The organism is Pseudomonas sp. CFBP 13727 (assembly GCF_014841915.1).
Taxonomy (GTDB): Bacteria; Pseudomonadota; Gammaproteobacteria; order Pseudomonadales; family Pseudomonadaceae; genus Aquipseudomonas; species Aquipseudomonas baltica.
The window spans coordinates 628,596-671,980 of sequence record NZ_JACYUT010000002.1 but is presented as its reverse complement, the minus strand read 5'-3'; the positions used below and the strand labels follow the sequence as shown (position 1 = coordinate 671,980).

The window sequence follows — 43,385 nt, the reverse complement described above, 5'->3', positions numbered from 1 at the left end:
ATTGTTAAAGAGCGGTGGGTTGATTCTTTCGTCTCAACCGAGGCGCGCATTCTACGCTAGCCTCACATCCTGTCAAGCGTTTGTTTCGAAGTATTTGGCCAGAAACCTGAACAACTTCAAACACTTGACTCGCTTCGATCACTCGTCAGCGGGAGGCAAATTCTACAGCGTTTCAAACCGCTGTCAACTGCCTTTTTCACCGCTTTCGACCTTGACGATCGAAACCTTTCCGAACCTTCTGAAACGGCCAACTCATTGATTAACAAGGAGTTTATCGTTTCGGCTGCGCCGGAAGTGGGGCGAATTATAGAGTGATTCCGGCGGGCGTCAATAGCCAATACGGAGAAAGTTCAGCAAATATAAAAATGGGCAATATATTGCTCATTTCATCCGCCTTGGCCATGATACGCCGCACTCATGCCTTTCACACCTGCCAAGTAGCCGACACATGACTTCGCCTTCGCTGACCACCAAGCTCTACCCTATCGCTCTTCTTCTTATAGCCATGGCGTCCATCCAGACTGGTGCCTCGCTGGCCAAGGGCATGTTTCCGTTGATAGGTGCGCAAGGTACGACCGCTTTGCGTCTGATCTTCGCCAGCCTGTTCATGCTGGTATTGCTGCGCCCATGGCGCGCCAAGCTGACCTGGACAACGCTGCAGACGGTGATGATCTACGGTATCGCCCTTGGCTGCATGAACCTGCTCTTCTATATGTCGCTGCGCACCGTACCGCTGGGGATCGCCGTGGCTTTGGAATTCACCGGGCCGTTGGCGGTAGCCATTCTGGCTTCGCGCAAGGCTGTGGATTTTGCCTGGGTTGCCCTGGCAGTCGTCGGACTGCTGCTATTGATACCCATGGGTGAAGCGCAGGCAGGGCTCGATCCGGTCGGCGTCTGTTATGCGCTGGGGGCTGGCGTGTGCTGGGCGCTGTACATTCTGTACGGGCAGAAGGCCGGTGCCGACAATGGCGTGCAGACCGCCGCACTGGGTGTGATGATCGCTGCGGTGTTCATCGCGCCGATCGGTATTGCGCATGCGGGCAGCGCCTTGCTCGACATGGCATTGATACCAACTGCCATCGCCGTGGCAATCCTGTCCACGGCGCTACCCTATAGCCTGGAAATGGTCGCACTGACGCGCTTGCCTGCGCGAACCTTCGGTACGTTGATGAGCATGGAGCCGGCCATCGGAGCGCTGTCGGGGCTATTGTTCCTGCATGAAGTGCTGAGCACTACCCAATGGCTGGCCATAGGCGCGATCATCATGGCCTCAGTCGGAGCCACGCTGACGATTCGTGCCGAACATGCACCTGCCGTGGCCGCCGACTGATCTGGCTCTTCACACGGGTAGAGTGCGCTCACGCAGCCACTCCAATGGGGCGCCTGCCAGCAACGGCGCCACTCGCCGGGCCACTTCGGCATGGTAGTCGTTGAGCCATCGGCGCTCAGCTGTCGACAACTCTTGAACATCTATGCAGCGCGTATCGATCGGGCATAGGGTCAAGGTTTCGAAGTCGAGGAACTGGCCAAAGTCGCTTTGGCCGGCTTCGCGGGTGAGGACCAGGTTCTCGATACGCACCCCCCAACACCCAGGACGGTAGGTGCCCGGTTCGATCGATGTGATCATCCCCGGCAGCATGGCCGTCTGCGGTGTCGTCGCGGCTTGATAGGCGATGACTTGCGGCCCTTCGTGAACATTCATGAAATAACCCACCCCATGGCCAGTGCCGTGCCCATAGTCGACCTGATCGGCCCAGATCGGCGCGCGCGCGATGGCATCGAGCAAGGGTGAAAGGATTCCCTTGGGAAAAGTAGCGCGTGACAGGGCGATCATGCCTTGCAGCACCCTGGTGCAATCCGCCCGCTGTTGCGCCGTGGGCGCACCGACCGGAATCATCCGGGTTATGTCGGTAGTGCCACCTAGATACTGGCCACCGGAGTCGATCAACAGCAGACCGTCACCCTCGATCACGGCATGGGCCTGTTTGGTTGCGCGGTAATGCGGCATTGCACCGTTGGCGTTGAACGCCGCGATGGTCGAGAAGCTGAGCGAGACGAAGTTGGGTCGACGCGCGCGCGCACCCGTCAGCCGCTCGTCGATGGTCAATTCGGTTATACGTTCGCGGCCCCAGGCACCTTCCAGCCATGCGAAGAACTCGCACAGTGCTGCCCCGTCCTGCTCCATGGCATGGCGGATATGTTCCGCTTCGGGTGCGGTCTTGCGCGATTTGCTCAGGGTGGTTGGATTGAGTGCTTCTACCAGGGCCACACCCGTCCCGAGGTTTTCGATGATGCCAACGGTGACGCGGGCCGGGTCGAGCAACAGCTTTTCGTCTACCGGCACAGCGGCCAGCGCCGATGCGATGTCGGCGTAGTCGCGAACCTCGATGCCGTCCTGCTCCAGGCTGTCGCGCACGCTGTTATCGACCCTGGACAGCGCAGTGAACAGCGTGGCCGAGCGCTCGCCGATCAAGGCGAACGCGACGAATACCGGGTTATAGGTTACGTCCGACCCGCGCAGGTCAAACAGCCAGGCGATGTCGTCAAGGGTTGCCAACAAGTGCCAATGGGCGCCATGCGCCTGGATCTGCTCGCGCAGCGTCTTCAGTTTTTCGCCGCGCTCGCGCACAGCGTAGGGTGCGGCATGTGCGTAGATCGATTGCGCAGGCAATGCCGGGCGATCGAGCCAGACCTGAGCGAAAAGGTCGGTATCGGTACGCAGTGACGCACCTGTCTGCTGGAGCTTTTCTCGCAACTGCCGTGCGGCGGCGATTGCCATGACCGCGCCGTCGACTGCAACCGTACCGCCTGCGCGCACCTGAGTGCCCAGCCAATCCAGTGGGCCCGGTTGCCCGGCGATCAGCTTGACCAATTCGATGCCGCTGTCGGCGAGTTCGACCCGTGCCTGCTCCCAGTAGCGGCTGTCGGCCCAGAGACCGGCGAACTCGGCGGTCACGATCAGGGTTCCGACCGAGCCCTGGAACCCGGACAACCATTGGCGGGCCTGCCAGTGTTCCGGCAGATATTCGGATAGATGCGGGTCCGCCGAAGGTACCAGCAAGGCATCTATGCCCTCGCGGAGCATGAGCGCGCGCATGTCGCGCAAGCGCTCGGCAACAGAAAAGCTGGCGGAAGGTGTCAGGCTCATTCGGGCTCCGGTTCGGGTGCTGGATCTTGTAGGCAGATGTTGGAGGCAGATCGTGTGGACGGATAATGGCGAAGGCAGCAGCGCGGGGCAACCTCAAGAAAGGACGCTTCGCACCTGCTCGACGGCGTTGCGGTCACCTTGCAGCCTGGAGGAGTTCAGATGACGACGTTACGTACGAAGCGGACAGCCGTTTCGCTGTCGTTGCGGTACGCGTAGGGCTGATTGCTCGGGTAGACGAAAAACTCGCCGGCCGCGAGTTCGCGGGTGCGGCCCGCTAATATGATGGTGAGGCGTCCCTCGCAGACGTAGATCTGCTCGCTCCAACCTTCGGCGTCCGCCTCAGATGCATAGGATTCGCCGGGCTGCAGCAGCCATTCCCAGAGTTCTACCTCCTTGCTGGCCACCGTACTGGCCAGGAGTACAGCCCTGCTGCCCGGCAAGGTGCCGACCCACGCCAGCTCGTTGATACGGCTGGGGTCGCGGTTCTCGCCAGGCTGGATGAGGTCGCTGAAGGCAACCTCCAGCGCTTGCGCGACGCGATCCAGAGTGGTCAGGCTGACGTTGTTGTCGCCGGCTTCGATGGCCACCAGCATGCGGCGACTGACACCGGACTGTTCCGCGAGAGCCGCTTGGGAAAGTCCGGCGGCCTGACGCAAGCGCCGCACGTTATGGCTGACATGCTGAAGCACCGAAGCTTTGGAACTGGGGTCTTTGACCAAAGGGTTTCGCGCTCGCTGTGAGTAGTCCCGCTGATCGACGCAATTGTGGCGGAGCTAACGGTGGTAAAAATTTGTCATAAAAAAACAAGTCGTTACAGCATGCCTGTACGATTCTGCCACAGCTTGCGGGTTGGTGATCACCCTGTGAGCCCGTATGATCGTTTTCAATATTCCTGCAGATTAGAAGCCTATGTCCTTGATAGTACTATTGCTTCTGCCCTTCGTAGGCAGTTGCGTGGCAGCCATTCTGCCGCACAACGCGCGCAACGCCGAATCGGTTCTGGCTGGACTGGTAGCCTTGGTCGGCACGGTACAGGTAGCCATGCTGTATCCGCAAATCGCCAACGGCGGTGTGATACGCGAGGAATTCCTCTGGCTGCCCAGTCTCGGGCTCAACCTGGTGCTGCGCCTGGACGGGTTTGCCTGGCTCTTTTCCCTGCTGGTGCTGGGCATCGGCACGCTGGTCGCGCTCTATGCGCGCTACTACATGTCGCCGCAAGATCCAGTACCACGTTTCTTCGCCTTCTTCCTGGCCTTCATGGGCGCCATGCTCGGTCTGGTGATCTCCGGCAACCTGATCCAGATGGTGTTCTTCTGGGAATTGACCAGCCTGTTCTCCTTTCTTCTGATCGGTTACTGGCATCATCGCGCCGATGCACGCCGCGGCGCCTACATGGCGCTCATGGTGACCGGCGCAGGTGGCCTGTGCCTGCTGGCCGGGGTGCTGCTGCTGGGTCATATCGTCGGCAGCTACGACCTGGACAAGGTGCTCGTGGCGGGCGACGTCATCCGCGCGCACGGCCTGTATCCGGTCATGCTGACTCTGGTCCTGCTGGGTGCGCTTACCAAGAGCGCACAGTTTCCGTTCCATTTCTGGCTACCCCATGCGATGGCCGCGCCTACACCGGTTTCCGCTTATCTGCACTCGGCAACCATGGTCAAGGCCGGGGTGTTTCTGCTGGCGCGGTTGTGGCCATCGCTTTCGGGCAGCGAGCAATGGTTCTGGATAGTGAGTGGGGCGGGAGCATGTACCCTCGTGCTGGGTGCCTATGCGGCGATGTTCCAGAACGACCTGAAGGGCCTGCTGGCCTACTCGACGATCAGCCACCTGGGCCTGATCACTCTGTTGCTCGGTCTCAACAGCCCGCTGGCAGCCGTAGCGGCGGTGTTCCACATTCTCAATCATGCGACGTTCAAGGCGTCGCTGTTCATGGCAGCGGGCATCATTGACCACGAGAGCGGCACGCGGGACATACGCCGCTTGAGCGGGCTTTTCCGTCTGATTCCGTTCACGGCCACGCTGGCCATGGTCGCAAGCGCGTCCATGGCCGGTGTGCCGTTGATGAACGGCTTCCTGTCCAAGGAAATGTTCTTCGCCGAAACGGTGTTCATAAGCTCCACCGCCTGGGTCGAGATCGCTCTGCCCGTGGTGGCGACGCTGGCCGGCATCTTCAGCGTCGCCTATTCATTGCGCTTCACGGTGGACGTCTTCTTCGGTCCGAAAGCGACCGATCTACCCCATGTGCCCCACGAACCACCGCGCTGGATGCGTGCGCCGGTGGAGTTGCTCGTGCTGACCTGCCTGGTGGTCGGCATCTTTCCCGCGCAATCGGTGGCGCCGTTCCTTGCTGCCGCAGCATTGCCGGTAGTGGGCGGCGAGCTGCCCGAATACAGCCTGGCTATCTGGCATGGCTGGAACGCCCCGATGGTCATGAGCCTGATCGCAATGGGCGCGGGGGTGCTGCTCTACGTACTGTTGCGCAATCAGTTCCGTCACGGTCGCCTGCGTTATCCGCCAGTGATCGAGCGCTTCAATGGCAAGCGCCTGTTCGAGCGTTCGCAGGTGGTGATGATGCGGCTGGCGCGAAGGGCGGAGCTGCTGTTGACTACCCGACGCCTGCAGGCGCAACTGTTCATGCTGGTGCTGGTCGCCGTACTGGCGGGCATGGCGCCGATGCTGTACAGCGGCCTGAGCTGGGGTGATCGACCGAAAATTCCAGGTTCGGGCGTGTTCGTGATTCTCTGGATGATTGCCATTGCCTGTGCGCTGGGCGCCGCCTGGCAGGCGAAATACCACCGATTGGCTGCGCTGACCATGGTCAGCGTGTGCGGGCTGATGACCTGCGTCACCTTCGTCTGGTTCTCGGCGCCTGATCTGGCGCTCACTCAGTTGGTGGTGGAAGTGGTCACCACGGTATTGATATTGCTGGGCCTGCGCTGGCTGCCTCGGCGGATCGAGGAAGTCGCACCGTCACGAGCCACTCTCGACCGCGCCAAGCTGCGGCGTCTGCGCGATCTGGTGCTGGCCCTGGTTGTGGGCGGCGGCATGGCGCTGTTGTCCTATTCGATGCTCACCCGTGCAACACCCAACTTCATTTCCGAGTTCTACCTGAGCCGTGCCCTGCCCCAGGGCGGCGGGACCAACGTGGTCAACGTCATGCTGGTGGATTTCCGCGGTTTCGACACCCTGGGCGAGATCACGGTCCTTGCCGCCGTGGCACTGACCGTGTTCGCCCTGCTGCGACGCTTCCGCCCACCCAAGGAAAGCATGCAGTTGCCTGCTCAGCAGCGCTCGCTGGCACCCGACGTGGTTACCGACCTCATCAACCCACGTGGCGCGGACGATACGGCGCTGGGTTTCATGATGGTTCCAGCGGTTCTGGTCCGCCTGTTGCTGCCGGTGGCCGTGATCGTGTCGATGTACCTGTTCATGCGCGGACACAATCAACCGGGCGGGGGCTTCGTCGCCGGCCTGGTCCTGTCGGTGGCGTTCATCCTGCAGTACATGGTGGCAGGCACGCAGTGGGTCGAGGCCCAGATGCGACTGCGTCCCTTGCGCTGGATGGGTACCGGGCTGCTGTTCGCGACCGTCACCGGATTGGGTGCGATTGCACTGGGCTATCCATTCCTGACGACGCACACCGCGCACCTGCACTTGCCGCTGCTGGGTGACTTGCACGTGGCCAGCGCGCTGTTTTTCGACATTGGTGTATTCACCGTGGTAGTGGGTTCGACCCTGCTGATCCTGACCGCCCTGGGCCACCAGTCGGTGCGCGGTCATCGTCCGTCGAGCCTGCCCAAGGGCATCGCCCCCAAAGGAGCCGTCTGATGGAAGAAGTGATTGCAATCGCGATCGGCGTCCTGGCTGCGTCAGGTGTCTGGTTGATCCTGCGTCCGCGGACGTTCCAGGTGGTCATGGGCCTTTGCCTGCTGTCCTACGGGGTGAACCTGTTCATCTTCAGCATGGGCAGCCTGTTCATCGGCAAGGAGCCGATCATCAAGGAAGGTGTGCCGCAGGACCTGCTCAACTACACCGACCCCCTGCCCCAGGCACTGGTGCTGACGGCGATCGTCATCAGTTTTGCGATGACTGCGTTGTTCCTGGTGGTGTTGCTGGCATCGCGGGGCCTCACCGGCACTGACCACGTAGACGGCCGGGAGCCCAAGGAATGAGCTGGATGCCCCATCTGATCGTCGCGCCCATCGTGCTGCCGTTGTTCACGGCAGCAGTGATGATGCTGCTCGGAGAAAAACACCGTCCGCTGAAAGCGCGGATCAACGTCATTTCCAGCATGCTGGGACTGGCAATCGCCTGTTACCTGATGTGGTGGGTGCAGGATCAAGGCCAGGCCAGTTCGATTGGCGTGTACCTGCCCGGCAACTGGCAGGTGCCATTCGGTATCGTGCTGGTGGTGGACAGGCTCTCGGCATTGATGCTGGTGCTGACGGGCATCGTCGGGGTCTGCGCCCTGCTGTTCGCCATGGCGCGCTGGGATCGGGCCGGCGCCAGCTTCCATGCGTTGTTCCAGATTCAGCTGATGGGGCTCTACGGAGCGTTCCTGACGGCTGACCTGTTCAATCTGTTCGTGTTCTTCGAAGTGCTCCTGGCCGCGTCCTATGGCCTGATGCTGCACGGCTCCGGCAGGGCCCGAGTATCGGCAGGGCTGCACTACATCGCCATCAACCTGCTTGCCTCGTCGCTGTTCCTGATCGGCGCGGCGATGATCTACGGCGTCACCGGCACCCTGAACATGGCTGACCTGGCGTTGAAGATTCCGCTGGTGCCCGAGGCGGATCGCGGCTTGCTGCATGCCGGTGCGGCCATTCTGGCGACAGCCTTCCTGGCCAAGGCCGGCATGTGGCCGTTGAATTTCTGGCTGGTGCCGGCCTATTCCGCCGCCAGTGCCCCGGTTGCGGCCCTCTTTGCGATCATGACCAAAGTGGGTTTCTACACCCTGCTGCGGCTGTGGACACTGCTGTTCTCCGGACAGGCCGGGGCCTCGGCGCACTTCGGTGGCCAGTGGTTGATCTACGGTGGGCTGGCGACCATCGCCGTGGCCGCAGTGTGCATCGTTGCCGCGCAGCGCCTGGAGCGCATGGCCAGCCTGAGCATCATGGTGTCGGCCGGTATCCTGCTGGCGGCCATCGGTTTCGGGCAGAGTGGACTGATCGGCGCTGCGCTGTTCTATCTGGTCAGCTCGACATTGGCGCTCAGCGCCCTGTTCCTGCTGGCCGAGTTGATCGAGCGCTCGCGCTCGGCCAACGAAATCCCGCTGGAGTACGATGCCGACCCGCTGCCAGCAGCAGTCGAGGCCTTGCATCCACCCAAGGGCATCAACCTGGATGACGAGCAGAAAGCCGTAGTGGGTCAGGTGATCCCATGGACCATGGCCTTCCTGGGTTTGAGCTTCATTGCCTGCGCACTGCTGATCATCGGCATGCCGCCGCTCTCCGGCTTCATCGGCAAGCTGAACCTGATTTCCGCACTGTTCAACCCGCAGGGTCTGGGTGTAGCCAGCGAGCAGACCCTGAGTGCAACCGCATGGGCCTACCTGGCGTTGCTGATTCTCTCCGGACTGGCGTCGTTGATCGCGCTGGCACGGGTCGGCATGCAGCGCTTCTGGACGCCCCACGAGCGGCCTTCACCGTTGCTGCGGCTCAACGAATGCGTGCCGATCATGGTCTTGCTGGGGCTTTGCGTCGTGTTGGCGATGCGCGCCGAGCCACTGTTGCGGTACACGGCGGACACGGCGGCGATGCTCGACGATCCCAAGCAATACGTGATGACCGTGCTGGGCGCTCAGCCAATACCCAGCCCGACTGCTGCCAGCCTGGAGGGTGAACCATGAGCCGCCTGTTACCCGCCCCCCTTTTGTCTATGGCCCTTGCCGTACTATGGTTGCTGCTCAATGTGTCCCTGAGCGCCGGAAACCTGTTGCTGGCCGCGCTGCTTGGGTGGCTGGCGCCGTTGCTGATGTCGCCCCTGCGGCCTCAGGCGGTACGGATCCGTCGGCCCATGGTGGTGCTGCAACTGCTGCTGCGCGTAGGTGGCGGCGTGCTGGTTTCCAACCTGCAGGTATTCTGGCGGGTATGGACAATGGACGTTCGCGCGCCCCGCTCGGCCTTCATCGAGATTCCGCTGCAGTTGCACAATGCCAACGGCCTGGCCGCCCTCGCGGCCGTCGCCACCGTCATTCCCGGCACCGTGTGGTCCGAACTGGCGCTGGATCGCAGCGTCCTGTTGATGCATGTGCTGGATCTGGATGACGAGGCGCAGTTCATCAAGGAATTCAAAGACACCTACGAACGCCCGCTGATGGAGATTTTCCAATGAGCGCATTGCTGTCCAATGCCATTGTCGCGAGCCTGTTCATCTTTGCCCTGGCCATGTTGCTGACCCTGGTGAGACTGTTCCGGGGGCCTTCGGCCCAGGATCGGGTACTGGCCCTGGATTACCTGTATATCCTGGCCATGCTGGTCATGCTGGTGCTGGGTATACGCTATGCCAGTGACACCTATTTCGAGGCAGCGCTGCTGATCGCCCTGTTCGGTTTCGTGGGCTCGTTTGCGCTGGCCAAATTCCTGCTGCGCGGAGAAGTCATCGAATGAATTCGGTACAGATACTGCCGTTCTGGGTGGAGGTGGCCACAGCGGCATTGCTGCTGGCCAGCAGCGTGTTCGCCTTCACCGGCGCCTTGGGGCTGCTGCGCTTCAAGGACTACTTCCAACGCATGCACCCGCCCGCGCTGGCGTCGACATTGGGCGCCTGGTGCGTGGCGCTGGCTTCGATCCTGTACTTTTCCTGGCTCAAGCACGGGCCAGTGGTGCATGCCTGGCTCATCCCGATTCTACTGTCGATAACCGTGCCAGTGACCACGCTGCTGCTGGCTCGGGCCGCGCTGTTCCGCAAGCGTACCGCGGGGGAAGCGGTGCCTGCCGAAGTCAGCAGCCACCGCAGCGACAGTGGTCACTGACTACTTGAGGCTGGCGCTGACCTTGCTGGCGACCTCTTCAGGTAGCCATGCCTTCCACACGTCTGGATGATCTTTCATGAACGCCTCGCTGGCCTGGCGAGGCGATGTGCGGGCTTCGCTCATGTCGGCCAGGGCCTTGTTCAGGGGATCGATGGGAAGATCGACCTTGGCGAAGAAATCGACCAGCTGCGGATACTCCTGCTGGAACGCCTTCGACACCCCTATGGACAGCTTGGAAGGTAGAGAGCGGCTCGGCAGCGGCGCAGGGTTGTCGGCATCGGTCAGAGTGCCCCAGGCCTTGGCATCGAACGGCGGTTCTTCGAGCTGGATAAGCTTGTAACGCCCCAGCAGCGGCGTCGGCGACCAGTAGTAGAAGAGCACCGGTTTGCCGCGGCGGATCGACGACGCGATTTCGGCATCCAACGCAGCGCCGGAGCCAGAACGGAAATTGACATAATCGTCAGTCAGCTTGTAAGCCTTGAGTTTCTGCGCGTTGACGACTTCGGACGTCCAGCCGATCGGGCTATTGAGAAAGCGGCCCTTGTCGGGACTTTCCGGGTCCTTGAAGACGTCCTTGTAGCGCGCCAGGTCGGCGACGCTGCGCAGCTCTGGCGCGAGCGGCTTGATGCCCTTGGCGGCGTCACCCTTGACCACGTATTCGGGAACGAACCAGCCCTCGGTGGCACCCTTGACGGTATCGCCCACACCGATGACCTTGCCCTCGGCTTCGGCCTTGACCCATACCGGGCTGCGCCCCGCCCACTCTTCGGCAATGACCTGGATGTCGTTCTTGGCCAGGGCCGTTTCCAGGGTGATGGTCGTGCCGGGCTGGGTGTCGGTGGGCAGCTCGTAGCCCTTCTCGACGATGTAGCGCAGCAGTTCGGTGATGAAGCTGCCGCTTTCCCAGTTCAGATCGGCGAAGTGTATGGGCGCCGGCTGCGCGTGAGCCGGGATGGCTGCAGTCGATAGCCAGAAGCCGGCGCCACAAGCGGCCAGCCAGGCACGTAGTCCTTTCATGCGGGGTTCCTCGGTAAACAGTCGATGACTTGGGTAAGTCAACTTACTGTAGCGCAGGTTCCCCGAGGCGTTACTCGCTGGCCTTGAAGGCCAACTCACCCTTGCGCCACTTAGCCGCCTTGGCGGTTGCCGCCTTCAAGGTCTTGCCGAGGTTTTCCTCGATGCGCTCGTGGGCGGCGAATACCAGCATCACCGTCTGGCCTTCCTTGAACACAATGCCCTCGCCCTGCGCCATGCTGACGAAGGCATACTCGCCGAGCCCGTAAACGGTAAGCTTGATGTCGCGAAACTTGAGTTCGAACTTGCCACCTTCGCGACTGGGCAAGACCGCGGCGCGAAAATGGTCGCCTACTTTGAGTTCGAGCCTGGGCTTGTCATCGACGACCAGTGCGGACTCGGTATCGAGTTCGGCCATATAGATGCCTTCAGCGCTTTGTTCGGTGACATAGACGAAACGCGACTGAAAGAGTTTGACCAACTTCGCACGCAAGTCGCCGAGCACAAACAGTGCGTGCATATCCAGATTACTTACTGCCAATTAAGAATCCTCAAATCGAAACACAGACTACCGAACGCTGTTCGCGTGGTAATAACCTGAAGACGCGGGGAGCGCCGAACGGTCGGCGGCACGTGCAGTGACTGCCACCGACCTGCTAACGAAAGACTAAAGGATCGAACCTTGATCCGGGATGCGCAGCGTCGACCCTGCTGCAGGGAAAATTGCCGATGACCGCGAAGGAAAAAGGCAGGCCTGGCCATGTGTGGCTGAGCGGCGCCGGAGCTGCATCGAGCAGCCGGCGACCAACATGATCCGAGCGATGATGCGCATGACGGTGATCTGCCGCGAATAGTACCGAATCGAACCCCGCCGCGGTCAAGAAGTTTGTTGCATGGCTGCGGCCTGGACGGGAAACGGTGCACAGGCCAGTGCTTCTGTCCGTCAGTACTGCAGACAAATCCGGCATCGCAAGCGAACTCTGGCGAGGGCCTCGCCTCAGATACTGGGTAACCTTTCAATCATGGCCGGAAACGGCCGCAGAGGAGTCATCATGGATCTGCCGAACCCAAGCCTTACTGGCCTTTTCGATCAACTGGGCCTGGCCAGCGACGAGGCCGATATTCAGAAATTCATTGCCGAGCATCAGCTGGATCAAGACACCAAGCTGATAGATGCGCCCTTCTGGAGTGAACAGCAACGCAACTTCTTGAAAGAAGAGCTGCACAGCGACGCAGAATGGGCGCCCATCGTCGATGAGCTCAACGTGGCATTGCATCCGCAGGCGTAAGAGGTGCCTGCGCGAGCGTGATCATGCCTGACGCTGATGCTTGTCGATCTGCTCGTGGCGCTCTTGCGCCTCGATGCAGTATTTGGTGGTGGGGCTGATCAGCAGACGCTTGAGACCGATCGGCTCGCCACTGTCGTCGCACCAGCCGAAGCTGTCGTCGTTGATCCGGCCCAGAGCCATTTCCAATTGCGGCAGCAGGCGCTGGTCGCGATCGATGACATTGACCAGCCAGTGGCGCTCCTCTTCCACGGAAGCGGCATCGGCGGGATCGGCCGGCGTATCCAGGCTTTCAATGGCTACACGGCTTTGCTCGATACGCTCTTGGGTCTCGATCTTCATGGCCTGCAACAGCTCGGTGAAGTAGGCCAGTTGCTCGGCGTTCATGTAGTCATCAGCCGGCATGGCCAGCAACTTTTCCTTTGTCATTGATTTCTCTGCAAACGAATAATGCGCTAGGGCAAAACAGGAAGCTCGCGACGCCGGAAGCGACGCAGGCAGAATTCTTCAAGCACCACAGGGCACATGGTCAAGAGGGGCGGCAGTCTAAGGCCGGTTTTGACGCGCAGCAACCCCAAATTTGGCGCCCGCCCGGGTGATGACGTGCCGTCGCGCGCATAGCCGCGCCACGGGCGGCGGCGGGCAGCCGGGCAGACGTCTTTTCGCGCGGCTTTTATAGCATACTGGCCGTCTATGATTGCCTGCGATGATTGCTTGGGGTTTCGCCATGACCGACGTTGAAACAAACGCTTCCGAACCACTGCAGCTCGATGCCATCGAGATCCGCGTGCTGGGCGCACTGATCGAGAAGCAGGCCAGCAATCCGGAAACCTATCCGCTGACGCTCAATGCGCTGGTACTGGCCTGCAACCAAAAGACCAGTCGCGAGCCAGTGAGCCAGTACACCCAGGGGCAGATCGGGCAGAGCCTGCGCGCACTGGAAGGCCGGCAGATGACCCGACTGGTGATGGGCAGCCGTGCCGATCGCTGGGAACACCGGCTGGACAAGGCGCTCGAGCTGGTGCCCGCCCAGGTCATCCTGATGGGCCTGATGTTCCTGCGGGGACCGCAGACCGTTGGCGAACTGCTGTCGCGCAGTGCCCGTCTGCACGATTTCGAGGACAGCGAGCAGATCTTGCATCAACTCGAGCGATTGATCAGCCGCGGTTTCGCGGTGCATGTGCCGCGTCAGGCAGGCCAGCGCGAAGATCGTTACTCCCACGCCCTGGGCGATCCGGCTGCCATTGACGCAATCATGAACGCCCGTGCTGCGACACCCGAACGCGGCGGTTCGCGGCCTGACGATACCCGCCTCGACGAGCTGGAGGCACGCATCGCCGTACTGGAAGAGCGCTTGTCGCGGCTGGAATGACGCGCTGATCAGCTGCGGGCGTACTCGGTGGCCAGACGCAGTTGCTCGGCCGTTGGACGCACGCCGGTGTAGAGCACGAACTGTTCAAGGGCTTGGATGGCAATGACTTCCAAGCCTGTGATCACCGGTTTGCCCAGTTCGCCCGCGGCCTTGATCAATGGTGTCTGCCAAGGCATTGCGACGACATCGAATACCCGCTTCGCCGCTTCTATGGCGGCGGTTTCAAACGACAGCCCGTCGGCCTGCTCGCCGCCGGCCATGCCGATCGGTGTGACATTGACCAGCAGTTGCGGACGCGAATCGCCCAGTTCGGCCTGCCAGGGATAACCGCAGGCGTCGGCCAGCGCGCGGCCGGTTTCGTAGTTGCGAGCGATGATCAAGCCATTGCGCAGACCAGCGTCGCGAAATGCCGAAGCCACGGCCTTGGCCATCCCGCCGCTGCCACGCAGGGCAAAGGTGGTTTCGGGATCGACGCCGTGCGTGTCGAGCAGTTGGCGGATGGCCAGGTAGTCCGTGTTGTAGGCCTTGAGGTAGCCGTTGTCGTTGACGATGGTATTGATCGACTCGATGGCCGCTGCCGACGCATCCAGCTCGTCCACCAGGGGTATGCAGGCTTCCTTGAATGGCATCGACACGCCGCAGCCACGGATGCCCAGGGCGCGCATGCCGCCGATGGCGGCTGGCAGGTCGCGTGTGGTCATGGCCTTGTAGTAGTAGTCGAGACCCAACTGGTCGTACAGGTGATTGTGGAAGCGCACCCCGAACGTTCCGGGACGCGCGGCGAGGGACATGCACAGGATGGTATCGCGGTTGGGAGAAATGGACATCGGTGGCCTCCGGGCAGCGTGTGACGTATGAAAGCGGGCTGACGACGCCATGCCCTTACACAAAATTTACCCATGGACAGGGACGCTTTCGACTGATTTTTTGTCATAGTCGTGTTCCCGGCGAAATGCTTTGGACCTATCGCAGGTTCGAACGCCAGGGGTGCGAAACACGAGGAATCTATCATGATGCGTCAACTTCCCAAGATCGCTCTGTTGGTCGGCACATTGGCGATGGCCAGCCAGGCCTCGGCGCATGGCGGCGGCTGGCAGGGTGCCGGGCCGGGTATATTGGGCGCGGTACTGGGTGCGGCCGTGGTCGGTGCGGTGGTCACCTCCAATGCACCGCAGCGGGTCTATGTGGAGCAGCAACCGGTCTATGTGCAAAGCCCGCCACCGGTGTATGTGCAACAGCCTGTCTATGTACAGCAGCCGGTGTATGTCCAGTCGCAGCCGGTGTATGCGCAGCCCTACCCCGTGTATGCGGCACCACCGCCGCCGCGTGGTTACTACGGGCCACCGCGCGGCTACTATGGGCCTCCGCCGGTCTACTACGGCCCGCCGCGCTGGTGAGTCGCGCGGCGTGAGCGCGATAGGGATTGTCGATGGTGACTATCGAGCAAGGTGATTTCTAAGGTGCGGGTCGATTTCGTAAGGTGGTCGGCAGGAACCACGGAGGTCTCTCATGCCTGTATTAAGAATCATGTCGGTAGTCGGCAGTGCAGTCCCGGAAAAGTTGCGCGATCTGGGCCTTCTGGCGTGCTGGTACGTAGTGCGCGACGGCGAGGCTATCAGCGGCCCCCTGCCCTCCCTGCCCCATGCCAAGCAAGCGTACGCCACACTCACTGCGGCGCAGCACCCTCAGTTGGCCTGATTCATTGCGCTTGCGACAAAGCCCCGCCTTGCGGGGCTTTTCATTGGACATCGAGCTGGATGAGCTTTTCTTCACGCGGTGCATCCCGACAAGCGCGACAATCGGCAGGCGCTTTGCCATACTTCCGACGTGTGACATTCGACACTCTCGACCCCGCCTCGATCATCAGCCCGATCTACCTCTTTTTCAGTGAGCGCTCCGCGTGAAGACCCCGCTATCTTTTTTCAGCCTGTGGCTGGCCTTGACCACCTTCGTCGTCGCCCCGAACCTGCAAGCGGCGGAAAAAGCCGCCATCCCGCGTGACCCATCGCAGTTGCACCTGGCCTCGGGCAGTGCCCTGCTGATCGATCTGCAGACCAACAAAGTGGTCTACGAGAACAACGCCGACCATGTGGTGCCCATCGCGTCGGTGACCAAATTGATGACGGGCATGGTGGTGCTGGATGCCAAACAGTCCATGAGCGAAGTGATTTCGGTGGACATCAGCCAGAACAAGGAAATGAAGGGTGTGTTTTCGCGGGTCAAGCTCGGCAGCGAGCTGAATCGTCGGGACATGCTGCTCATTACTTTGATGTCTTCCGAGAACCGTGCGGCGTCGAGCCTCGCGCATCACTATCCGGGTGGCTACGGTGCGTTCATTGCGGCGATGAATGCCAAGGCTCGCTCGTTGGGCATGACCCACACCCGCTATGTCGAGCCCACCGGGCTGTCGACCAGCAACGTCTCGACCGCACGCGACCTGACCAAGCTGCTGGTGGCGGCGCAGCAGTATCCGCTGCTGAGCGAGCTGAGCACCACGCGGGAAAAGACCGTGGCGTTCAAGAAACCCAGCTATACATTGGGCTTTCACAACACCGACCACTTGATCAACAAGGACGACTGGGACATCAAGATCACCAAGACCGGCTTCACCAACATGGCCGGCCACTGCCTGGTGCTGGTGACGCGAATGGGAGGTCGACCGGTGGCCATGGTGATCCTCGATGCTTTCGGCAAGTACACCCACTTTGCCGACGCCAGCCGCCTGCGCAAATGGGTGGAAACCGGCAAGAGCAGTGCACCGCCGGCGGTGGCGATGGACTACAAGGCGCAGAAGAAGCAAATGCGTCAGGCCGCGGACTGACCGCGCCGATCACGAACGCCGAGCGGCCTGCTTGCGGGCATACATGGCGCCGTCGGCATCGGCCAGCAGACGCTTTACACTGTCGTGACGCCCGGGGTCGTACTCGATGCGACCTACGCTGTAGGTGATCGAGTAGCGGCCTTGCAGCTCGGCGTTGGCGTCTGCCAGGGCTCGGCCCAGGCGCTCGATGACCGCATCGCCTGCGGCGGCATTGGAGCCCAGCAGCAGCGCGACGAATTCGTCCCCGCCCATTCTTCCGACGATGTCCATTTCTCTGAGCACTCTGCGCAATACCTGGGCGAACGTGACCAGGGCGCGGTCGCCTTCGGCGTGGCCAAAGGTGTCGTTGATGACCTTGAAGCGATCGAGGTCGAAGAACAGCAGCGACGCCGGCGTGCCCATGCGCCTGCACATGCTCAGGGCATGCTCGGCGAGGGCTTCGAACCCGCGCCGGTTGGACAGCTGGGTGAGGTCGTCGATGCTGGCCAACTGCAAGGCGGCGATCTCGCGCTCGGCCATGCTCGCCAGGTCCAGCAGCAGGCCGCGTTCCTCGGCGTCGAGGACTCGCGGCCGGGTATCGAGCAGACACAACGTCCCGACGTTGCTGCCATTGCCCACTTTCAGCGGGCAGCCGGCATAGAAGCGGATCCTGGGTTCACCGGTCACCAACGGGTTGTCGTGAAAACGCTCGTCGCTGCCGGCATCGGGGATCATGAGGATCTGGTCGCTGAGGATGGCATGGGCGCAGAACGAGACATCTCGCGGCGTTTCAGTGGCGGCCATGCCCTGGCACGACTTGAACCACTGGCGGTCGCTGTCCACCAGGCTGACCACGGCAATGGGCACGTCGAACAGCCGCCTGGCCAGGCGGGTAAGACGGTCGAAACGCTCCTCGGGCCGAGTGTCGAGAATGTTCAGCGCATGCAGGGCGTGTACGCGCTCTTCTTCATGCACAGGCTTGGCAGGCGCCAGCATTGGGGAGCTCCTCGGTGATGTCTGCCCCTAGCCTAGCTCATGGACCAGGGGTTTATAAGTAGCCTGGGGTGGACGTCAAGCCGTGGTACTGACCATGGAACCGGCGGTGCTGCTGCCGGATTGCTGCATGGCCTGAAGCAGCCCAGCGGTGGCGGTCTGCAACGCCGCAGAGGTGGCGACCACCTGCGCCTGGATGGCGGCCACGGAGGCTGCCTTGCTTTCTTCGCTTTGCTGGCTGGCCTGGATGCGCGCCATCTCCTGCTGCTGTTCCTGAAGCTGCTTCTGCAACTCGGCAATCTGCTTTTGCAGCGCCTTGATCGTGTCCGATGTACCACTGCTGCCCTGGGCTGCGCCCGCGCCGCCAGCGCCACCGGCCGGCGCGCCTTTCTCGGTATCGGCAGGCGCGGCAGCGGTCTGCGTCGCCTCGCTGTCGGCGACCGCCGTGGGCGCCGGCGCGGCAGTGTTGATGGGGGCAGACGGGCGAATGCTCAAAGTGCTGGCGATGTTGCTCAAGGCGTTCATGACGAGTGCGTCCCTATAGGCTGTGACCGTTGCATCGGCCGGACACGGCCAGGCTTTAGCAACACTGCACAGGAACCGTGCTATCCGTCGGCCTGCGGCCTTGGAAGCGCCTTGGGGTTACCCAGAAAGGAGGAGGTGGCGCAAGATGAAAAAAACTTCAACGAGCCGTGCGAGGATTGTTGTCACAATGCCGCCATCCTCAGCAGACATCATCGGGTAGAGACCAACATGACGCGCGTACTGACCATCGAAGACGATGCCGTGACCGCCAGGGAGATCGTGGCGGAACTGAGCAGCCATGGCCTGCAGGTCGACTGGGTGGACAACGGCCGCGAAGGGCTGGTCAAGGCGGTGAGCGGCAACTACGACGTGATCACCCTGGATCGCATGCTGCCCGAGCTGGACGGCCTGGCCATCGTGACGACCCTGCGCACCATCGGCGTGAGCACGCCCATTCTGATGATCAGCGCGTTGTCGGATGTCGACGAGCGCGTACGCGGACTGCGTGCCGGTGGCGATGACTACCTGACCAAGCCGTTCGCCTCGGACGAGATGGCGGCTCGCGTCGAGGTGCTGCTGCGCCGCAACAACCCCGTGGCCGCCGCCGACAACGCGCTGCGCGTCGGCGACCTGACCCTGGACCTGATGACCCGAGAAGCACGCCGTGGCGAGCAGGCGCTGAACCTGCTGCCCACCGAATACAAGTTGCTGGAATTTCTGATGCGCAATGCCGGGCAGATCCTGACGCGCATGATGATCTTCGAAGAAGTCTGGGGTTATCACTTCGATCCGGGCACCAACCTGATCGACGTGCACATTGGCCGCTTGCGCAAGAAGATCGACCCACCGGGCACCGCACCGTTGATCAAGACCGTGCGAGGCTCCGGCTATGTCATTGCCGAACCTGTCTAAAGGCTGGCGTTCTTCCAGCAGTCGGCTGCTGGCGCTCTACAGCTTTCTGTTCGTGGCCTGGAGCAGCATTCTCATGGGGGTGTTGTACTACGAGGTCTCGACCTACCTCGCCGACCTGGCGCGGCACTCCCTGATGCAGCGTCAACATCTGTTCTCACGGTTCCACGGTGAAGCGCTGAACGAGGCGCTGGCTGCCAGCGAAGCATTCGATGATCGCACCTTCGATGCCTATGGCCTGTTCGACCTGCAACTGCGGCCGTTGTCCGGCCAGCTGCTGCAAGTGCCGCGGGGCCTGCCGCTGGACGGTCGCATCCACGACCTGGACAGCTGCGTGGACAGCGCCAACCCGCAGATGCCGCAGAACAGCTGCGACGCGGTGGCCATGCGTACCCTGGACGGTCGCTGGCTGGTGCTGGTACGCGACAACGGCTCGTTGTTCGCGGTGACCCACATCATCCTGCGCGCATTGTTGTGGGGGATTTCGCTGACGATCATTCCCGGGATCGCCGGCTGGCACCTGCTGCGACGCAGGCCATTGCGGCGCATCCGCGCCATCGAGGCCCGTGCCGATGCGATCGTTGCCGGTGATCTGACCACTCGCCTGCCGCTCTCGGACCGCCGGGACGAATTGGACATGCTGGCGGCGATCGTCAATGCGATGCTCGAACGCATCGAGCAACTGATGATCGAGGTCAAGGGCGTCTGCGACAACATTGCCCATGACTTGCGTACCCCCCTGACCCGCCTGCGCGCCCAGTTGTATCGCATCCAGCAGGAGGCGCCTGCCGATTCACGCCAGGCGTTGCAGCTGGACGACGTGATCGCTGAAGCCGACACGCTGATGGCGCGTTTTCGTGGGCTGTTGCGCATCTCGGAAATCGAAGACCACCGCCGACGTTCCGGCTTCATTTCCTTCGACCCGCAACCGCTGCTGCACGAACTGCACGACTTCTATCTGCCTTTGGCCGAGGACGAGGGCATCAATCTGCGTCTGGACGTGCCCGACACGCTGCCGATGCTGCATGGCGATCGCGCGCTGCTGTTCGAAGCCGTGGGCAACCTGCTCAGCAATGCCATCAAGTTCACTCCGGCGCACGGTCTGGTGGTGCTTGGCGCCACGGCGGAAAACGGCGCCACACGTTTGGAAATCAGCGACAGCGGACCGGGTATCGCACCAGAGGAGCGCGAAGCGATCTTTCAACGCTTCTATCGTTGCGAAGCCGACGGCCAGCACAGCGGCTTCGGCCTGGGGCTGTCGATCGTTGCTGCGGTGGTCAAGCTGCATGGGTTCACCCTCGAAGTGGGCAGCAGCGAACAAGGTGGCACGCGGATGACCCTGTGGTGCCGACAAAGCAAGGCATTGGTGTGAACATGAACCTGCTCTATATCAGCGACACGCCCGACAACGCCCTGCAACGCGCATTGGCGGAACAGGCCACAACGCTGCACACGGTTGATACGGCCACAGCAGCGCAAGCGCTTGTGCCAGGCCAATATGGGTTCATCGTGCTGGCACTGGAACGCTCTGGCCAGGACGCACTGGAGCACTGCCTGGCGCACCGGGGCAGCGCTGCACTGATGGTGCTGCTGGCCGGCGACGACCGTCAGGCCCGTATCGCCGCCCTGCGCGCCGGGGCCGATGCGTGCCTGGCGCAGCCGATTGCCTCGGCCGAGGTGCTGGCGCGTCTGCAGGCACTGTCCCGTGCGCGGCCGCGCGCCCCTGCCCTGCCGCCTTCACGCCTGTGGTTGTCGCCATCGCGGCTGATGGTCGGACGCGGCAAGCGCCAGCAGAGCCTGACCGTCAGCGAGCATCGCTTGCTGGCGATGCTGGCAAGCAACCCTGGCGCGGTCAGCCGGCAGTTCATCGAGCAGCAATTGTGGGGCGCAGGCCAGGCGCCGAAGACGGCGCTGATCGAGCGACACGTGTGCAACCTTCGTCGCAAGCTGGCCCAGCTCGATTGCCCCGAAGCCCTGCAGACCCTGCGCGGCTTTGGCTACAGCCTGGCCGAGCCGCTGCTGCTGCGCGCCGACTAAGCAAACCCGGGGCCCTCAGCGGGCGCGCAGCATGCAGCGGGCGTAGCGCTCGTCCACCCGTTGGGCAAACCAGGCCGTGGTCAGGTTGCGGGTGATCTTCGGGCTCTGCAGTTTGATGCCCGGAAGGATCGCCCGCGGAACCGGCTTGCCGGCAGCCTTGTCGGCCAGGGCGAAGGTACGCTCGAAGAGCGTGGTCTTTTCGAAATCCAGGGTTTCACCTTCCTCGAGGGCACGGCGAATGTCGCGGTCGTTCATGTTCAAGCGGTTGCCAAGATTGCGTACCGCCAGCTCGGTGTTGCTGGCGGCGCTGGAGTCGTAGCGAATCAGGTCGCCGTCGAGCGCCAGACGGCCGCCGGACAACTGGTTCACGGCATTCTGGAACGCCGCATTGCGGCTTGCGTACCAGCCGGCGTTGAAATCGGCGAAGCGGTACAACGGACGTTCGTAGCTGGCCGGATAGCCAAGCAGATGGGCAATGCCGAAATACATGCCGCCGCGCCGGGTGAACACTTCGCGGCGAATCGAACCGTCCACGGTGTAGGGGTAGCGCGCGCGGTGCTTCTCGGCGAAGTCGATGCTGACCTGCATCGGCCCGCCGGTGCGGACTGGGTTGAACGTGCCGAACAGCTGCCTGCCCAAGGGCACCATGCCGGTGAAGTCGTCGAAGATTTCGCTGAGCTGTTTCTCCGAGCGCGCAGCCTCCAGCCGTTGCGCATAGGACTTGCCGTCGACCGAGCGAATGCCCAGCGCAGCGTCGACGAGAAAGCCCGGTACATGCACCCGACCGGCGCGGCGGTCGATTTCCTGGCGGGCGATCTTGCCCAGCCCCGGCACGCTGGGGTCGACCTGGAAGGTGGACTCCTGCTCGGCCACGGCCAGCACCGCGCACAGGTTTTCATCGCTGCCCGGGATGCCCTGCACGTTCAGGGCCGTTTCGATATCGGCAGCCCAGCCCTCGCGGTCGGTGACCTTGGCGGGCAGCAGCTGCACGAGCTTGGCACGCACCTGTTCGGGCGAGGGTGCCGGGGGTTGGTTGCTGCGTTGGCTGGAACAGGCGGCGAGCAATACAAAGAGGATGCTCAGTGCGCCATGGCGCACGGCGAGCCGGCTTCTGGACATGTAAGGCCTTGGGAACGGATGGATTTGCGCCAGTATGGACGAGGCCCCGGCATGTCGACAGCCCCAGTGCAAATACCCCGCAGTCTGGCTATGCTTGCGCTCATGACCATGGCCCCTGCCACTCGCCAACCCTGCCCACCCGGCGCTTGCATCTGCGAGCGCGAACGCCTGCACGCGGTCCCCGATGCCGACCTGCGCATCCTGCGCCTGACCCGCGATGAAGAAAAGCGCCTGCTCGAACGACTCGAGAACCTGGAAAGCCTGGACGACCTGCGGCGCTTGCAGCAGCGCATCTTCGACCAGCTTGGCCTGCGTGTCGAAGTCACGCCCGGCTCGAGCACGGTGCGCAGCATGCGTGGCATCGCTATCCATATCGACGCACTGCCGGGACTGTGCCGCAAGACGCGGCAAGCGATTCCGGCTGCCATCCGTCGCGGCCTGGAAAAGAACCCCGAGGTGGCCTACCGGCTGCTCGACGCCCACGACCTGCTAGGCGGCTGAAGGGAGCTGGCACGGAATCTGCTCCGGTCCAGTTCATCAGTGTCGAAACGCCATGTTTTCGTCACTCTTTCCGAACAGACGGGGTTGGCATGGACACACGTTTTTCTTGCACCGGTTGTGGCAAATGCTGCAGTGACCATCACGTACCGCTGACGCTGTCCGAGGCGCGCCATTGGGCGGAAGACGGCGGCCAGTTGATCGTGTTGCTCGAAGCCTTCCTGGAAAACGGCCCCGGGCTGCACAGCCTGAACCTCAGCCACGCGCAACAGGAACATGCCAGACGGCGTTCGCTGCCCGTGCTGTGCGGCAGCGCGCCCGCCTACGTCTCGATCACCTTCGCTGCCTACAACGTCGGACCTTGCCGCAACCTGGATGCCGACAATCGCTGCGGCATCTATGCCAAGCGGCCGCTGGTGTGCCGGATCTATCCGATGGAGATCAACCCGCACATTCCACTGCGTCCGGACATGAAGGATTGCCCGACCGAAGCCTGGGCCACTGGCTCTGCGTTGATTGCCGGTGGGCATTTGGTCGACGCGCCGCTGGCGGCGTTGATCGAGCAGTCGCGCCAGGCCGACCGTGACGACATCGCTGCCAAGGCGCAAGTGTGCGCGCAGCTGGGCATCCACACTGCTGCGCTCAAGGGCGATGGCTTCACCACTTACCTGCCGCCGCCTGCCGCTTTCCTCGCGGCGCTGCGCGAGGTCGACACCATGCCGATGCTGACGAATAACTTGTTGACGCGCTGGGACCTGCACGTGCCGGATGAGGACCTGGCACGGCGCCTGGCCGAAACCGGCGCGATGATCGCCGCCATCCTGGCCGACGACGCCATGTTCATTTCGCTGCGCCGCGCGGCCTGAGTACCGCAAACGCGTAGATGGAAGATGCATGTCTCGAATCATTACGTTATATTATAACTATAACATAATGGATCGTTGCACATGCGCTCACCTCGTTTTGCCCCCATGGCCGGCCTCGCCTTCAGCGTACTGGGGATGCCCGCCTACTCTGAAACCTCGCCCGAAACCCTCGAACTGGAAGCTATCAGCGTCACAGCGGGTGGCGATATGGAAACCGCGACCGGTCCGGTCACCGGCTACCGCGCGACCCGTTCGGGCAGCGCGACCAAGACCGATACCGCGATCAAGGACATTCCCCAAGCGGTCAGCGTGATCCCGGTCCAGGTGCTTCAGGACCTGGGCAGCAGCAATGTCGAACGTGCCCTGCAATACGCCGGGGGTGTGTCCCAGCAGAACAACTTCGGCGGCCTGACGCTTTACGAATACAGCGTGCGCGGCTTCAGCACCTCGGAATTCTACCGCGACGGCTTCAGCGCCAACCGCGGCTACCCTGCGACCCCGGACGTTTCCAGCATCGAACGCATCGAGGTGCTCAAGGGCCCGGCTGCCAGCCTGTACGGACGTGGCGATCCCGGCGGCACGGTCAACATCGTCAGCAAGAAACCACAGGCCGAATCCTTCGCGCGCCTGTACGGCAGCGCCGGCTCCTGGGACCGCTATCGCACCAGCCTGGACCTGAACACCCCGCTCGATGCCGAGGGCCAGGTGCTGAGCCGGGTCAACCTGGCGGTGGAAGACAACCACAGCTTCCGTGACCATGTGCAGAACGAGCGGGTGTACGTGGCACCATCGCTGAGCTGGCAGCTGGATCCGGACACCTCCTTGCTGGTGGAGGCCGAGCTGGTGCGCCACCAATCGGTGTTCGACCGCGGGGTGGTAGCGCCGGGCAATGGCTGGGGTGGAGGCTCGCGCCGGACCTTTCTCGGCGAGCCCAACGACGGCTTCATCGACAACGACAACAACCGCATCCAGGCCGCGCTGGAACACCGGCTCAACGACGACTGGCAACTGCGCGTGGCCAGCCACTACAAACAGGGCGAGCTGAGCGGCGATGCCAGTGAGGCACGCGCGCTCAACGCTGACGGCCATACGGTCAATCGGCGCTTTCGCGAGCGCGACATGGATTGGCACGACAGCATCAGCCAGGTCGAGCTGCGCGGTTTCCTCGACACGGCCAGCGTGCAGCATGAACTGTTGATTGGCAGCGAATATGAGGATTACCGCAAGAACGAACGGGTGACCGCCACCGCAGGTGCCTACCGAATCGACATCTTCGACCCGGTGTACGGCCAGCCCAAACCCACAGGCGCGCGGTCGGGCTCGGATTTTCGCGAGCATGTGCGCAGCCACGCGCTGAACCTGCAGGATCAACTGGTGTTCAGCGACAAACTGCGCGGCATGCTGGGCATGCGCTATGAACATTTCGAACAGCGCATCGCCGACTACACCACCGGCAATCGCAACCTGCAGCGCCAGGATGCTTTCACCCAGCGCGCCGGGCTGCTCTACCAACTCACGCCGCAATGGGGGCTGTTCGCCAATGCCTCGACGTCGTTCAAGCCCAACAGCGGGCTGGATGCCGGCGGCAAGTCGTTCGACCCTGAAGAAGGCATGGGCTACGAGGCGGGGCTCAAGGCCGAGTTGTTCGACGAGCGCCTGAGCGCGACCCTGGCGGCGTTTCACATCGACAAAGAGAACGTGCTGGCGCTGGACCCGGCGAGCAACCTCAATCGCGCCATCGGCAAGGCACGCAGCCAGGGCGTCGACTTGCAGTTCAGTGGCCAGCTGACCGACTCACTACGCGTGATCGGCGCCTACGCCTGGATCGACGCCGAGGTCACCGAGGGCGACGCCAGCGTGCCCAAGGGCAGCCGCCTGCTTGGCGTGGCACGCAACAGCGCCAGCCTGCTGGGCGTCCATGAGTTTCAGGACGGGCCGTTGCGCGGTTCCGATATCGGCGCCGCGTTCACCTATGCAGGGGATCGGTCCGGCGAGTCCGGGGGCCGTTTCGAGTTGCCCGCCTATCACACAGTCGATTTGCTCGCGCATTACAAGGCCAGCGACAAGGTCACCCTGGGGGTCAACCTGAACAACCTGTTCGACGAAAAGTACTTCGAGCGATCCTACAGCAACTACTGGGCGATGCCCGGCGAGCCGCGCAACCTGACCTTGAGCGTTGCCGTGGATATGTAGAGGGCGGTTGCCCGTACGACGGCCTCATCCCTGAAGGCCGCCCTACCGGCGCACACCCAGGCGTCAGATGCGGAAACTACCGACCAGTTGCTTGAGCCGCAGGGCCTGCTGTTCGAGGTCGGCGCACGCACGCAGGGTGGACTGCAAGTTTTCCACACCTTCCTGGTTGAGGGTGTTGATCTCGGTGATATCGACGTTGATCGATTCCACCACCGCAGTCTGCTCCTCGGTAGCGGTGGCCACCGACTGGTTCATGCCATCGATTTCGCCGATGCGCTGGGTCACGCTGACCAGACGCTCACCGGCCTGATTGGCGATGGTGACGCTGGACTCGCTCTGGCCCTGGCTTTCGTTCATCAGGATGACCGCCTGGCGTGCGCCCACCTGCAACTGCTCGATCATGCCCTGAACCTGCTGGGCCGACTCCTGAGTGCGGTGCGCGAGGTTACGGACTTCGTCGGCGACCACGGCAAAGCCCCGCCCGGCTTCGCCGGCGCGCGCCGCTTCGATCGCCGCATTGAGCGCAAGCAGGTTGGTCTGCTGTGAAATGCTGGTGATCACTTCCAGGATCTGACCGATGTTGACGGTGCTGGCGTTCAGGCTTTCGATGTTGCTGCACGAGCCGCTGATCTTTTGCGACAGCACGTTCATGGCGCTGATGGTCTGGCCGACCACCGCCTGGCCGTCGGCGGCCAGGCTGCGCGCGGCACTGGAGTGCTGCGAAGCCAGGGCGGCGTTCTGGGCAATTTCCTGCGCGGCGGCGCCCAGTTCGTTGATGGCGGCGGCCACGCTGCTGGTGCGGTTGACCTGCTGATCGGAGTTGAGCATCGAGGAGTTCGAGGCGCTGACCACGCGTAGCGCCACTTCGTTGACCTGGCCAGTGGCCGAGGCCACCTCGCGGATCGAGTCATGGATGCGTTCGACGAAACGGTTGAACGAAAGCGCCAGGGCGCCGAACTCATCGGCGCTGTGTAGGGTGAGTCGACGGGTCAGGTCGCCCTCGCCTTCGGCAATGTCGTGCATGGCCCGGCCCATTGCGTGCAAAGGCTGCATCAGCAGGCGAATGAGCATGCCAAGCAAGGCGATGGTGAGGACCACGGCAATGACCGTAGCGATCACCGCCGAGCTGCGAAACTGGCTGAGCATCGAGTAGGCCTTGGCCTTGTCCATGCTCAAACCGATGTACCAGTCGACCGAAGGCAGCCCCTCGACCTTGGCGAAGGTCACGATGGACGGACGGCCATCGCGTTCGACCTCGGTGACGTCGCTGCCGATGCGCGGTGTGTGCTGAGGGTACACGTCCTTGAGTGACTTCATCACCAACTGGTTGTCGGGGTGGACCAGGATCTTGCCGTCTGCGCTGACCAGAAAGGTGTAGCCACTGCCGTCGAAGTCCAGCGAGTTGATGGTCTTGACCAGCGTCTCAAGGCTCAGATCCCCGCCCACTACACCGACCGGCTGACCATTGGCGCTCAGCGATGGGGTGGCGATAGTGAGGATGGTCTTGCCGTTCGCGGCATCGACGTAAGGTTCGGTGAGGATGGTCCGGCGCGCGTTCATGGCGTCGGTGTACCAGGGACGGGTGCGCGCATCGTAGCCTTCGGGCATGGTATCGGGCGGCTCGAGGAAATAACCTCCCGAGACATTGCCCAGATAGGCAAACTCGAAGTTGGCCAGCAAGGTCTTCTGCTTGAGCAACGCGCCTATGGCCTCGGGACTGGGGTTGAGGGCAACGCTCTCGGCCAGGGTTTCGGCCAGGAGGATGCGTCCCGAGAGCCAGTGCTGGATGTTCGTGGCAGTGCCACTGCCCATTTCGTGCAGATAGCTTTCAAGGTCGGCACGAATGGCATTGCGCTGCAGGTAATCGTTATAGAACGTGAACAACGCGAAGGCTGCGGTCACGATGAGCGAAGCGGCCAGGAGAATCTTGTGGCTGAATTTCAGGGTTTTTTGCATGGCCGGTAGGTCCGCTGTGATGTTGCACGGGCTATCGGCAAATGTGTGACAGTATTTAGCGTGGATCCAATAATAGCCTGATGCCACTAGTCATTTCCGACTGTCGGTAGTTATTTCCATAACAGGATGTGTCGGATTTGACTGACGGTTGGGCTTTGACCAACAGTGAGCAGCGCTCGGGTCGATCGGTCCAACCGGGCACTGCAGGTGAGTGTCACGTATTGAGGAGTGAGTGCATGGCAATCGAACGCTACAACGGCTTTGCCCAGGCCCTGCATTGGCTGACGGTCGCCGCGCTGTGCCTGGTGCTGCCGTGCGTGTGGGTAGCGGAGAATTTTCCGCCCGGTCCGGTACGGGTGCTCTGGTACCTGGCACATGAGTCCATGGGCATCAGTGTCGCCCTTCTGGTGATGATCCGGCTGACCTGGCGCTGGCGCCACAGGGCGCCAGCCTATCGAGCGGAGATCGGTGCCGGTACGCGGGTATTGGCCCATCTGAATCATGGCTTGCTGTACGCCGTGTTACTGACCATGCCAGTGACCGGCTACCTGATGGCCGGCAATGGCCAGGACGTGCCGTTTTTCGGGCTGGTGTCGCTGCCTGGGTTCGTCCAGAACGAGGCGCTGGGTAAATTCGCCAACACCGTACATGTCTGGGGGCAATTCGCGCTGTACGGATTGATCATCATGCATGTCGCCGCCACGGTATGGCACGTGGCGGTGCGCCGGGACGGCATGCTCGAGCGGATGCTGCCGCCGCAACGCGACTGACGCGTACGGCGGCCGCCTGCCGTCAGCGCTGACCGATGCTGCTGAACTGTCCGAGCATCTGCGCGAACTGCGACAGGGGCATCTTCTGGCCGTTGAAATCCACCACGGCATCGCTGTAGCGCAGGCTGGCACGTAAATGCTCGCCTTCGTCCTTGACCAGCCCGAGCATCTGCCCCAGCCCGGCGACGGTAGCGCTCAGATCCCGTCCGGCCTGTTCCACACGGGCCGGATCCGTCTGCCCCTGGAGCCTGGCCTGCAGGCTGCCGACGTCTGCCAGCATCGGCTTGGACAGTTGCAGATCCGCCTGCACATTGGCGATGAGTGCGGGCCAATAGGCTGGCGAGCCAGGTTTGGCCGGCGCGGGATTGGCCAGGCGAGCCGTCATGCTCAAATGACTTTCGCCGTGGTCGGTGGCCAGGCTCAAGCGTTCCAGTTGCAACTGGGGCTTGGCATCCAGCAGCCTGCCGATGAGCGCTTCCAATTGCTGCCGCTGGGCAATGCTCAAGCGCAAGGGTGGCAATGTTCCGTCTGGCAAAGGTGTCTGCCACTGCGGCGCGATGACCGTTCGATAGAAATCACCGAATTCCCGACTGGCAACGATATCGAGGTTGGCCAGCTTGATGCTCATCTGCAGCGCGCCGACCGGTCGGCTGGCATAGTTCACGGCGCCGATACTGTAGCTGGCCTGGACGTCAAGCTTGCCCTCCACTTCCTGCATCAGGCCGGAAGCGGCAAGGTTTTCCACCTGGACGGGGGCGATCTCGGCGCCCTGCAGACTGGCCTGGGCAAGTTTGAGTTCCGAGTGCCCCAGGTACAGGCCAGAGGTACCCAAGGTGCCGCCGGTATCGAAGCTCAAGCCTTTGAATTGCGCCTGCAGGCGACCTGCCTGGCCTTCGATGTCGGCCAGCAGTTCTTCGCTGCGGCCGGTCAGGCTGTAATGGCTGGCGTCGGCGCTCAACACCAGGCGGGCGTTCAAGCCGGAAAATTTCACGGTGTCGTTGCCCTCGCGGGCGTCGAGCGGCAACAGTTGCAGGCGCGTGTCACTGGCACCGTCGTAACCGATGCTGGCCTGACCGCGCAACGGCGGCTGCTCCTGACTCATGGCAAACCAGGCTTGGGTGTCGGCGTTGCGCTCGAGGGCGAAGTTGCTCGCGGCCATCACTGGCATCAACCTGAATGTTTTCAGGTGTGACCAGGGCAGCGGCCCGTGCTCGATATGATCGATCAGCAACAACTCGCGGTTTTCGGGCCTGCCCTCGGCCTGCATGCCGTGAAGTCTGATTCGGTAGTGCGCGGTGCTGGTGAAGAAATGCCGCTCCAGGGACAGCAATTCGATCTGCATGCCCGGCTGGCCGTCGACGCTGAAGGAGGCAGCCAATTCGCGATTGGCCTGCTCGATGGCATTGCCGAGGACCGGCTCCAACTGGGTGCCAGTATACCAAGCGCCACCCAGGGTGGCGGCCGCAGCCATGACGACGATGCCGGCAATGATGCCTGTTGCTTTGTTCATGATCGGACTCATTCGAAAGAATACCGCTGCACCCGGAGCACTGCCGCCCAGGGCGCGAGCAAAACGGCCACGGCGCAGCGCCGGGCCGCAGGTTAGCACCTGCGCTTAGTTACCGGCCAGCCAGGCAGTGGCTCGTCCGACGGCAAATTGCTACCGATGATGACTTTGGTCGCGGCCGCGGAAACGCGCCGTTTTCTTTGCATATCCGTAACTTGTGCGCAACAGTTTATGCCCTTTCGTCAGTCTTTTTTTTAAGGCACAGAACCCTTGGGCGTTGCGTCAGTCGACTGTTCAGACGCTTACGCATCATTGAAGGGACGCCCCCATGACTACCGCCTCCATTCTAGTCCTTGAAGATGAGGACCTTATCCGCCTCCTGCTGACGACGGTGCTCGAAGATGCAGGTTTCGAGGTGACGGCATTCGCAACCGCCGACCAAGGCTACGACTTTCTCGAGACGCATCCGGGAGAAGTCAACATGGTCGTCAGCGATATCCGTATGCCGGGGCATATGGACGGCTACGACTTGAGCAAGATGGCCGCCGAGCGCTGGCCTACCCTGCCGATTCTGTTGACCTCGGGTTACTCGGGTCGCGACCTGGATCTGGGGCCGAATGTTCAGTTTCTGCCAAAGCCGTGGACCAACGAACGGCTGTTGAGCAAGGTGACGACCTCACTGCACATGCATTGATGGGTAAAGCGCGTCAGCGTGGCTTGCCTTGCAAGGCATCCCTGGCGAATGTCGCGGCCTGGCGCGTCATCTGGTCGAGCTGGCGGTCGCGTTTTCTTTCGGCCTCGAGCATGGCTTTGCGCCCATGCTGATTGAGCAGATAGGCATGAATCTGTCGGACCTCCAGCGAAGCGTAGACAGGTGCGACATCCAGCACGGCAATGGGCTGGTCGGTTGCCCCGCCATCGCTGCTCAGCTTGACCTGCGGCCCCTGCGCGCCGATCACCTGAAAGCCCAGATTCTCGAACCAGGGCACCTTGCCCAGTACGCACGCCAGTTCGACGTGGGCATGACGCACCCGGATGGCCTCGAGTAACGCCCGCGCCACTCCTTGCCTGCGCCGCGCCATGCGCACTGCCATGTAGGCCACCGTGCACACTGCGGGGTCATGGGCGGCTCGCAGGAACAGGGCGAAGCCGTCGAGCGTTTCCGGTCGGGCAGGGTCGAACGCCAGCACCAGCTCCGGTTTTACCTCACGCCCTCCGGCCATCGCTTCCAGGTACAGATGCACTTCATAGCCGACGCCGTATTGGTACAGCTGGTACAAAGGGTTGCTCGGGGTAATGCCCAGGCTGCTGATGTCGGTAAGGTAGTCGACCACCATCTGCAGCAATTGGCTCTTGACGTCTTCGGACGGCGCGCAGGTGGAGTGATGGATCAGTGACATCGGTAGCAAGGCTCCGGCAGGACGCACACAGGTGAAAGAGCACGAATGATAAACCGTACCTTGCCTGGATCGACAGTGGAACGTGCCCGCCAGCCAGGCGACGGGCTGGCAGAGCGCACTTCAGCCGCGGCCAACGAACGGCATGTTGGTCGCCATGACGGTCATGTTGAGTACGTTGGCCGATAGAGGCAGCTTGGCGATATAGCGAACCGCGTCGACAACGTGAACCATATCGACCATGGGTTCGACGGCGATGTCGCCATTGGCCTGGCGAACACCTTTGGTCATGCGCGCCGACAAATCGGTGAGGGCATTGCCAATATCGATCTGGCTGCAGGCGATGTTGAACTCGCGACCATCGAGCGCAAGGCTTTTGGTAATGCCCAGCACGGCGTGCTTGCTGGCGGTATAGGGCATGCTGAAACTGCGTGGCGTGTGCGCCGAGATCGACCCGTTGTTGATGATCCGGCCACCTTGCGGCTGCTGTCGGCGCATCAACCCGAACGCCGCGCGACAACACAGAAAAACCCCGGTGACGTTGGTCTGCAGTACGTCGGCCCATTTGGCCACGTCCAGCTCGTCGATGGGCACTGCGGGCGCGCCGATACCGGCATTGTTGAAGATGACGTCGAGGCGCCCGTAAGTCTCTTCGACCCTGGCGAACAACGCATCCACGCTGGCACTGTCACGCACATCGGCCGCCACGGCCAGGGCTTCACCGCCTTGCTCGGCGATCTTCTGAGCCACGGCCTGCACGGTCTCCAGGCGTCTGCCTGCCAGCACCACGCAGAAGCCGTCGGCTGCCAAACCGAGGGCCGTTGCCTGGCCAATGCCGCTGCCGGCACCTGTCACCAACGCTATCTTCTTCGACATACTTGTCTCTCCGGTTTCGGGATCAATTACTGTCCGCTGCGCGCCCCTTGCGTTCCTGGATCATCTGCTCACCGCTTTGCTGGCGCTGCTGCTGGAGCATATCGCCGCCTTCAGGCGATGCCGAGGGCGCAGGCCTTGGGATCGTACTCGAACTTCGAGTGGCCGGCGCGCGATTCATGCCGCTGGAGGGGTTGCGCGTGGTGTTGGCCTGGGGCTGCGCAGTGCCGGGTGTCGAGGCGGTGCCAGGTGCCGGGGCCGTGGTACTTGCGGGGCTGGCAGCGGAACCCGGCGCCGGGCTCGAGGCACTGACGCCCGGCGCAGCCCCCACACCGCACGAGGCAGCGAAGAGCATTCCAACCAGGCCGGTGTACTTCAGGGCATGCAAGAGCGCTTTCATGGATGTCTACCTCGGGCAATGACGTGATGGGTTTCCTGTTGTAGCTGAGCCCGTTGGCCACCTGTAGTTCCCTGGGTGCGCCGAGCGTGGGGGCGGTTGTTGGCTTGCAGGCGCGCGGCTGGGTTACCCTTGCAGGGATGAACTTGCACTTATCAATACGTTTCAACAAGGATCGAAGCAATGTCCGAGCCGGCGAAAAACCGCGCCCCTCATCAGGCCCACTGCAAGGACTGCAGACTGGCGCCGCTGTGCCTGCCGCTGTCACTGGAACTGGCCGACATGGATGCGCTGGACGACATCATCAAGCGCGGCCGCCCGCTGAAGAAGGGTGAGTTCCTGTTTCGCCAGGGGGAAGCCTTCGCAGCCGTATATGCCGTGCGTTCCGGTGCCTTGAAGACTTTCAGCCTGAGCGACAGGGGTGAAGAGCAGATCACCGGATTTCATTTACCCAGCGAACTGCTGGGGTTGTCCGGGATGGACCGCCTGGTGTATCCGGTGACCGCGCAGGCACAGGAAACCACGTCGGTGTGCGAGATTCCTTTCGAACGCCTCGACGAGCTGTCGGTGCAACTGCCGCAGCTGCGTCGCCAGCTGATGCGGGTGATGAGTCGCGAGATCCGCGACGATCAACAAATGATGCTGCTGCTGTCGAAAAAGACCGCCGAGGAGCGTATCGCGACCTTTCTGGCCAATCTGTCGGCCCGGCACACTGCACGCGGCTACTCGGCGGTGCAGTTTCGTCTGAGCATGTCGCGCAACGAGATCGGCAACTTCCTGGGCATGGCGATGGAAACGGTGTCGCGGGTGTTCACTCGGTTCCAGCACGGTGGGCTGCTCGAAGCGCACGGCAAGGAAGTACGCATCCTCGATGCGCAACGCCTGTGCGCCGTGGCCGGTGGCACGGTGCTCGAATGAGCACGGCAGGTGGGGCAGTACTGGCCACCACTGAGGGTTATACTGCACGACCCCTGCCCTGCCAGAGCTACGACCGATGGTTTTCGACGAACACAGCTTCAAATCCCTGATCCGCCCTGTGCCGGATTTCCCCAAGCCCGGCGTGGTGTTTCGTGACATCACCCCGCTGTTCCAGTCGCCCAAGGCTCTGCGCCTGGTGATCGACAGTTTCGTGCACCGCTACATCGACGCCCCGTTCAGCCATATCGGTGCCATGGATGCGCGCGGTTTTCTGATCGGTTCCATCGTTGCCCACCAGCTGAACAAGCCGCTGATCCTGTTCCGCAAGCAAGGCAAGCTGCCCGCCCATGTGCTCAGCGAGGGTTACCAGACCGAATACGGCGAAGCGTTCCTGGAGGTGCATGCCGACAGCCTGTGCGAAGGCGACTCGCTGGTGCTGTTCGACGACTTGATCGCCACCGGCGGCACCCTGATCGCCGCGGCCAATCTGGTTCGGCGCATGGGGGCCGAGGTGTTCGAGGCCGCCGCGATCATCGACCTGCCCGAGTTGCAAGGCTCGCAGCGTCTGCAGGACGCCGGCGTCGGCACCTTCTGCCTGACCCGCTTCGCACTCGACGAGCGCTAGCGCTCGTTGCAGCACCACTGCGACGTCGCACCACAGGCCATCCGATGCAGTCCCCGACGGAATGTTGCGGTCCACATCCACAGCATCCACTCACACCTGGAGACGACATGACTCATTCTGCATTGGTAGTAGGCGCAAGCGGTATCGTCGGCAGCGCGACTTCGCGACTGCTGCTGGATCAGGGTTGGCAGGTTGCCGGACTGGCGCGCAAGCCCAACGTGGCCGAAGGGGTTACCCCTGTGCAGGCCGACCTGATGGACCCAGCCTCCCTGGCCACGGCACTGGCCGAGCTGAAGCCCAGCCACGTGTTCTTGACCACTTGGGCTCGCCAGGATACCGAAGCGGAGAATATCCGTGTCAACGCCGCCATGGTGCGCAACGTGCTCGATGCGCTGCGCGCGGCGGGCAGCGTCAAGCATGTAGCCTTGGTGACCGGCCTCAAGCACTACCTGGGCCCGTTCGAAAACTACGGCAAGGGCAGCCTGCCACAGACACCCTTCCGTGAGGAACAAGGCCGCCTGGACGTCGAGAATTTCTATTACGCCCAGGAAGACGAAGTGTTCGCCGCCGCCGAGCGCGATGGCTTCACCTGGAGCGTGCATCGCCCCCACACCATCACCGGTGTCGCGGTGGGCAACGCCATGAACATGGCAACCACCCTGGCGGTGTACGCGTCGATCTGCAAGGCCACCGGGCGGCCGTTCGTGTTCCCCGGATCGCGCGTGCAGTGGGACAGCCTGACGGACATGACCGATGCTCGCCTACTGGCCAAACAACTGCTGTGGGCCAGCACGACGCCTGCCGCGGCCAATCAGGCGTTCAACGTGACCAACGGCGACGTGTTTCGCTGGAGCTGGATGTGGCAGCAGATCGCCGACTGGTTCGGTGTGCAGGCTTCGCCCTTTCCGCAGCAGGTCACGCCCCTGGCCGAGCAGATGGCCGACGATACGGCGGTGTGGCAGCAGCTGGCCCAGGAGCATGGCCTGCTGGAAGCCGATATCGACCGCCTGGTTTCACCTTGGCACACCGACGCCGACCTGGGCCGGCCCATCGAAGTGGTGACCGACGTTTCCAAGAGCCGCCGCTTGGGCTTCAAGGAGTTCCAGGCGAGTGACCAGGCGTTTTTCGATGTGTTCGAGAAGCTGCGCAGCGAGCGTCTGATTCCCTGAGGCGGCGTATGGGATATGCTGGCGGTCTGCCTCACTGATTCGGACCCCCGCAATGAACGTTCTCAAACGCGCCCTGCTCGACCGCAAGCTGAAGATGGCCCTGGCGGCACGCAAGTGTCGCCTTGACTGCGGCAGCCGGGGCCTGCGCAATGGTATCGAGCTGACCCTGGAAGAAGGCGTCAAGCTGCATGACGTCAAGCTGTTCGGGCAGCGCCTGAGCATTGGTGCACACACCGCCATCATGAGCGGTGCCGAGTTGCACGAGGTGTCCGAGATCGGGCGCTACTGCTCGATTGCGGCCGGCACGGTCATCGGTCACAGCCGCCAGTCCCACCCGCTGGGCTGGCTGTCTACCCATAGCAAACTCTTTTCCCTGCGGGCGGCCCGTACTCCCGAAGTGGCCGGCTACTACGTCAGTACCCCGACCACCTTGGGCCATGACGTGTGGATCGGGCGCGACGCCATGCTCATGGACGGCATCAGCATCGGCACGGGTGCCGTGGTTGGGGCTCAGTCGCTTGTGAACAAGGACGTACCGCCTTACGCCATCGTCGCCGGCACGCCGGCACGGGTTATTCGCTACCGCTTCGACCCCGAAACCATCGAGCGGCTGCTGGCCAGCCAGTGGTGGGAACTGCCGCCCGAGGCACTGGCGGAACTGCCAATGGAACAGCCCCAGGCGCTGCTCGAGACGCTGGCCGACACGCCTCCAGCCAGCCTGAAGCCGCGCAGGATCAAGCTGCACAGCGCAACATGGCGCATCGAAACGCTCTGACCTGCGGCGGCTGCCGGCCCTCATCCATGAAGAATGATTGAATCCCGGCTGTGACGTGCCTGTCTCAACTGCACATTCATTGCGCGAACGAGAGGCTGGTATGGACCTGGGAATCAAGGGGCGTGTGGCGCTCATCACTGGCGGCAGCGGCGGCCTGGGCCTGGCAACTGCGAGGCTGCTGGGCGAGGAAGGCGTTTTTGTCGTGTTGAGCGACAACGATGCAGACAAGCTCGAGCAAGTAGCCGCCCTGTTGCCCGAGACAGTGCTGAGCGTGGTAGCCGATGTGACCGACCAGCAGCAGGTCGACCATCTTGTGGCTCAAGCCGAAGCACGCTTTGGCCAGATCGACATTGTCGTCCACACCGCTGGCGTCACCGGGGCCAAGGGCGACCCACTGGCTTTGTCCGACGCCGATTACCAGGAAGCCTGGAGCACTGACTTCTTTTCCGCCGTCCGCGTGGCGCGGGCCACCATTCCGAAAATGCGTGAGCGAGAGTGGGGACGTTTTGTCTGCATTACCTCGGAGAATGCGGTGCAACCGTACTGGGAGGAAGCGGTGTACAACGTGGCCAAGGCTGCGCTGGCGGCGTTCGTCAAGAACCTGTCCTACAAGGAAGCGGGATTCGGCGTGCTGTGCAACACCGTCGCGCCTGCTTTCATCGAGACGCCCATGACCGATGGCATGATGGAACAGCGCGCGCAGCAGATGGGCACCTCATTCGAGGAGGCGATCGAGAGTTTTCTCGAAGAGGAACGCCCTGGCATCGTGCAAAAACGTCGGGGCAAGGCCGAGGAAGTTGCTGCGGTGATCGCGCTGCTGGTGTCGGAGCGAGCGTCATTCGTCAATGGCAGCAATGTGCGCGTCGACGGTGGCTCGGTGACAGCCGTGCAGAACTGAAACCGGTGATGAAAAAACCTCCCGGCAGGCGTCCTGCAGGGAGGTTTTTTCTTGCAGCGCGATAGCCGAGCGGCAATCAGGCCAAATCGCTTTGCGCCTTGCCAGAACCCAGGTCCGCGCCGGTAACCGGGTTGGCGTCCGGATCGGACTCGGTACGCAACTTCAACGCTTCCAGCACCTTGGCATCCTTGGCGCTCAGTACCACCGACGCACTGCCGTCACCGCCGTCCACGGCCGGTTCCGGCTCGGCCACGAACTCCCACTCTTCACCCTGGTTCCACGGGCCGCGTACATTGGGTTCGCCGGACATATTGAAGTACTTGTTGGTGAACTCCCGCATGCCTGGCAACTTGCCTTGGGGAAAGTTGGGTTGAATGGCATGCAACGCGTTTTCGAATGACAGCTGATGGGCGATTTCCCGAGTCATCAAGAATCCCAGTGCTTCTTTCACGCCTGGATCGTCGGTGACATTCATCAAGCGCTCGTAAACAATCTTTGCCCGTGATTCAGCGGCAATATTGGAGCGCATATCCGCAGTCGGTTCGCCGATGGTATCTATATAAGCAGCGGTCCAAGGAACGCCTGCGGAGTTCGTCAGGGGAGCACCGGCACCATACAGCAGGCTGGTGATATGGGAATCGTTGCCCGCGCCATTGATTGCACGATACAACTCGCCTTCTTCCTGAACACCTTCTGCCAACTGGCCTTTTGCGCCCTTGTTGAGCATGACGATGATCGAACCGACGATCTCCAGATGGCTGAGTTCCTCAGTGGCGATGGACATCAGCAGATCCTTGCGGCCCGGATCATCCTCGGCCAGGGCCTGGGTAAAGTAACGTGCCGCCGCGGCCAGTTCGCCCTGGGCACCGCCGAATTGCTCCAGCAACAGGTTGGCCAAACCTGGATTGGGTGCCGCGACACGCACGGTGTATTGCAAACGCTTGTTGTGCAAGAACATTGTGGTTTCCTCAGGCTGATCTAATTATGAATCGGCACACGCTCGCTTCCGATGGGGAGGAGACTTCGGAACAGCACCATCATAGGTAGGAAACAACAACACCCCGTTAATCCCATTTAATTATCGCAACCGGATCAATGGTTGTACTTGCAGAGAATAACTACTGGCCTATTGATTTGACCAACAGCACTCATAGTTTGCGTACGATATATTGGATAGTTTAAAACTTTACGCAAAAACCTCTATTACCAGGCAGCAATCGCAACCCTGTAGCAGCGGCGCAAGCCGCGTCGGCGGCCCACACGGTGAGCCGGGAGCACACTGTCGCGCCCAGACTCAGCATGCCCCGCCGCCACGATGACATTCGATCAGTCAGTGGGATGTCCCGAAGAGTTTCTTGCCCAGGCTGACCACTGCCAATACGGCGGCGCCGGTAAGAATGCCGGTCAGCGCGTCGACCAGAGTGCTGGCTACCGTGCCCATCAGACCACCGCCAGCCAGCGCCACCGCCGCCTCACTGAGGTGATGCACGAACGGCAGGCCATGCGCGATGATTCCGCCGCCCACCAGAAACATGGCAATGGTGCCCAGTATCGACAGTACCTTCATGAGCACGGGCGCCAACCACAGCAGCCCGTTGCCCAGCGCCTGACTGGCCGCGCCGGTCTTCTGCTTGAGGTAGAGGCCAACGTCGTCGAGCTTGACGATGCCGGCCACCAACCCATAGACACCTACGGTGATCAGCACAGCAGTGATCACCAGCACGCCGACCTGGTCCAGGAAGGGCCTCGTGGACACCACGCCCAATGCCAGCACGATGATCTCCGCCGAAAGAATGAAGTCGGTGCGCACCGCACCTTTGATCTTGTCCTTCTCGAACGCCACCATGTCGACCTTGGCATCGGCCATGGCGGCCTTGCGCTGCTCGAGGTCGGCGGCCGAATCCTTGTGCAGGAACTTGTGCACGACCTTCTCGAAGCCTTCGAAGCACAGGTACGCGCCGCCGATCATCAACAGCGGCGTGATCAGCCAGGGCGCGAATGCGCTGATCAACAGCGCTGCCGGTACCAGGATCGCCTTGTTCAGCAGGGAACCCTTGGCCACCGCCCAGACCACCGGCAGTTCACGATCCGCCTTGACCCCGGTGACCTGTTGGGCATTGAGCGCCAGATCGTCGCCCAGCACCCCGGCGGTTTTCTTCGCGGCCAGGGAAACGTCGTCGAGCAGAGTCGCGATATCGTCGAGAAGCGTCAGCAAATTGCCTGCGGCCACGGGGAGCATCCTCATGAGTAAGTTAGGTGGCTGACGCACGGGGGTCGGCTAAGTTCCCTGCCGGGCCATTGTTGAGGGCCCGGCAACGCCGGTGCTACCATCGCGGACCCTGCAGCACAGCCGGGGTCCACTGCGCAGAAACAAGGACTTTTGCCCACCATGAGCAGTATTCGCGAGCGCAACAAGGCACTGATTCTGCGCGCGGCCAGTGAGGAATTCGCCGACAAGGGTTTCGCCGCCGCCAAGACCCACGACATCGCCTGCAAGGCCGGCGTGCCCAAGCCCAACGTCTACTACTACTTCAAGTCCAAGGAAAACCTCTACCGCGAGGTGCTGGAAAGCATCATCGAGCCGATCCTGCAGGCGTCCACGCCGTTCGATACGGCAGGCGAGCCGCAGGAAGTGCTGCGTGCCTATATCCGCTCGAAGATCCATATCTCCCGCGCCCTGCCCTTCGCCTCGAAAGTGTTCGCCAGTGAAATCATGCACGGCGCGCCGCACCTGAGCGCCGATCAGGTGGAGCTGCTCAATGCCCAGGCCCGGCACAACATCCAGTGCCTGCAGAGCTGGATCGATCGCGGCCAGATCGCCCCGGTCGACCCCCATCACCTGATGTTCAGCATCTGGGCCGCAACCCAGACCTACGCCGACTTCGATTGGCAGATCGCTTCGATCACCGGCAAGGCGAAACTGGACGACGCCGATTACGAAGCCGCCATCGACACCATCACGCGCCTGGTGCTCAAAGGCTGTACGCCGGATTAGCCCAGCCTGGGCAAGGCTTGGCGCACGGCCTTGCACCCGCGCGGCAAAGCTCCTACGCTGTGCGCCTCTTCGGGAAGCACCTTTCTATGACCACTCTGCGTGATCGCCTGTACGTCGTCGTTTTTCAAAGCGACACCCCTGCCGGACGGCGCTTCGACAAGACCTTGTTGCTGATCATCCTCGCCAGCCTGCTGGTGGTGATCATCGACAGCGTCGAGACCGTCCACAGCCAGTATGCCGACCTGTTCGCCTGGATCGAATGGGGCTTCACTTTCATCTTCGCCGTCGAATACCTGCTGCGCCTGTACTGTTCGCCCAAGCCTCTGCGCTACGCGTTCAGCTTCTACGGCCTGATCGACCTGCTGGCGATCGTGCCCGGCATCCTGGCCATCTACTACAGCGACGCCCAGTACCTGATGATCGTGCGCGTGGTGCGCATGCTGCGGATCTTTCGCGTACTCAAGCTCAGCCCTTATCTGAAGCAGGCCAACTACCTGCTGGCAGCCCTGCGCGGCAGCAAGCAGAAGATCATCGTGTTTCTGGTCAGCGTCAGCACCCTGGTCACGGTATTCGGCACTTTGATGTATGTGGTCGAAGGGCCGCAGAACGGCTTCGCCAACATTCCCACCGGCATCTACTGGGCCATCGTCACCCTGACCACCGTCGGCTACGGCGACATCGTGCCGACCACGCCGATCGGCCAGGTGCTCTCGGCCATGGTGATGATCACCGGTTATTCGATCATCGCAGTGCCCACCGGCATCTTTACCGCCGAACTGGCCAACGCCATGCGTGGCGAGGGCCTGCAGCACGAGTGCGCGGTGTGTCACAAAGGCAGCCATGAGCAGGCAGCGTCCTTCTGCTCGCAATGCGGCAATGCCTTGTTCAAAAAAGCGCTATAAGCACAGCAGTTTTTGATCTAACCGTGCCCATCATGTCGAGGTAGCCGCGCAGGCATAATGCCGCCTATTTCCAAGAACGCTCGAAGAGGGAACTGCAGTGAAGAAATTGATCGGTGCCTCGCTATTGGCGGCAGGCTTGACCCTGACCGGCCTGGCCCAGGCCGCGCCCAGCCTGCTCAACGTCTCGTACGACGTGATGCGCGACTTCTACAAGGACTACAACAGCGCCTTCCAGAAACACTGGCAGGCTGAACACAACGAAGCGATCACCGTGCAGATGTCCTTCGGCGGTTCGAGCAAGCAGGCGCGCTCGGTGATCGACGGCCTGCCGGCCGATGTCATCACCATGAACATGGCCACCGACATCAATGCCTTGGCCGACAATGGCAAGCTGGTGCCTGACAACTGGGTCACGCGCCTGCCGAACAACAGCGCACCATTCACCTCGGCGACCGTGTTCATCGTCCGCAAGGGCAACCCCAAGGCGCTCAAGGACTGGCCCGACCTGCTCAAGGACGGCGTGCAGGTCATCGTCCCCAACCCCAAGACGTCCGGCAACGGCCGCTACACCTACCTGTCGGCGTGGGGCTATGTGCTGAAGAACGGCGGCGACGAAAACAAGGCCCGCGACTTCGTCGGCAAGCTGTTCAAGCAGGCGCCGGTACTCGACACCGGCGGCCGCGGTGCAACCACCACGTTCATGACCAACCAGATCGGCGATGTGCTGATCACCTTCGAGAACGAAGCGGAAATGATCGCCCGCGAGTTTGGCCGCGATCAGTTCGAAGTGGTCTACCCCAGCGTGTCCGCCGAGGCCGAGCCGCCGGTCAGCGTGGTCGACAAGGTGGTCGACCGCAAAGGCACGCGCGCCGCAGCCGATGAATACCTGAAGTACCTGTGGTCGCCCGAAGGCCAGGAGATCGCCGCCAACAACTACCTGCGCCCCCGCGACCCTGCGGTGTTGGCCAAGTACACCGACCGCTTCCCAAAGGTTGAATTCCTCTCGGTGGAGAAGACCTTCGGCGACTGGCGCAGCGTGCAGAAGACCCACTTCAACGACGGTGGCGTGTTCGACCAGATCTATACCGGCCAGTAACGGCGGTCAACGCTGGCTGGCCTGCTTCACGGCGGCCAGGGTTCAGGGATGCTTGCGGCCCAATCCGGCCGGCACGCCGGTGGTGTCGGTGGCTTCCCAAGGCCCCTTGGGACTGGTGGCCCAGCTCCAGCCATCATTCCACCGGTAGTAGGTACGCTGCCGGTAGTAGGTGTCGGGCTGATCCTCAAGCACATAGACGCCCAGGCTCGGGTCCCAGTGACTGGCACCACCGGGCGGCGGCGCGAAACTGGCCGAGGTGCGTGGCAGGGGCTTGGGTGCAGGCGGTGCGGGCGGCGCAGGCGGGGTCGGCGCCGTGCTCGGTCCGGCTGGTGGCAGGGTCTGCACCGGCGGCCGGGGCTCCGGTTCGGACGGGCGCTGCACGGCGCAGGCACTCATGCCCAGGGCCAGGCCGATCACGGCCATTCGAGCTAAACGGTTCATGGCATCTCTCTAAAGGTCGGGACTGTCGATCATCAATTGCTGCACGGCGGCGCTGTCACTGGCAATCGGCGCACCGCGTGCCAGCCATTCGCCCTGAGTGGGCTGGCCGGCCCTGGATATCCGGGCGATGAGTTGGACTTCGGCAAAGTTCGACAGTTTCAGCTGTGGCATCATCGCGTCGCTGTCCGCCAGCTCGACCTGCGCCGGGAGGTCAGCGACCGTCAGGCGCTTGACCGCCAGCGGCATCGGTGGCCCGGACACCGCGCGAGCAAAGACGAACACGCTGTCACCCGGCTGCACCTTGGCGACCAGCGCGGGCGCCAGCGTCACCCGCACCTTCAACCCGGCGCGCGCTGGCGTGGGCCGGGAGGCTGGCGGTGTGTCGGCGGACGCCAGTTGGCTACGAGCGCGCGCGATTCCACTCTGCAATGCCGTGCGTGCCGGGTCCGCATCCGGCAACGTTGCCAGCAGTCGCTCCCAGTAGCCGATGGCTTGTTCGAAGCGCTGGCTCTCGAAGGCGGCGATGCCGAGCAAGCCAAGGCTGGTTGGCTCCTTCGGATCGCCCAGCAGGGCTTCGTCGGTCAACGCCTGGATGGGTTCGGACCACTGCCTGCCCGCAGCAAAATACAGCGCCTGCGCCCACTGCCCCAATACCTCGGGCTGACGCCCGGTCAGAGACGCCGCACGCTCGAACAGCGCGGCTGCTTGCGCTGGGCGATTCTGCGCCATGTAGGTTCGTCCCAAGATATAAATGCCTTCTACGGCCTCTGGCTGCATCTGCACCGCCTGCTCCAGGCGCGCCGTCATCTGCGCCACGGACGTGGGCGGCACGGCGAACTCGCGGCTCAACTCGACCTGGTCGCTGGCGCCGTAATGCAGGTACAGCACCAGCCCCACGACCGGCACCAGCAGCGCCGCAGCCAGCGGAACCGC

General features: G+C 62.4%; 47 protein-coding genes (1 of these 47 only partly in view). 29 read left to right on the top strand and 18 right to left on the bottom strand.

The genetic code is table 11. The annotated features are described in order from the left end of the window. Positions 1 to 448 precede the first annotated feature (448 nt). Complete coding sequence (gene rhtA, locus IFT76_RS10550) at positions 449 to 1,330, top strand: threonine/homoserine exporter RhtA (RefSeq protein ID WP_192058273.1); 882 nt, start codon at positions 449 to 451, stop codon at positions 1,328 to 1,330. A 9-nt stretch (positions 1,331 to 1,339) separates the two neighbouring features. Here the strand turns inward: rhtA and IFT76_RS10545 are convergent, their stop codons facing one another. Beyond that, positions 1,340 to 3,148 (bottom strand): aminopeptidase P family protein, encoded by a 1,809-nt coding sequence (locus IFT76_RS10545; protein WP_192058271.1) that lies wholly within the window; start codon positions 3,146 to 3,148, stop codon positions 1,340 to 1,342. Between the two features lie 155 nt (positions 3,149 to 3,303). Further along, positions 3,304 to 3,867 carry a helix-turn-helix domain-containing protein gene (locus IFT76_RS10540; protein WP_122475781.1) on the bottom strand — a complete coding sequence of 188 codons (564 nt, stop codon included), beginning with the start codon at positions 3,865 to 3,867 and terminating at the stop codon, positions 3,304 to 3,306. Positions 3,868 to 4,057: 190 nt separating this feature from the next. Between IFT76_RS10540 and IFT76_RS10535 the strand changes: the two genes are divergently transcribed. Genes IFT76_RS10535 through IFT76_RS10510 form a run of 6 tightly spaced genes read left to right on the top strand, consistent with a single transcriptional unit; the run spans position 4,058 to position 10,121 of the window. Next, on the top strand, positions 4,058 to 6,976 hold the full coding sequence (locus IFT76_RS10535; protein ID WP_192058269.1) for a monovalent cation/H+ antiporter subunit A: 2,919 nt from the start codon (positions 4,058 to 4,060) through the stop codon (positions 6,974 to 6,976). Further along, positions 6,976 to 7,320, top strand: coding sequence for a Na+/H+ antiporter subunit C (locus IFT76_RS10530; RefSeq protein WP_043186251.1), 345 nt, complete (start codon positions 6,976 to 6,978; stop codon positions 7,318 to 7,320). The genes IFT76_RS10535 and IFT76_RS10530 overlap by 1 nt, the downstream gene beginning before the upstream one ends. Beyond that, positions 7,317 to 8,996, top strand: a complete 1,680-nt coding sequence (locus IFT76_RS10525; protein WP_192058267.1) for a monovalent cation/H+ antiporter subunit D — start codon at positions 7,317 to 7,319, stop codon at positions 8,994 to 8,996. Before IFT76_RS10530 ends, IFT76_RS10525 begins: the two co-directional genes overlap by 4 nt. Continuing rightward, positions 8,993 to 9,481, top strand: a complete 489-nt coding sequence (locus tag IFT76_RS10520; protein ID WP_192058265.1) for a Na+/H+ antiporter subunit E — start codon at positions 8,993 to 8,995, stop codon at positions 9,479 to 9,481. The genes IFT76_RS10525 and IFT76_RS10520 overlap by 4 nt, the downstream gene beginning before the upstream one ends. Next, positions 9,478 to 9,756, top strand: coding sequence for a K+/H+ antiporter subunit F (locus IFT76_RS10515; protein ID WP_122475789.1), 279 nt, complete (start codon positions 9,478 to 9,480; stop codon positions 9,754 to 9,756). Before IFT76_RS10520 ends, IFT76_RS10515 begins: the two co-directional genes overlap by 4 nt. Continuing rightward, positions 9,753 to 10,121, top strand: a complete 369-nt coding sequence (locus IFT76_RS10510; RefSeq protein ID WP_192058263.1) for a Na+/H+ antiporter subunit G — start codon at positions 9,753 to 9,755, stop codon at positions 10,119 to 10,121. Before IFT76_RS10515 ends, IFT76_RS10510 begins: the two co-directional genes overlap by 4 nt. On the opposite strand, the gene IFT76_RS10505 is transcribed toward IFT76_RS10510, so the two are convergent. Together IFT76_RS10505 and IFT76_RS10500 are read right to left on the bottom strand one after the other, a co-directional pair. Beyond that, complete coding sequence (locus IFT76_RS10505) at positions 10,122 to 11,138, bottom strand: ABC transporter substrate-binding protein (protein ID WP_192058262.1); 1,017 nt, start codon at positions 11,136 to 11,138, stop codon at positions 10,122 to 10,124. It abuts the gene before it with no gap. Between the two features lie 70 nt (positions 11,139 to 11,208). Further along, positions 11,209 to 11,676 carry a hypothetical protein gene (locus IFT76_RS10500; RefSeq protein ID WP_122475794.1) on the bottom strand — a complete coding sequence of 156 codons (468 nt, stop codon included), beginning with the start codon at positions 11,674 to 11,676 and terminating at the stop codon, positions 11,209 to 11,211. A gap of 151 nt (positions 11,677 to 11,827) precedes the next feature. Here IFT76_RS10500 and IFT76_RS20745 point away from each other — a divergent pair, with 151 nt between their 5' ends. Continuing rightward, complete coding sequence (locus IFT76_RS20745) at positions 11,828 to 11,989, top strand: hypothetical protein (RefSeq protein ID WP_163007413.1); 162 nt, start codon at positions 11,828 to 11,830, stop codon at positions 11,987 to 11,989. A 198-nt stretch (positions 11,990 to 12,187) separates the two neighbouring features. Continuing rightward, a complete protein-coding gene (locus tag IFT76_RS10495; protein WP_122475796.1) occupies positions 12,188 to 12,424 on the top strand; it encodes a DUF2789 domain-containing protein in 237 nt (78 codons plus the stop codon). 21 nt (positions 12,425 to 12,445) lie between these two features. Here IFT76_RS10495 and IFT76_RS10490 read toward each other — a convergent pair whose 3' ends face one another. After that, positions 12,446 to 12,850: a TraR/DksA family transcriptional regulator gene (locus tag IFT76_RS10490; RefSeq protein ID WP_122475798.1), complete on the bottom strand. Its 405-nt coding sequence runs from the start codon at positions 12,848 to 12,850 to the stop codon at positions 12,446 to 12,448. A 298-nt stretch (positions 12,851 to 13,148) separates the two neighbouring features. On the opposite strand from IFT76_RS10490, the gene IFT76_RS10485 reads away from it, so the two are divergent. Then, the gene (locus IFT76_RS10485; protein WP_192058260.1) at positions 13,149 to 13,793 is read left to right on the top strand and encodes a YceH family protein; all 645 of its coding nucleotides are present in this window, start codon (positions 13,149 to 13,151) and stop codon (positions 13,791 to 13,793) included. An 8-nt stretch (positions 13,794 to 13,801) separates the two neighbouring features. Here IFT76_RS10485 and IFT76_RS10480 read toward each other — a convergent pair whose 3' ends face one another. Beyond that, positions 13,802 to 14,620, bottom strand: coding sequence for a shikimate 5-dehydrogenase (locus IFT76_RS10480; RefSeq protein WP_192058258.1), 819 nt, complete (start codon positions 14,618 to 14,620; stop codon positions 13,802 to 13,804). 183 nt (positions 14,621 to 14,803) lie between these two features. On the opposite strand from IFT76_RS10480, the gene IFT76_RS10475 reads away from it, so the two are divergent. From IFT76_RS10475 to pbpG, 3 genes are all read left to right on the top strand, one after another. Continuing rightward, complete coding sequence (locus IFT76_RS10475) at positions 14,804 to 15,190, top strand: hypothetical protein (RefSeq protein ID WP_122475801.1); 387 nt, start codon at positions 14,804 to 14,806, stop codon at positions 15,188 to 15,190. Positions 15,191 to 15,302: 112 nt separating this feature from the next. Continuing rightward, complete coding sequence (locus tag IFT76_RS10470; RefSeq protein ID WP_122475803.1) at positions 15,303 to 15,491, top strand: hypothetical protein; 189 nt, start codon at positions 15,303 to 15,305, stop codon at positions 15,489 to 15,491. Positions 15,492 to 15,693: 202 nt separating this feature from the next. Then, positions 15,694 to 16,614 carry a D-alanyl-D-alanine endopeptidase gene (gene pbpG, locus IFT76_RS10465; RefSeq protein ID WP_192053387.1) on the top strand — a complete coding sequence of 307 codons (921 nt, stop codon included), beginning with the start codon at positions 15,694 to 15,696 and terminating at the stop codon, positions 16,612 to 16,614. Positions 16,615 to 16,623: 9 nt separating this feature from the next. Here pbpG and IFT76_RS10460 read toward each other — a convergent pair whose 3' ends face one another. Both IFT76_RS10460 and IFT76_RS10455 read right to left on the bottom strand, forming a co-directional pair. Continuing rightward, positions 16,624 to 17,589: a sensor domain-containing diguanylate cyclase gene (locus IFT76_RS10460; protein ID WP_192058256.1), complete on the bottom strand. Its 966-nt coding sequence runs from the start codon at positions 17,587 to 17,589 to the stop codon at positions 16,624 to 16,626. A 75-nt stretch (positions 17,590 to 17,664) separates the two neighbouring features. Beyond that, complete coding sequence (locus tag IFT76_RS10455) at positions 17,665 to 18,111, bottom strand: hypothetical protein (RefSeq protein ID WP_244647921.1); 447 nt, start codon at positions 18,109 to 18,111, stop codon at positions 17,665 to 17,667. 228 nt (positions 18,112 to 18,339) lie between these two features. On the opposite strand from IFT76_RS10455, the gene IFT76_RS10450 reads away from it, so the two are divergent. From IFT76_RS10450 to IFT76_RS10440, 3 genes are read left to right on the top strand one after another with little or no spacing between them, the layout of a single operon-like run. Continuing rightward, positions 18,340 to 19,023 (top strand): response regulator transcription factor, encoded by a 684-nt coding sequence (locus tag IFT76_RS10450; protein WP_192058254.1) that lies wholly within the window; start codon positions 18,340 to 18,342, stop codon positions 19,021 to 19,023. Beyond that, positions 19,001 to 20,392, top strand: coding sequence for a sensor histidine kinase (locus tag IFT76_RS10445; RefSeq protein WP_122475812.1), 1,392 nt, complete (start codon positions 19,001 to 19,003; stop codon positions 20,390 to 20,392). Before IFT76_RS10450 ends, IFT76_RS10445 begins: the two co-directional genes overlap by 23 nt. A gap of 2 nt (positions 20,393 to 20,394) precedes the next feature. Continuing rightward, positions 20,395 to 21,057, top strand: a complete 663-nt coding sequence (locus IFT76_RS10440) for a response regulator transcription factor (RefSeq protein WP_192058252.1) — start codon at positions 20,395 to 20,397, stop codon at positions 21,055 to 21,057. Between the two features lie 15 nt (positions 21,058 to 21,072). Here the strand turns inward: IFT76_RS10440 and IFT76_RS10435 are convergent, their stop codons facing one another. Beyond that, the gene (locus IFT76_RS10435) at positions 21,073 to 22,176 is read right to left on the bottom strand and encodes a DUF1615 domain-containing protein (RefSeq protein ID WP_192058250.1); all 1,104 of its coding nucleotides are present in this window, start codon (positions 22,174 to 22,176) and stop codon (positions 21,073 to 21,075) included. Positions 22,177 to 22,278: 102 nt separating this feature from the next. On the opposite strand from IFT76_RS10435, the gene IFT76_RS10430 reads away from it, so the two are divergent. The 3 genes from IFT76_RS10430 to IFT76_RS10420 all read left to right on the top strand — a co-directional run bounded on the left by IFT76_RS10430 (position 22,279) and on the right by IFT76_RS10420 (position 25,733). Next, positions 22,279 to 22,677, top strand: coding sequence for a hypothetical protein (locus tag IFT76_RS10430; protein ID WP_192058248.1), 399 nt, complete (start codon positions 22,279 to 22,281; stop codon positions 22,675 to 22,677). A gap of 89 nt (positions 22,678 to 22,766) precedes the next feature. After that, positions 22,767 to 23,540 (top strand): YkgJ family cysteine cluster protein, encoded by a 774-nt coding sequence (locus IFT76_RS10425; protein WP_192058246.1) that lies wholly within the window; start codon positions 22,767 to 22,769, stop codon positions 23,538 to 23,540. An 81-nt stretch (positions 23,541 to 23,621) separates the two neighbouring features. Further along, complete coding sequence (locus IFT76_RS10420) at positions 23,622 to 25,733, top strand: TonB-dependent siderophore receptor (RefSeq protein ID WP_192058244.1); 2,112 nt, start codon at positions 23,622 to 23,624, stop codon at positions 25,731 to 25,733. Between the two features lie 63 nt (positions 25,734 to 25,796). On the opposite strand, the gene IFT76_RS10415 is transcribed toward IFT76_RS10420, so the two are convergent. Then, on the bottom strand, positions 25,797 to 27,689 hold the full coding sequence (locus IFT76_RS10415) for a methyl-accepting chemotaxis protein (protein ID WP_192058242.1): 1,893 nt from the start codon (positions 27,687 to 27,689) through the stop codon (positions 25,797 to 25,799). Positions 27,690 to 27,925: 236 nt separating this feature from the next. Between IFT76_RS10415 and IFT76_RS10410 the strand changes: the two genes are divergently transcribed. Beyond that, positions 27,926 to 28,459: a cytochrome b gene (locus tag IFT76_RS10410; protein WP_192058240.1), complete on the top strand. Its 534-nt coding sequence runs from the start codon at positions 27,926 to 27,928 to the stop codon at positions 28,457 to 28,459. Between the two features lie 22 nt (positions 28,460 to 28,481). Here the strand turns inward: IFT76_RS10410 and IFT76_RS10405 are convergent, their stop codons facing one another. Continuing rightward, positions 28,482 to 29,969 (bottom strand): YdgA family protein, encoded by a 1,488-nt coding sequence (locus IFT76_RS10405; RefSeq protein WP_192058238.1) that lies wholly within the window; start codon positions 29,967 to 29,969, stop codon positions 28,482 to 28,484. Positions 29,970 to 30,294: 325 nt separating this feature from the next. Between IFT76_RS10405 and IFT76_RS10400 the strand changes: the two genes are divergently transcribed. Further along, positions 30,295 to 30,660 carry a response regulator gene (locus IFT76_RS10400; protein WP_122475828.1) on the top strand — a complete coding sequence of 122 codons (366 nt, stop codon included), beginning with the start codon at positions 30,295 to 30,297 and terminating at the stop codon, positions 30,658 to 30,660. Positions 30,661 to 30,673: 13 nt separating this feature from the next. Here the strand turns inward: IFT76_RS10400 and IFT76_RS10395 are convergent, their stop codons facing one another. From IFT76_RS10395 to IFT76_RS10385, 3 genes are all read right to left on the bottom strand, one after another. Beyond that, positions 30,674 to 31,366 (bottom strand): GNAT family N-acetyltransferase, encoded by a 693-nt coding sequence (locus IFT76_RS10395; protein WP_192058236.1) that lies wholly within the window; start codon positions 31,364 to 31,366, stop codon positions 30,674 to 30,676. A gap of 120 nt (positions 31,367 to 31,486) precedes the next feature. After that, entirely contained in the window at positions 31,487 to 32,239 is a 753-nt protein-coding gene (locus IFT76_RS10390; RefSeq protein WP_122475831.1) for an SDR family oxidoreductase, read from the bottom strand. 22 nt (positions 32,240 to 32,261) lie between these two features. Then, positions 32,262 to 32,636 (bottom strand): hypothetical protein, encoded by a 375-nt coding sequence (locus tag IFT76_RS10385; protein WP_122475833.1) that lies wholly within the window; start codon positions 32,634 to 32,636, stop codon positions 32,262 to 32,264. A 180-nt stretch (positions 32,637 to 32,816) separates the two neighbouring features. Here IFT76_RS10385 and fnr point away from each other — a divergent pair, with 180 nt between their 5' ends. The 5 genes from fnr to IFT76_RS10360 all read left to right on the top strand — a co-directional run bounded on the left by fnr (position 32,817) and on the right by IFT76_RS10360 (position 37,018). Then, positions 32,817 to 33,551 carry a fumarate/nitrate reduction transcriptional regulator Fnr gene (gene fnr, locus IFT76_RS10380; RefSeq protein ID WP_192058234.1) on the top strand — a complete coding sequence of 245 codons (735 nt, stop codon included), beginning with the start codon at positions 32,817 to 32,819 and terminating at the stop codon, positions 33,549 to 33,551. 76 nt (positions 33,552 to 33,627) lie between these two features. Beyond that, complete coding sequence (locus IFT76_RS10375) at positions 33,628 to 34,176, top strand: adenine phosphoribosyltransferase (RefSeq protein ID WP_122475837.1); 549 nt, start codon at positions 33,628 to 33,630, stop codon at positions 34,174 to 34,176. A gap of 107 nt (positions 34,177 to 34,283) precedes the next feature. Next, positions 34,284 to 35,345, top strand: coding sequence for an SDR family oxidoreductase (locus tag IFT76_RS10370; RefSeq protein ID WP_122475839.1), 1,062 nt, complete (start codon positions 34,284 to 34,286; stop codon positions 35,343 to 35,345). Positions 35,346 to 35,397: 52 nt separating this feature from the next. After that, positions 35,398 to 36,120: a CatB-related O-acetyltransferase gene (locus tag IFT76_RS10365; RefSeq protein WP_192058232.1), complete on the top strand. Its 723-nt coding sequence runs from the start codon at positions 35,398 to 35,400 to the stop codon at positions 36,118 to 36,120. Positions 36,121 to 36,220: 100 nt separating this feature from the next. Beyond that, complete coding sequence (locus IFT76_RS10360; RefSeq protein WP_122475843.1) at positions 36,221 to 37,018, top strand: SDR family NAD(P)-dependent oxidoreductase; 798 nt, start codon at positions 36,221 to 36,223, stop codon at positions 37,016 to 37,018. Between the two features lie 76 nt (positions 37,019 to 37,094). On the opposite strand, the gene IFT76_RS10355 is transcribed toward IFT76_RS10360, so the two are convergent. Then, positions 37,095 to 37,976, bottom strand: a complete 882-nt coding sequence (locus tag IFT76_RS10355; protein WP_192058230.1) for a manganese catalase family protein — start codon at positions 37,974 to 37,976, stop codon at positions 37,095 to 37,097. 372 nt (positions 37,977 to 38,348) lie between these two features. Then, a complete protein-coding gene (locus IFT76_RS10350; protein ID WP_163007415.1) occupies positions 38,349 to 39,248 on the bottom strand; it encodes a DUF808 family protein in 900 nt (299 codons plus the stop codon). Between the two features lie 159 nt (positions 39,249 to 39,407). On the opposite strand from IFT76_RS10350, the gene IFT76_RS10345 reads away from it, so the two are divergent. The 3 genes from IFT76_RS10345 to IFT76_RS10335 all read left to right on the top strand — a co-directional run bounded on the left by IFT76_RS10345 (position 39,408) and on the right by IFT76_RS10335 (position 42,011). Next, positions 39,408 to 40,013, top strand: a complete 606-nt coding sequence (locus IFT76_RS10345) for a TetR/AcrR family transcriptional regulator (protein ID WP_192058228.1) — start codon at positions 39,408 to 39,410, stop codon at positions 40,011 to 40,013. 86 nt (positions 40,014 to 40,099) lie between these two features. Then, a complete protein-coding gene (locus IFT76_RS10340) occupies positions 40,100 to 40,915 on the top strand; it encodes an ion transporter (protein WP_122475850.1) in 816 nt (271 codons plus the stop codon). Between the two features lie 97 nt (positions 40,916 to 41,012). Beyond that, a complete protein-coding gene (locus IFT76_RS10335) occupies positions 41,013 to 42,011 on the top strand; it encodes a sulfate ABC transporter substrate-binding protein (RefSeq protein ID WP_122475851.1) in 999 nt (332 codons plus the stop codon). A 42-nt stretch (positions 42,012 to 42,053) separates the two neighbouring features. On the opposite strand, the gene IFT76_RS10330 is transcribed toward IFT76_RS10335, so the two are convergent. Together IFT76_RS10330 and ccmI are read right to left on the bottom strand one after the other, a co-directional pair. Continuing rightward, positions 42,054 to 42,452, bottom strand: coding sequence for a hypothetical protein (locus tag IFT76_RS10330; protein ID WP_122475853.1), 399 nt, complete (start codon positions 42,450 to 42,452; stop codon positions 42,054 to 42,056). A 9-nt stretch (positions 42,453 to 42,461) separates the two neighbouring features. After that, positions 42,462 to 43,385, bottom strand: partial view of a c-type cytochrome biogenesis protein CcmI gene (gene ccmI / locus IFT76_RS10325; protein WP_192058226.1) — the 3' portion only. 276 nt of this gene lie beyond the right edge of the window; the window shows 924 of its 1,200 coding nt (coding positions 277-1,200); the start codon falls outside the window, past its right edge — the gene reads right to left on this strand; it ends in the stop codon at positions 42,462 to 42,464.

What these genes read in the sequence shown, in the direction of transcription:
- IFT76_RS10475 (WP_122475801.1), top strand. Translation starts at nt 14,804, where the DNA reads ATGATGCGTCAACTTCCCAAGATCGCTCTGTTGGTCGGCACATTGGCG.
- IFT76_RS10390 (WP_122475831.1), bottom strand. Translation starts at nt 32,239, where the DNA reads ATGTCGAAGAAGATAGCGTTGGTGACAGGTGCCGGCAGCGGCATTGGC.
- IFT76_RS10510 (WP_192058263.1), top strand. Translation starts at nt 9,753, where the DNA reads ATGAATTCGGTACAGATACTGCCGTTCTGGGTGGAGGTGGCCACAGCG.
- IFT76_RS10330 (WP_122475853.1), bottom strand. Translation starts at nt 42,452, where the DNA reads ATGAACCGTTTAGCTCGAATGGCCGTGATCGGCCTGGCCCTGGGCATG.
- IFT76_RS10370 (WP_122475839.1), top strand. Translation starts at nt 34,284, where the DNA reads ATGACTCATTCTGCATTGGTAGTAGGCGCAAGCGGTATCGTCGGCAGC.
- IFT76_RS10520 (WP_192058265.1), top strand. Translation starts at nt 8,993, where the DNA reads ATGAGCCGCCTGTTACCCGCCCCCCTTTTGTCTATGGCCCTTGCCGTA.
- IFT76_RS10545 (WP_192058271.1), bottom strand. Translation starts at nt 3,148, where the DNA reads ATGAGCCTGACACCTTCCGCCAGCTTTTCTGTTGCCGAGCGCTTGCGC.
- IFT76_RS10480 (WP_192058258.1), bottom strand. Translation starts at nt 14,620, where the DNA reads ATGTCCATTTCTCCCAACCGCGATACCATCCTGTGCATGTCCCTCGCC.
- IFT76_RS10430 (WP_192058248.1), top strand. Translation starts at nt 22,279, where the DNA reads ATGACCATGGCCCCTGCCACTCGCCAACCCTGCCCACCCGGCGCTTGC.
- IFT76_RS10345 (WP_192058228.1), top strand. Translation starts at nt 39,408, where the DNA reads ATGAGCAGTATTCGCGAGCGCAACAAGGCACTGATTCTGCGCGCGGCC.
- IFT76_RS10440 (WP_192058252.1), top strand. Translation starts at nt 20,395, where the DNA reads ATGAACCTGCTCTATATCAGCGACACGCCCGACAACGCCCTGCAACGC.
- IFT76_RS10375 (WP_122475837.1), top strand. Translation starts at nt 33,628, where the DNA reads ATGGTTTTCGACGAACACAGCTTCAAATCCCTGATCCGCCCTGTGCCG.
- IFT76_RS10450 (WP_192058254.1), top strand. Translation starts at nt 18,340, where the DNA reads ATGACGCGCGTACTGACCATCGAAGACGATGCCGTGACCGCCAGGGAG.
- IFT76_RS10455 (WP_244647921.1), bottom strand. Translation starts at nt 18,111, where the DNA reads ATGAACGCCTTGAGCAACATCGCCAGCACTTTGAGCATTCGCCCGTCT.
- rhtA (WP_192058273.1), top strand. Translation starts at nt 449, where the DNA reads ATGACTTCGCCTTCGCTGACCACCAAGCTCTACCCTATCGCTCTTCTT.
- IFT76_RS10425 (WP_192058246.1), top strand. Translation starts at nt 22,767, where the DNA reads ATGGACACACGTTTTTCTTGCACCGGTTGTGGCAAATGCTGCAGTGAC.
- IFT76_RS10485 (WP_192058260.1), top strand. Translation starts at nt 13,149, where the DNA reads ATGACCGACGTTGAAACAAACGCTTCCGAACCACTGCAGCTCGATGCC.
- IFT76_RS10460 (WP_192058256.1), bottom strand. Translation starts at nt 17,589, where the DNA reads ATGCTGGCGCCTGCCAAGCCTGTGCATGAAGAAGAGCGCGTACACGCC.
- IFT76_RS10515 (WP_122475789.1), top strand. Translation starts at nt 9,478, where the DNA reads ATGAGCGCATTGCTGTCCAATGCCATTGTCGCGAGCCTGTTCATCTTT.
- IFT76_RS10420 (WP_192058244.1), top strand. Translation starts at nt 23,622, where the DNA reads ATGCGCTCACCTCGTTTTGCCCCCATGGCCGGCCTCGCCTTCAGCGTA.
- IFT76_RS10405 (WP_192058238.1), bottom strand. Translation starts at nt 29,969, where the DNA reads ATGAACAAAGCAACAGGCATCATTGCCGGCATCGTCGTCATGGCTGCG.
- IFT76_RS10365 (WP_192058232.1), top strand. Translation starts at nt 35,398, where the DNA reads ATGAACGTTCTCAAACGCGCCCTGCTCGACCGCAAGCTGAAGATGGCC.
- IFT76_RS10385 (WP_122475833.1), bottom strand. Translation starts at nt 32,636, where the DNA reads ATGAAAGCGCTCTTGCATGCCCTGAAGTACACCGGCCTGGTTGGAATG.
- IFT76_RS10415 (WP_192058242.1), bottom strand. Translation starts at nt 27,689, where the DNA reads ATGCAAAAAACCCTGAAATTCAGCCACAAGATTCTCCTGGCCGCTTCG.
- IFT76_RS10505 (WP_192058262.1), bottom strand. Translation starts at nt 11,138, where the DNA reads ATGAAAGGACTACGTGCCTGGCTGGCCGCTTGTGGCGCCGGCTTCTGG.
- IFT76_RS10525 (WP_192058267.1), top strand. Translation starts at nt 7,317, where the DNA reads ATGAGCTGGATGCCCCATCTGATCGTCGCGCCCATCGTGCTGCCGTTG.
- fnr (WP_192058234.1), top strand. Translation starts at nt 32,817, where the DNA reads ATGTCCGAGCCGGCGAAAAACCGCGCCCCTCATCAGGCCCACTGCAAG.
- IFT76_RS10495 (WP_122475796.1), top strand. Translation starts at nt 12,188, where the DNA reads ATGGATCTGCCGAACCCAAGCCTTACTGGCCTTTTCGATCAACTGGGC.
- IFT76_RS10445 (WP_122475812.1), top strand. Translation starts at nt 19,001, where the DNA reads ATGTCATTGCCGAACCTGTCTAAAGGCTGGCGTTCTTCCAGCAGTCGG.
- IFT76_RS10340 (WP_122475850.1), top strand. Translation starts at nt 40,100, where the DNA reads ATGACCACTCTGCGTGATCGCCTGTACGTCGTCGTTTTTCAAAGCGAC.
- IFT76_RS10530 (WP_043186251.1), top strand. Translation starts at nt 6,976, where the DNA reads ATGGAAGAAGTGATTGCAATCGCGATCGGCGTCCTGGCTGCGTCAGGT.
- IFT76_RS10470 (WP_122475803.1), top strand. Translation starts at nt 15,303, where the DNA reads ATGCCTGTATTAAGAATCATGTCGGTAGTCGGCAGTGCAGTCCCGGAA.
- IFT76_RS10490 (WP_122475798.1), bottom strand. Translation starts at nt 12,850, where the DNA reads ATGACAAAGGAAAAGTTGCTGGCCATGCCGGCTGATGACTACATGAAC.
- IFT76_RS20745 (WP_163007413.1), top strand. Translation starts at nt 11,828, where the DNA reads ATGCGCAGCGTCGACCCTGCTGCAGGGAAAATTGCCGATGACCGCGAA.
- IFT76_RS10535 (WP_192058269.1), top strand. Translation starts at nt 4,058, where the DNA reads ATGTCCTTGATAGTACTATTGCTTCTGCCCTTCGTAGGCAGTTGCGTG.
- IFT76_RS10355 (WP_192058230.1), bottom strand. Translation starts at nt 37,976, where the DNA reads ATGTTCTTGCACAACAAGCGTTTGCAATACACCGTGCGTGTCGCGGCA.
- IFT76_RS10360 (WP_122475843.1), top strand. Translation starts at nt 36,221, where the DNA reads ATGGACCTGGGAATCAAGGGGCGTGTGGCGCTCATCACTGGCGGCAGC.
- IFT76_RS10410 (WP_192058240.1), top strand. Translation starts at nt 27,926, where the DNA reads ATGGCAATCGAACGCTACAACGGCTTTGCCCAGGCCCTGCATTGGCTG.
- IFT76_RS10395 (WP_192058236.1), bottom strand. Translation starts at nt 31,366, where the DNA reads ATGTCACTGATCCATCACTCCACCTGCGCGCCGTCCGAAGACGTCAAG.
- IFT76_RS10400 (WP_122475828.1), top strand. Translation starts at nt 30,295, where the DNA reads ATGACTACCGCCTCCATTCTAGTCCTTGAAGATGAGGACCTTATCCGC.
- IFT76_RS10435 (WP_192058250.1), bottom strand. Translation starts at nt 22,176, where the DNA reads ATGTCCAGAAGCCGGCTCGCCGTGCGCCATGGCGCACTGAGCATCCTC.